Source organism: Bifidobacterium asteroides, from assembly GCF_009683175.1.
GTDB lineage: Bacteria > Actinomycetota > Actinomycetes > Actinomycetales > Bifidobacteriaceae > Bombiscardovia > Bombiscardovia asteroides_H.
This window is the reverse complement of sequence record NZ_WKKW01000001.1, coordinates 633,637-691,307: the sequence shown is the minus strand read 5'-3', so window position 1 is coordinate 691,307 and position 57,671 is coordinate 633,637. Positions and strand designations below refer to the sequence as shown.

Annotated in this window: 47 protein-coding genes, 2 tRNA genes and 1 pseudogene (2 of these 50 only partly in view); 34 read left to right on the top strand and 16 right to left on the bottom strand. The window is 61.7% G+C overall.

Annotated features, from left to right (window positions below; genetic code table 11):
- From GKC41_RS03045 to GKC41_RS03025, 5 genes are all read right to left on the bottom strand, one after another.
- Positions 1-911 carry the 5' end (the start) of an InlB B-repeat-containing protein gene (locus GKC41_RS03045; protein ID WP_154312866.1) on the bottom strand. It extends 4,576 nt beyond the left edge of the window, so the window shows 911 of its 5,487 coding nt (coding positions 1-911); it begins with the start codon at positions 909-911; its stop codon lies off the left edge, out of view.
- 327 nt (positions 912-1,238) lie between these two features.
- The gene (gene valS, locus GKC41_RS03040) at positions 1,239-3,980 is read right to left on the bottom strand and encodes a valine--tRNA ligase (protein ID WP_154312865.1); all 2,742 of its coding nucleotides are present in this window, start codon (positions 3,978-3,980) and stop codon (positions 1,239-1,241) included.
- A 44-nt stretch (positions 3,981-4,024) separates the two neighbouring features.
- Positions 4,025-5,557 carry an ABC transporter substrate-binding protein gene (locus tag GKC41_RS03035; RefSeq protein ID WP_154312864.1) on the bottom strand — a complete coding sequence of 511 codons (1,533 nt, stop codon included), beginning with the start codon at positions 5,555-5,557 and terminating at the stop codon, positions 4,025-4,027.
- Between the two features lie 10 nt (positions 5,558-5,567).
- Entirely contained in the window at positions 5,568-6,215 is a 648-nt protein-coding gene (gene nth / locus GKC41_RS03030; RefSeq protein WP_154313080.1) for an endonuclease III, read from the bottom strand.
- 61 nt (positions 6,216-6,276) lie between these two features.
- Positions 6,277-7,116, bottom strand: a complete 840-nt coding sequence (locus GKC41_RS03025) for a winged helix-turn-helix transcriptional regulator (protein WP_044097733.1) — start codon at positions 7,114-7,116, stop codon at positions 6,277-6,279.
- 163 nt (positions 7,117-7,279) lie between these two features.
- On the opposite strand from GKC41_RS03025, the gene GKC41_RS03020 reads away from it, so the two are divergent.
- Positions 7,280-7,942 carry a hypothetical protein gene (locus tag GKC41_RS03020; RefSeq protein ID WP_154312863.1) on the top strand — a complete coding sequence of 221 codons (663 nt, stop codon included), beginning with the start codon at positions 7,280-7,282 and terminating at the stop codon, positions 7,940-7,942.
- A 1-nt stretch (position 7,943) separates the two neighbouring features.
- On the opposite strand, the gene GKC41_RS03015 is transcribed toward GKC41_RS03020, so the two are convergent.
- The 4 genes from GKC41_RS03015 to GKC41_RS03000 all read right to left on the bottom strand — a co-directional run bounded on the left by GKC41_RS03015 (position 7,944) and on the right by GKC41_RS03000 (position 10,513).
- Positions 7,944-8,507 (bottom strand): manganese efflux pump MntP family protein, encoded by a 564-nt coding sequence (locus tag GKC41_RS03015; protein ID WP_324612015.1) that lies wholly within the window; start codon positions 8,505-8,507, stop codon positions 7,944-7,946.
- A gap of 269 nt (positions 8,508-8,776) precedes the next feature.
- Positions 8,777-9,421: a DUF421 domain-containing protein gene (locus GKC41_RS03010; protein ID WP_029678190.1), complete on the bottom strand. Its 645-nt coding sequence runs from the start codon at positions 9,419-9,421 to the stop codon at positions 8,777-8,779.
- A 3-nt stretch (positions 9,422-9,424) separates the two neighbouring features.
- On the bottom strand, positions 9,425-9,871 hold the full coding sequence (locus GKC41_RS03005; RefSeq protein WP_015022498.1) for a DUF3290 family protein: 447 nt from the start codon (positions 9,869-9,871) through the stop codon (positions 9,425-9,427).
- A gap of 150 nt (positions 9,872-10,021) precedes the next feature.
- Positions 10,022-10,513 (bottom strand): inorganic diphosphatase, encoded by a 492-nt coding sequence (locus GKC41_RS03000; protein WP_029678189.1) that lies wholly within the window; start codon positions 10,511-10,513, stop codon positions 10,022-10,024.
- Positions 10,514-10,670: 157 nt separating this feature from the next.
- Between GKC41_RS03000 and GKC41_RS02995 the strand changes: the two genes are divergently transcribed.
- Positions 10,671-14,576 carry an LPXTG cell wall anchor domain-containing protein gene (locus GKC41_RS02995; RefSeq protein ID WP_154312862.1) on the top strand — a complete coding sequence of 1,302 codons (3,906 nt, stop codon included), beginning with the start codon at positions 10,671-10,673 and terminating at the stop codon, positions 14,574-14,576.
- Positions 14,577-14,627: 51 nt separating this feature from the next.
- Here the strand turns inward: GKC41_RS02995 and GKC41_RS02990 are convergent, their stop codons facing one another.
- Positions 14,628-18,332: a glycosyl hydrolase 115 family protein gene (locus tag GKC41_RS02990; RefSeq protein WP_154312861.1), complete on the bottom strand. Its 3,705-nt coding sequence runs from the start codon at positions 18,330-18,332 to the stop codon at positions 14,628-14,630.
- Between the two features lie 187 nt (positions 18,333-18,519).
- On the opposite strand from GKC41_RS02990, the gene GKC41_RS02985 reads away from it, so the two are divergent.
- A complete protein-coding gene (locus GKC41_RS02985) occupies positions 18,520-19,524 on the top strand; it encodes a LacI family DNA-binding transcriptional regulator (RefSeq protein WP_154312860.1) in 1,005 nt (334 codons plus the stop codon).
- Between the two features lie 440 nt (positions 19,525-19,964).
- On the opposite strand, the pseudogene GKC41_RS02980 reads toward GKC41_RS02985, so the two are convergent.
- Both GKC41_RS02980 and GKC41_RS02975 read right to left on the bottom strand, forming a co-directional pair.
- Positions 19,965-20,765 (bottom strand): annotated as a pseudogene (locus tag GKC41_RS02980) (aldo/keto reductase); the annotation flags it as partial.
- 444 nt (positions 20,766-21,209) lie between these two features.
- Complete coding sequence (locus GKC41_RS02975; RefSeq protein WP_154312859.1) at positions 21,210-21,608, bottom strand: hypothetical protein; 399 nt, start codon at positions 21,606-21,608, stop codon at positions 21,210-21,212.
- 848 nt (positions 21,609-22,456) lie between these two features.
- On the opposite strand from GKC41_RS02975, the gene GKC41_RS02970 reads away from it, so the two are divergent.
- The gene (locus GKC41_RS02970; protein ID WP_154312858.1) at positions 22,457-22,834 is read left to right on the top strand and encodes a hypothetical protein; all 378 of its coding nucleotides are present in this window, start codon (positions 22,457-22,459) and stop codon (positions 22,832-22,834) included.
- A 127-nt stretch (positions 22,835-22,961) separates the two neighbouring features.
- Here the strand turns inward: GKC41_RS02970 and GKC41_RS02965 are convergent.
- Positions 22,962-23,038 (bottom strand) — tRNA-Met (locus GKC41_RS02965).
- A gap of 99 nt (positions 23,039-23,137) precedes the next feature.
- Here GKC41_RS02965 and GKC41_RS02960 point away from each other — a divergent pair.
- The 15 genes from GKC41_RS02960 to GKC41_RS02890 all read left to right on the top strand — a co-directional run bounded on the left by GKC41_RS02960 (position 23,138) and on the right by GKC41_RS02890 (position 36,530).
- Entirely contained in the window at positions 23,138-24,184 is a 1,047-nt protein-coding gene (locus GKC41_RS02960) for a homoserine O-succinyltransferase (protein WP_154312857.1), read from the top strand.
- A 191-nt stretch (positions 24,185-24,375) separates the two neighbouring features.
- Positions 24,376-25,191: a F0F1 ATP synthase subunit A gene (gene atpB / locus GKC41_RS02955; RefSeq protein WP_154312856.1), complete on the top strand. Its 816-nt coding sequence runs from the start codon at positions 24,376-24,378 to the stop codon at positions 25,189-25,191.
- A gap of 131 nt (positions 25,192-25,322) precedes the next feature.
- A complete protein-coding gene (atpE, locus tag GKC41_RS02950) occupies positions 25,323-25,550 on the top strand; it encodes an ATP synthase F0 subunit C (RefSeq protein WP_015022486.1) in 228 nt (75 codons plus the stop codon).
- Between the two features lie 50 nt (positions 25,551-25,600).
- Positions 25,601-26,137 carry a F0F1 ATP synthase subunit B gene (locus tag GKC41_RS02945; RefSeq protein WP_154312855.1) on the top strand — a complete coding sequence of 179 codons (537 nt, stop codon included), beginning with the start codon at positions 25,601-25,603 and terminating at the stop codon, positions 26,135-26,137.
- Positions 26,138-26,185: 48 nt separating this feature from the next.
- Positions 26,186-27,013, top strand: a complete 828-nt coding sequence (locus GKC41_RS02940) for a F0F1 ATP synthase subunit delta (protein ID WP_045924884.1) — start codon at positions 26,186-26,188, stop codon at positions 27,011-27,013.
- A 46-nt stretch (positions 27,014-27,059) separates the two neighbouring features.
- Positions 27,060-28,718, top strand: coding sequence for a F0F1 ATP synthase subunit alpha (gene atpA / locus GKC41_RS02935; RefSeq protein ID WP_154312854.1), 1,659 nt, complete (start codon positions 27,060-27,062; stop codon positions 28,716-28,718).
- Positions 28,719-28,721: 3 nt separating this feature from the next.
- The gene (locus GKC41_RS02930) at positions 28,722-29,672 is read left to right on the top strand and encodes a F0F1 ATP synthase subunit gamma (RefSeq protein ID WP_154312853.1); all 951 of its coding nucleotides are present in this window, start codon (positions 28,722-28,724) and stop codon (positions 29,670-29,672) included.
- A gap of 8 nt (positions 29,673-29,680) precedes the next feature.
- The gene (gene atpD / locus GKC41_RS02925) at positions 29,681-31,165 is read left to right on the top strand and encodes a F0F1 ATP synthase subunit beta (RefSeq protein ID WP_029678175.1); all 1,485 of its coding nucleotides are present in this window, start codon (positions 29,681-29,683) and stop codon (positions 31,163-31,165) included.
- Between the two features lie 2 nt (positions 31,166-31,167).
- Positions 31,168-31,464, top strand: coding sequence for a F0F1 ATP synthase subunit epsilon (locus tag GKC41_RS02920; RefSeq protein WP_015022480.1), 297 nt, complete (start codon positions 31,168-31,170; stop codon positions 31,462-31,464).
- Between the two features lie 88 nt (positions 31,465-31,552).
- Positions 31,553-32,356, top strand: coding sequence for an endonuclease NucS (nucS, locus tag GKC41_RS02915; protein WP_324612014.1), 804 nt, complete (start codon positions 31,553-31,555; stop codon positions 32,354-32,356).
- A gap of 236 nt (positions 32,357-32,592) precedes the next feature.
- Positions 32,593-32,835, top strand: coding sequence for a glutaredoxin-like protein NrdH (nrdH, locus tag GKC41_RS02910; protein WP_015022478.1), 243 nt, complete (start codon positions 32,593-32,595; stop codon positions 32,833-32,835).
- A 523-nt stretch (positions 32,836-33,358) separates the two neighbouring features.
- Positions 33,359-34,012 carry an amino acid ABC transporter permease gene (locus tag GKC41_RS02905; protein ID WP_154312851.1) on the top strand — a complete coding sequence of 218 codons (654 nt, stop codon included), beginning with the start codon at positions 33,359-33,361 and terminating at the stop codon, positions 34,010-34,012.
- Positions 33,999-34,673 (top strand): amino acid ABC transporter permease, encoded by a 675-nt coding sequence (locus GKC41_RS02900; RefSeq protein WP_015022476.1) that lies wholly within the window; start codon positions 33,999-34,001, stop codon positions 34,671-34,673. The genes GKC41_RS02905 and GKC41_RS02900 overlap by 14 nt, the downstream gene beginning before the upstream one ends.
- The gene (locus GKC41_RS02895) at positions 34,666-35,535 is read left to right on the top strand and encodes an amino acid ABC transporter ATP-binding protein (protein WP_154312850.1); all 870 of its coding nucleotides are present in this window, start codon (positions 34,666-34,668) and stop codon (positions 35,533-35,535) included. Before GKC41_RS02900 ends, GKC41_RS02895 begins: the two co-directional genes overlap by 8 nt.
- 83 nt (positions 35,536-35,618) lie before the next feature.
- Entirely contained in the window at positions 35,619-36,530 is a 912-nt protein-coding gene (locus GKC41_RS02890) for a cysteine ABC transporter substrate-binding protein (protein WP_154312849.1), read from the top strand.
- 103 nt (positions 36,531-36,633) lie between these two features.
- Here the strand turns inward: GKC41_RS02890 and GKC41_RS02885 are convergent, their stop codons facing one another.
- Complete coding sequence (locus GKC41_RS02885) at positions 36,634-37,569, bottom strand: FKBP-type peptidyl-prolyl cis-trans isomerase (protein ID WP_195760127.1); 936 nt, start codon at positions 37,567-37,569, stop codon at positions 36,634-36,636.
- An 82-nt stretch (positions 37,570-37,651) separates the two neighbouring features.
- Between GKC41_RS02885 and GKC41_RS02880 the strand changes: the two genes are divergently transcribed.
- The 3 genes from GKC41_RS02880 to GKC41_RS02870 all read left to right on the top strand — a co-directional run bounded on the left by GKC41_RS02880 (position 37,652) and on the right by GKC41_RS02870 (position 40,842).
- Positions 37,652-38,731, top strand: coding sequence for a hypothetical protein (locus tag GKC41_RS02880; protein WP_154312848.1), 1,080 nt, complete (start codon positions 37,652-37,654; stop codon positions 38,729-38,731).
- Positions 38,728-39,759: a hypothetical protein gene (locus tag GKC41_RS02875; protein ID WP_229281570.1), complete on the top strand. Its 1,032-nt coding sequence runs from the start codon at positions 38,728-38,730 to the stop codon at positions 39,757-39,759. Before GKC41_RS02880 ends, GKC41_RS02875 begins: the two co-directional genes overlap by 4 nt.
- Before the next feature lie 117 nt (positions 39,760-39,876).
- Positions 39,877-40,842 (top strand): tetratricopeptide repeat protein, encoded by a 966-nt coding sequence (locus GKC41_RS02870; protein WP_154312847.1) that lies wholly within the window; start codon positions 39,877-39,879, stop codon positions 40,840-40,842.
- A 12-nt stretch (positions 40,843-40,854) separates the two neighbouring features.
- Here the strand turns inward: GKC41_RS02870 and GKC41_RS02865 are convergent, their stop codons facing one another.
- The gene (locus GKC41_RS02865) at positions 40,855-41,484 is read right to left on the bottom strand and encodes a hypothetical protein (protein WP_154313076.1); all 630 of its coding nucleotides are present in this window, start codon (positions 41,482-41,484) and stop codon (positions 40,855-40,857) included.
- Positions 41,485-41,849: 365 nt separating this feature from the next.
- Between GKC41_RS02865 and GKC41_RS02860 the strand changes: the two genes are divergently transcribed.
- The 8 genes from GKC41_RS02860 to GKC41_RS02825 all read left to right on the top strand — a co-directional run bounded on the left by GKC41_RS02860 (position 41,850) and on the right by GKC41_RS02825 (position 51,712).
- Positions 41,850-41,925, top strand: a tRNA-Arg gene (locus GKC41_RS02860).
- Between the two features lie 296 nt (positions 41,926-42,221).
- On the top strand, positions 42,222-43,976 hold the full coding sequence (gene spxB / locus GKC41_RS02855; protein ID WP_154312846.1) for a pyruvate oxidase: 1,755 nt from the start codon (positions 42,222-42,224) through the stop codon (positions 43,974-43,976).
- 103 nt (positions 43,977-44,079) lie between these two features.
- The gene (locus tag GKC41_RS02850) at positions 44,080-44,469 is read left to right on the top strand and encodes a Rid family detoxifying hydrolase (protein WP_045935786.1); all 390 of its coding nucleotides are present in this window, start codon (positions 44,080-44,082) and stop codon (positions 44,467-44,469) included.
- A gap of 43 nt (positions 44,470-44,512) precedes the next feature.
- The gene (gene argS, locus GKC41_RS02845) at positions 44,513-46,270 is read left to right on the top strand and encodes an arginine--tRNA ligase (RefSeq protein WP_154312845.1); all 1,758 of its coding nucleotides are present in this window, start codon (positions 44,513-44,515) and stop codon (positions 46,268-46,270) included.
- A gap of 27 nt (positions 46,271-46,297) precedes the next feature.
- A complete protein-coding gene (locus GKC41_RS02840) occupies positions 46,298-47,869 on the top strand; it encodes a diaminopimelate decarboxylase family protein (protein ID WP_154312844.1) in 1,572 nt (523 codons plus the stop codon).
- Between the two features lie 111 nt (positions 47,870-47,980).
- Positions 47,981-49,321 carry a homoserine dehydrogenase gene (locus tag GKC41_RS02835; protein WP_154312843.1) on the top strand — a complete coding sequence of 447 codons (1,341 nt, stop codon included), beginning with the start codon at positions 47,981-47,983 and terminating at the stop codon, positions 49,319-49,321.
- Positions 49,321-50,373 (top strand): homoserine kinase, encoded by a 1,053-nt coding sequence (gene thrB / locus GKC41_RS02830; RefSeq protein ID WP_154313075.1) that lies wholly within the window; start codon positions 49,321-49,323, stop codon positions 50,371-50,373. The genes GKC41_RS02835 and thrB overlap by 1 nt, the downstream gene beginning before the upstream one ends.
- On the top strand, positions 50,363-51,712 hold the full coding sequence (locus tag GKC41_RS02825; protein ID WP_324612013.1) for a Maf family nucleotide pyrophosphatase: 1,350 nt from the start codon (positions 50,363-50,365) through the stop codon (positions 51,710-51,712). Before thrB ends, GKC41_RS02825 begins: the two co-directional genes overlap by 11 nt.
- A gap of 22 nt (positions 51,713-51,734) precedes the next feature.
- Here GKC41_RS02825 and GKC41_RS02820 read toward each other — a convergent pair whose 3' ends face one another.
- Positions 51,735-52,679, bottom strand: coding sequence for an AEC family transporter (locus GKC41_RS02820; RefSeq protein ID WP_324612028.1), 945 nt, complete (start codon positions 52,677-52,679; stop codon positions 51,735-51,737).
- Between the two features lie 144 nt (positions 52,680-52,823).
- Here GKC41_RS02820 and dapE point away from each other — a divergent pair, with 144 nt between their 5' ends.
- From dapE to rpmA, 4 genes are all read left to right on the top strand, one after another.
- Positions 52,824-54,053, top strand: coding sequence for a succinyl-diaminopimelate desuccinylase (gene dapE / locus GKC41_RS02815; RefSeq protein WP_154312840.1), 1,230 nt, complete (start codon positions 52,824-52,826; stop codon positions 54,051-54,053).
- A gap of 236 nt (positions 54,054-54,289) precedes the next feature.
- Positions 54,290-56,938, top strand: coding sequence for an Rne/Rng family ribonuclease (locus GKC41_RS02810; RefSeq protein ID WP_324612012.1), 2,649 nt, complete (start codon positions 54,290-54,292; stop codon positions 56,936-56,938).
- 155 nt (positions 56,939-57,093) lie between these two features.
- A complete protein-coding gene (rplU, locus tag GKC41_RS02805; RefSeq protein WP_024626855.1) occupies positions 57,094-57,402 on the top strand; it encodes a 50S ribosomal protein L21 in 309 nt (102 codons plus the stop codon).
- 32 nt (positions 57,403-57,434) lie between these two features.
- Positions 57,435-57,671, top strand: the 5' portion of a protein-coding gene (gene rpmA / locus GKC41_RS02800; protein WP_015022457.1) for a 50S ribosomal protein L27. It continues 15 nt past the right edge of the window; 237 of the gene's 252 nt are visible here — the first part of the coding sequence; its start codon is at positions 57,435-57,437; its stop codon lies off the right edge, out of view.

Here is a 57,671-nt window from a genome sequence, read left to right as displayed (position 1 = left end):
TCGCCGCGACTGTTGTCGCCCCAGGTGTAGACGGTGCCGTCCGAGGCTAGGGCCATGGAGAATGTGGTTCCCGCGCTGACGGATATGAAGGTCTTTCCCTTGATGGCCTCGTTTTCGGTAATCCGCACTGGGGTGTTTTTGTTGATTGTGCTGTTGTCGCCAAGCTCGCCCTTGATGTTGTCGCCCCAGGCGTAGACGTGGCCGTCCGAACCTACGGCCAGGGTGTGGTCGTGGCCGGCGCTGACCTGAGCGAATCTCACCCCTCTGGGCTTAGGGGGAGTCAAGGTGATTGCAGAGCCGCCGGTGTCGTCGCCGCTGACGTCGGTTGTCGTCCACTGCCTATCATTGACCGATGACCAATGGGCCGTAAGCGACTGCGTGCTGGTGACCGGCTTGCCGAAATCATAAGCGACGTTGGAACCTTTGAGGAACCATCCGTCAAACAGGTAGCCTGATTTGTTGACAGCAGGTGGGGATGCCAGATGACCTGAGGCTACTGTCTGGCTCAGGGCAGGCGAGCCGGATACCAGCGAGCCCCCGTCGGGCTCGAAGGTGAGGGTATATGAGGATGAATCCCTGGTCTGGGGTGACTTGTCTCTCGGTGAGCTGTCCCTGAACGATCTGTCCGCCCTTTTGCTGTTGAACAGTTGGATGGACTTGAACGGTGAAGGATTGTTGCTGGCCAGCGGTGATGGTGAGGCGGTCGGAGCAACGGCTCCAACCTGTGCTTCGCTTCCTGTCCGAAGCAATGGACTTGCGCTACTGTCCGGACTGGGCGAGGGCGATTCTGTGGCAGATGCAGGTGCCATGTCGCCGGTGGTTGCGTATGCGCCTGTTGATGCTCCGATCAGTGCCAATCCGATCATGGCTGTCAGCGTCACCAGTCTGCGGATGCCATGAGCATTCCCCATTCGATTCTTCCTCCCCAAGCGTGCCGATTCCCCAGGTCGTAGCCCCTAAATCTGCGTCGATGCACACTAAAATAAAGTCCCTCTATGACTTTTACTATAGCATTACACTCTTCGTACAGTTCATAGTGACCTGATCAGGCTCTTGCTGGGCAAATTGATTGCAAGAGGCATGCTTCAGTTACGGAGAAGTATGGAAGCTGCACTTTTGCATGAGCGACGATGGCTCGACTGACATTGTAGGATTGCCGTTGTCACCAGTGACACGGAAGGAAAACCGGGGCGGTGCCTATGGCCGAACCGTCCCGGTTGTATTGGGAATTGTAGAGCCTACTTACGAGGCTTCTTGGCCGGGGGTTCGCCCAGCTGGCTGGCGGTCACTCGGATACCCGCTTCATCCTCGCCGGCTCCTTTGGCCTCGGGCTGGGTGGTCTCCTCGACCAGATTCAGATCTCCTGTGACCTTGCCCGCTTCGGCTATGTCGTCCAGGGCGGCCTTGACGGCTCCCAGGCCCTCCGGCGCCACGCTCAAGGAGGCGGAGAGGATAGGGGTCTTCATGGAGACCTTGGCTTCGGACTTGATTCGCCGCAGGGAGGCCAAGGCCGTACCTGCCCATGCCAGAAGAGCCGGATCCTGGCCCTGGGCAGCTGCCCGGTATGATTCTGGGCGTGGCCAGGATGCCCGGTGAACCGATCCATCCCCCTGGTGCATCCATTGCCAAGCCTCCTCGGTGGCGAAGGGCAGGAAGGGAGCCAGGAGACGATCCAGAGCATCCAGGACCAGTCCTAGGGTCGTGCGGGCGCTCAGCACCTGGGCCTCGTCAGGGGTTCTGCCGGTGGCATCCGCAGTTCCGTAGGCCCGGTTCTTGGCCAGCTCGATGTAGTTGTCGCAGAAGTCCCAGAAGAAGGATTCGGTCACCTCCAGGGCCTTGGAGTGCTCGTATGATTCCAGAGCTTTGGTGGCTTGATCGATCACCTGGGCAAGGCCGGCCAGGACCGCGCGATCCAGGGGAGCCGTCACGTCAGCAGGGTTCCAGGTGGCCTCCGCTGACCGGGTGACCTTATGGTTCTCATCCTCCCGACCGATGGCCAGGGCGAACTTGACGGCGTTGAGGAGTTTGACGGCCAGACGGCGGCCTATCTTCATCTGTCCCTCATCGTAGGTGGCGTCCAGACCCAGCCGGGCGCAGGATGCCCAGTAGCGCACGGCATCAGCGCCATACTTCTTGATGGGCTCGTCCGGCACCACAACATTGCCCTTGGACTTGCTCATCTTTTTGTGGTCCGGATCCAGGATCCACCCCGACAGGGTGGTATCACTCCAAGGCAGGCAGCCGTTCTCCAAATGGGCACGGTCCATGGAGCTGAAGAGCCAGGTGCGGATGATGTCCTGGCCCTGGGGGCGCAGATCCATGGGGAAGGTGGCCTTGAAGAGGGCCTGGTCCTGTTCGCCCGGTTCGGCCCAGTGGGTCACGATCTGGGGGGTCAGGGAGCTGGTGGCCCAGGTGTCCATGATGTCCTTCTCGGCTGTGAAGCCGCCGGGCTGGTCGCGCTGGGATTCCTCGAAGCCCTCGGGCACATCGCTGCTGGGGTCGATGGGGAGCCTGTCCTCGGCCGGGGTGATGGGACGGGCGTAGTCGGTCTCGCCGTTCTCCTTGACCGGGTACCAGAGAGGGAAGGGGACACCGAAGAAGCGCTGGCGGGAAATCAGCCAGTCGCCGTTCAGGCCCTCGACCCAGTTGTTGTAGCGCACCCGCATGAAGTCCGGGTGGAAGTTGAGTTCCTTGCCGCGCTCCAGCAGCTCCTTGTTGAGTTTCTGGTCGGTGCCGCCATTGCGCAGGTACCACTGACGGGAAGTGACGATCTCCAGGGGCTTGTCGCCCTTCTCGTAGAAATTGGTCATGCGCTTGGTGGGCTTGGGCTCGCCGTCCAGGTCGCCGGACTCGCGCAGGGCGTCCACGATGATCTTGCGGGCTGAGAAGGTGGTCTTGCCCTCGGTCTGCTCAAAGATGCGTCGTCCGCCTTCATCGGTGATCCAATCCGGCACGTCCATGACGATTCGTCCGTTGCGCTGGATGATGGACCTGGTGGGCAGGTTCAGGTCCCGCCACCACTGCACGTCGGTCACGTCGCCAAAGGTGCAGCACATGGCGATGCCGGCTCCCTTGTCCATCTCTGCGGCGGGATGGGCCAGGATGGGCACCTCGACCTTGAACAGGGGGGAGTAGACCTTCTGCCCGAAATACTTCTGGTAGCGCTTGTCGTCCGGGTGGGCGATCAGAGCGCCGCAGGCCGCCAGCAGCTCAGGCCTGGTGGTCTCGATGTATATTGGCGTGCCGTCAGCGAACCGGAAGGCCACCCTGTGGTAGAAGCCGTCGTACTCGCGCGACTCCAGCTCGGCCTGGGCCACGGCGGTCTGGAAGGTCACGTCCCAGAGTCCCGGGGCCTCCTTCTGGTATGCCTCGCCCCGGGCCAGATTCCGAAGGAAAGCCTTCTGCGCCACCCGTCGGGGATGCTCGCCGATGGTGTGGTAGGTCTGCGACCAGTCCACCGACAGGCCCAGCGACCGCCAGAGCTGCTCGAAGAGCTTCTCGTCCTCGGCGGTCAGTTCCTCGCACAGTTCGATGAAGTTCTGACGGGAGACGGGCACCTGATCCTTGGCGCTGATCTTCTTGCCCTTGGTCCCATGGAAGGGGGGCTTGAAGTCCGGATCGTATTTGAGCGAGGTGTCTACACGGACCCCGTAGTAGTTCTGGACCCGCCGCTCGGTGGGCAGGCCGTTGTCGTCCCAGCCCATGGGGTAGAAGACGTCGTAGCCCTGCATCCGCTTGAACCGGGCGATCACGTCGGTATGGGTGTATGAGAAGACGTGCCCCACATGCAAATGCCCGGAGACCGTGGGCGGCGGGGTGTCGATGGAGTAGACGCGGGAGCGCTCGCGGGTGTTGCGGAAGCGGTAGACGCCGGACTCGTCCCAGTCGCGGCACCACTTTTCCTCCAGGCCATCCACGCCCACCCTGTCGGGCAGGGGGGTCAGATGGGCATTGACGATTCCTTGGTGTTCAGCAGACATACCAGCATTTTATGGACGAACAGTGACAAGGGGCGCCGGCCTTTTCACCCCTGGATGCGCAGGTTCCACAGGGGCAGGTAGCGGTCCAACAGAGAGCTGGGCATGCCCTGGAGGCGGGGGGCGGTGAGGACCAGGGGCGTGCGCTGATACAGCCAGTCGCTGGGGGAGAGGTCGCTGACCTGTCGGGCAAAGGCCTTCAGTCGCTCGGCATAGGTGTTTTGGTCGGTGCAGTCGGTCACCTGCTTCCAGGAGTTCTGGACATCGACGTTGTCGAAGAGCATGGTGGAGTCGGGGTCGGCGAAGCGGTCGATTTCATCGTTGTCCATGACCATCAGGGCCATGTCGTAGTCGCGGCGGTTGAGCACCTGGTCACGGAAGGTAGGCTGATCCACCATGGAGACCTGGGTGGGGATGCCTGCTGCCTTGAGCTGTGTGCGCATCAGCTCGCCCACCTGGCTGCCGAATTCGCGGGGATAGACCAGACGCAGACCGTTCTTAAAGAAGGAAGGGCGGTAGTAGGAGGACCGATGAATCGCCTGAGCACGGTCGAAGGGGAAGGCCTGTAGGTCAGGATCGTAGCCGGGGCTCAGCTGGTTGAGCGGTCCGCCCAGTGCCTTGGCTCCGCCTCCCTCCAGTTTGGCAACGGCTTCCCGGTCCAGGGCGTAGCGGACGGCCTCGCGCATATGCTGGTCGGACAGCGGGCTGGTTGCTATGTTGTTGAAGGCCAGGACCACATTGTCTGTGCTGGGCGTGGCGGTCGGTTTCTTGTGGGCCTGTGCGGCGGTGGCAGGATCCAGGTCCACTACAGCGTCCAGGCGCCCCTGGTCCAGATCCTTGATGGTTTCTTGCGGGCTGCCGGTATAGGTGAATATCACCTTGCCGATGGCGGCCTTATCCGGGCCTCGGTAGGATTTGTTGGCAGTCAGGGTCAGGCTGGTGCCCGGCTGCCAGTCATCCACCTGGTAGGGGCCTGAGCCGGCTGATCGAGTGGAATAGTTGACCCGGGCCTGGCGGTCGTAGACTATGCCTGCCCGACCGCTCAGGGCGGTCAGCAGTCTGGCGTTCGGGCTCTTCAGGCCGATTACCAGTGTGGCATCATCGGGGTTGGTGACCCTGGCCAGTCCGTCCAAGTCCCGATGGCCCTGGTACTGGTGGTCGATGATCTGGTGCAGGGACCAGAGGGCATCCTCCGAGGTCAGGCGGCGTCCATCGGCGAAGCGGGCGTCATTGCGTAGATGAAAGGTGTAGAGCAGGCCGTTTGCGGAGACCTCCCAGTTCTGGGCCAGGCCGGGCGTCGGCCGACCCTTGGCGTCGGGCCTGGTCAGGGTCTGGTAGACGTTGCCCATCAGGGCCTGGTCGGTGGCGCGTCCTGGTTCGGTGCGGATGTCCAGGGAGACGGGGGCCTGGCGTGCACGGATGCGCACGATTCGGCCTGAACCCTCCTGGGCCCAGGGCAGCCGCCAGCCTCCTTGGCCTGTCACCAGCGGCCAGGCCATGTAGGTGCCCGCGGTCAGGACCGCCAGTACCAGGAAAAAGATGATTCCGGATCTGATTTGTTTGTGTCTGCCGCGTGCCATGGTTTTGATTCTACCGAGAGGCTGGTCCGGCCAGGAGCTCGGCGCTGGGGCATGTTTCGGCAAGAGGGCAGTGGAGGCAGTCAGGCTTACGGGCGTGGCAGGTAGCCCGGCCGTGCAGAATCAGCCTGTGCGACAGATTGGTCCAGTCCTCGGGCGGGAAGCAGTCACAGATCTCATGCTCGATCTTCACCGGATCGGGGTGGGTGCTGCGCCAGTCGGTCCGCCAGCGCAGACGGCCGGTGACCCGGGTGACGTGGGTGTCCACCGGGAATCCGGGGATGTTGAAGGCATTGCCCAGGACCACGTTGGCGGTCTTGCGCCCCACGCCGGGCAGGCTGGTCAGCTCCTCCATGGTCTGGGGGACCTTGCCCCCGTAGTCCTCGGTCAGCATCAGGGACAGCCCCAGGAGGTGTCGGGCCTTGGCATGGTAGAAGCCCACCGGGTGGATGATGGACTCCAGTTCGGCAGGCTGGGCCTGGGCCATTGATTCGGGGTCGGGGTAGCGCTCGAAGAGTTCGGGGGTCACCGAGTTGACCCGCTTGTCGGTGGTCTGGGCGCTCAGGACCGTGGCCACCAGCAGCTCGAAGGGGTTGCGGAAGTGCAGGGCGCAGACCGCCTCGGGAAAGACCTGGCAGAGGATGTGGTACTCCTCGTGCATGCGGGCCAGGCGTCGGGCCTTGCTTTCCCTGCCCTGGGGGCGCTTTCGGTTTGATGATGCATCAGTCACTATGATCGGTTTTCTTCTTCTTGGAATCCTGGGGTTGTTCTGACTGGCTGTCCTGTTGCTCGTGTTGCTCGGCTGGGTCTGGATTGGTCCCGGCCTCCGGCTCCGGTTTGGGCACTGAGGTCGTCCTTGCCGAGGAGGGCGGGTCGAACCGGTAGCCCACGTTGCGGACCGTGCCGATCAGGTGCTCGTACTCGCTGCCCAGCTTGGCCCTGAGCCGCCGCACGTGCACATCCACCGTTCTGGTGCCGCCGTAGTAGTCATAACCCCAGACCTCCTGGAGGAGCTGGGCTCTGGTGAAGACCCTGCCGGGATGCTGGACCAGGTATTTGAGCAGCTCGAACTCCTTGTAGGCCAGATTGATCGGCCGACCGTGGATTCGGGCCGTGTAGCTCTCGGTGTCCACAACCAGATCGCCCGAGCGGACCTGACCGGTGGGGACTTGGTCTTCCACCTCTTCCGGCTGGACATCAGGCTTGCGTGTCGGTGTCACACGCTGGCAGACCAGACGCAGCCGGGCTTCGACCTCGGCAGGTGATGCGGACTGAATGATGACGTCGGCCACGCCCCAGCCGGCATTGACCACGGTGAAGCCGCCCTCGCTCAGAATCAGGATGATGGGTGTGGACAGACCCGAGGCCCGGGTCAGGCTGCAGAGGGTCTTGGCTTCGGCCAGGTCGTCGCTGGCATCAATCAGCAGCACGGTGTCCTCGGGCATTCTCACCAGGGAGGCGGCATCCAGGGGCAGGACGCGCACTCGATGGGAGAGCAGGGCCAAGGCTGGCAGAACCGATGCCGGGTCCTCGGCGCAGGTCATCAAGGTCAGATCCGTCACGGGGGTACCTTCTTCCCTGTCCGTTCGTCCATAGCGGGGGTGGATTCGTTGAACAGTCGTCATCATTGTACAATCGGCCCGTCACAGGGGCTCCGAGTTCACAGGATGGCCTTGCCCTAGGATGTGACGTATGGCTCCCCGACGGGGACAGGCAGGAGGACCCATGGCGCAGACCGTAAAAGAAACCCGGGATGGGCGCGCGCCCGCCCTGACCCAGCTGCTGGCCCTGGCGGCCCTGATTCTGCCGGGCGTGGCGGCGGGCTTGCTGGCCGAGCCCCGGGTCGCTCGATGGGTGCAGGCCGTTCTGGTCCTGGTGCTGTCGTCAGCCATGCTGGTCTCTTGGCCCCTGGTGGGCCGGGGCATCCGACCCGGTCCTGACCGAGCCGTGTCTGGTCTGCTGGCCTTGGTCGCTCTGGTGCCGTCCCTGGTCGTGCAGGGGCCTGGTGCCCTCTGGGCCTGGCTGTCGGCTGCGGCATTCCTGCTGGCACTTCTGGCTGTATTTATGTTTGTTCGTCAGATGCTGCGTCGGGATCGACGGATGGTTATCCGTGGCATTTCTGCAACCGCCATGGGCGGGGTGACCGCTGTGGCCGCCTCAGGGTGGGTCTTTCTGCCGGAGCTGGTCAGAGGCTTGCATCCTGACCTGATGCCGATTCTGGTGGTGCTTGTGGCCTTGCTGCTGCTGGTTGGGCTCATGACCTCCGGTTATCGCTGGGCCCAGGAGGCAGCTGATCGGCGTGGGGCCGTTGGCCTGGCGCTGATGTCGGTTCTTCTGGCCGGCTCCATCGTGGTTCTGGCCGCTATGGTCTTGCAGACGACGTTCTGAGTCAGGCATTCATCAGGTGATCCAAAAGAATCTGGATGCCCATGACGATCAGAATGATGCCGCCGGCGATTCTGGCAGGCTTGCGCCAGCGGGACCCGACCGCGTATCCGATGCGCAGTCCCAGAATGGAGGCCGCAGCCGTCACCAGCCCGATGACCAATGCGGACAGCCAGATGTTGATTCCCAGCAAGGCAAGGCCTGCGCCCACGCCGAATGAGTCGATGCTGGTGGCGATGGCTGCAGGGAGCATCTGCCGCCAGGAGAAGTCCTCCTCGCCCTTTGCTCCTTCTTCCTCGCCATAGACGCCCTCGCGGATCATGTTGACCCCGATGACTGAAAGGATGCCGAAGATAATCCAGTGATCCACGGCGGCCAAGGAGTCCTGCAGCATGGAGGCGGTGAAGTAGCCCAGCAGGGGCAGCAGAGTCTGGAATCCGCCGAACCAAAGTCCGACCAGCCAATGATGGCGGGCTCGCAGCCGGTCCACGGACAGTCCCTTGCTGATGGAGACGGCAAAAGCGTCAGAAGATACACCTAAAGCGATAAACAACAATCTCAAAAACACGGCATTCCTTGAAAGGGTTCATCCCCGCTGGGATGGGCCTCGACCAGGTCTCCTCAAACCCGCCTACGCCTCGGGAGCGTCGAGCGCGGAACTGCCGATTGGAGTCGGCTTTGAATTCGTTGAATGCCGTTCACATGCTACGCCAAAACAATATGGACATGGATTTTACCTGTCAGCGCTGGAACAATCAAGCTTGAGATAAGGCCGGATGGCCCCGCTCAATGAGCCTTGGTCACCGTCAGGATGCTTCAGATTGCGTCTATAGCACACTACTGGTCCTGGTAGGTGACGGCGTAGAACTCGCCGTTCTGGTATCGGGCCATGTACACATCGCTGACCTTGTGTATGCCCTGCTTGGCCAGCTGCTCGTCGAGCCAGTCCTCGTCCCGTCCCATGGTGTCAAGAACGTCGGGATTGACCCGCCCGTCCATGACCACCGGGTAGCGCACGTCCTTGTCGCCCTCGGAAATGATGGTCAGGCCGCCGTTCTGCTCGACGATGCCCCGCTTGACGTCGCGGATGTCATTGATGCCCTTGGTGCGCAGCTTGAAGTCCACCTCCTTGGCCGTCAGGTTGACCTTGAGGCAGTTCTGGACCAGCAGTTTGCCGTTCTTGATGATGGTGACCGGTTCGCCGTCGATGTACTTGCCCACCGCGTGGATGTGGGTCTTGGCATACCGGGTGATGAGAATCAGCGCCGCCCATATCAGTAGGATGACAATGTACTGGGCCATTGAGATGCTGTCGCTGTAGATGACGCCGCCGATGATGCCGCCCAGGACGTAGTTCTGCAGCTGGTCCATGGGCGAGGTGGGCGCCAGGTTCCCCTTGCCGGTCACATTGATGAGCAGGGTGATGAAGAGCAGCCCGACGATCAGCTTCAGGGCCACGTTGACGTAGAAATTGATATCCATGGGTCACTCTCCGATCACGGTGATGTCTGGGTGGTACAGGTCTGCGCGCTGCAGCAGGAACTCTGAGCCGGAGCTGTTGAATACCAGGGTGTAGTAGCCCTTGGGGGTCTTGATGATCATGTCGTTGTTGCGCGAGGTGTCGTTGATGCTGATCTGCTCAGGATTGACCTTGAGCTTGGCTGCCGACTTGTCGATGACCGTGGTCAGCTGGCCGCTCTGCAGGCTGGCCGTGCGCAGATTGGTGTAGTCGCTGTACTGGATGGCCGCGGCCAAGAGGAGCAGGGTGGCCAGGATGATGGACAGATCCTTGTACTTATGGTTCCAGCGATGGCGGGAGTACATAAACAGGAAGAAGAGGAAGGCCAAGGCCAGAACGACGACCACGATGATCCTGATCATGGTCCAATTGGTCTGCCCGCCCTTGAGGTATTGGTACGTATAGAAAGTCATAGCCGCTCCTGCCCTTGCGCGCGCACCCGCAATTCGTAATCGTAGACGGGCAGACGCAATTTGGGAGGATTTAGGCATGCAAAACCCCGGTTCGGGCTCTCTGTTGGGCCCTTGCCGGGGTGGTTATGACTGCTGATCAGCCTTGAGTGGTCAGTGCTGGGCGGCCAGGCGCTCGCGTGCAGCCTTGATCTGGGTCTCGGCGGCCTCGGCGTTGGTCCAGTAGTCGCCGGGCATGACCTCCTTGCCCGGTTCCAGAGCCTTGTATTGCTCGAAGAAGTGCTTGATCTCCTGCTTGTGGAAATCGGAGACATCGTCGATGTCCTTGATGCCATCGAAGCGGACGTCGGCGGGCACGCAGAGGACCTTGTCATCCCCGCCGGCCTCGTCGACCATGTGGTAGAGGCCTACGGCGCGGCATTCAACGATGCAGCCCGGGAAGACCGAGTCGGGAATCATGACCAGGGCATCCAAGGGATCCCCGTCCTCGCCCAGGGTGCCGTCGATGTAGCCGTAGTCATCGGGGTAGCCCATGGAGGTGAAGAGGGTGCGGTCCAGCCTGATATGGCCGCTGTCGTGGTCCATCTCGTACTTGTTGCGGGAGCCCCGGGGAATCTCGACCAATACGTCGAATGTCTCTGCCATTGTCCTGTCTCCTTTTCGGTCTGGACGGCATAGGTATGTCTCATACACAGCATAACCGTCCCGCGGCACATTCGACCACAGTCTCCCGCTCACGCACCTATATGCCCAGCGGCCGCTCATACTCAAGGCATGGGGCGGGTGAAGAGTGAGGACGAGTATGAACAAGCATAGATGGATCGGCCTCTTGGCGGCTCTGGCTGCCCTGGCGACCCTTGTCGGTCCGGCGGCCCCGGCCATGGCTGGCGGAGGATCAGGTCATGCCGGTGGCAGACCAGTGCCCCCCGGCGGCCAAAAGGTCCGGCTCTGGCAGGGTTGGGCCTACAAGGATGATGACCAGGGGGCTTTTGGTGGCTATGAGATAGGCAGCGTAGACAGGGCGTTCTCCCAGATGGGCGTGGTGGATGGAGGCAATGCCACTACGGCCCGGGTCAAGCGACAGGCTCTGGATGAGGCCAACGGCAATTGCCAGGCGCGCTTTAACGAGGCCCATGCCGACCAGTCCGGACAGGGCCACTGCCGGGTGACCGGCGTGGGCGTGGTTGCCGGCTACCGTGGATCCCAACGTATCTTTGACGGGATCTCCGTGGCTATTCACAAGCTTTGGATGGATAACTGGCGTAGCCAGGTGGCCAACAGCACCTTCAGCAACCGTGGGGTGACCTATCGGACCAGCGACTCCTTCTGGGATCAGTCCAACGACAATCTGGACAAATTCGCTGAAGAGTATGCAGGCGACGAAAAGGGCATCTCCCTGGTGGTGATCATGCTCAACGACTACGAGCCCAAGCCGGCCGATCTGCCGCCGGATCCACCCGATAAGCAAGTGGATCGGGGCACCAGCGCGGATGGGATGACCAATCGCACCCATATCGTCACTGGAACCGGTCGGGGCGGTCGCGAACTGACCTTTACCGATGTCTTCAACCCTCAGGGCAAGCAGTACCGTGTCAGTGGTCAGCATGTCAGAGACCAGACCAGCGGCGAAGACCTGACCGACCAATTCGTTTTCAACACCGCCGAAGGGGCCAGGCCGCCTGGTGACCGGGCCACAGCGACCTGGAAGGGCGGGACCCTGCCGGAGGAACACCGCTGGGCATGGCAGCTGGATGTGACTGTCGACCGGCCGGAGACCGGGGTGATCTTGGACCAGGGAGGAATCCACTGGAAGGGCGTTGCCCGGCAGGTTGACCAGTCGACTCCCGAGCGTCGTACGCCCACCTGGAAGCCCAGGCCGGACAAATCCTGGATTCTACGAGACACTGCCACGGGGGCGTGGAAGAGCGTAATAGACCCCCAGTGGAGTAACGGGACTGGTGCTGATGGACATGTCTTTTTGGACGGCGACCGGGTGGGATCGGTGGTCAACGCTACTGTCGAAGCCCATTTGATTGAAGCCCCTAAGGCTTTTGCCCTGACTGACGACTGGAGTGCTGCCGACTATCTGGTTGATCAGGATGGGGTTGGGGCTATCCGCATTTTTGTGTCTAAGGCCAAGGCGGATGCAGACGGGCACTACCGCCGTAGCAGCGTCGGAGACATCGTGGCCAAGGGCAGAGATGTGACCGATCGTTTTGAGATCAGCGTGACAGGCACTCGCGCGCGGGCCCAGGCCAAGAGCGGATGGTTGAGCGGTCTCAAGGGGATGGAGGACCCTATGCAGGTCACCATGCTGGTTCCCTTCACGGTCCGATTCGCCAATGGCGGTGGCGCGGCCCAGGTTCGCAAGGATCTGGGCAGAACACCCGACCAGGAGCTGACCTTCTGCAAGGCGCCCGACGGTCATGGCAACCAGGGCGAGGCCTTGACCAACTCGGGCTCCCAAACGGTCAATACGCAGAGTGTACAGACCAACAAGCCAGGCATCTGCGGGTATCTGCCTCCGGTGCGCAAGGATGTCATCTCTGAAGCCGGTCAGGGCGGGGAGCAGGCCAGTGTTGACGGCAAGGTGGTCTTTCCTGGTCAGCGGCTGGAGTATCAGCTGGATACCCAGCCCAGCCTGCCTGACAATCTGGCCTATCCTGTCAAATCAATCATCCTGACGGATGTCTATGACCGCTGGTTTTTGCCCGACAAGCAGACCCTTGAGGTGACTGACCTGCAGAGCGGCGATGTCATAGCCAAGACCGGATATGCCACACAGTGGAAGGACAAGGACCATAGCCTGCGGGTGACCATTACCGATCCCGCCCGTATCAGCCAGTGGCGGGCCGGGGGCCACCCCAGAATCCGCCTGCGCTTCGAGGGCAGTGTTGATCCCAAGGCCCCAACGGATCATCGTGTGGACAATCAATGGGCGCTGACGCTGAACGACTCGCTGACTCCCTCCAACCAAGTGGGCAACCCGCCGGCTGACTTCCATCCTTCAAAGAGCGATGTCAGCGTGCACGATCCAGGCATCAGCATCGATGGCAAAGTACTTTTTGTGGGCGACCATGGGGTCTATCGGATCAGTCTGGACGCCCGCCGCAAGGACAATGCCTATCCGGTCTGGCGGTTGGGCATGACGGATGCCTACGACGCCCGTCACTTGGATATCGATCCCAAGGGCATCGAGGTTCTGGGTTCCGATGGCCGTGATTACACCAAGGCCTTCAACATTCAGGTAAAAAACGGTACAGTCCTGGTCTTCGCCAAAACCGTTGATACCTATGTTCCGGCCACAGGTGTGATCCTTAAAGGGGATCCCCAGCCTGCCGATCTGGCTGCTTATGCCGCCGCCCGAGGTCATAATCCCCTTAGAGAGCCTGCGATTGACCAAGGGCTGCTGGGGCGCACTTACGATCTGGTCTTGCCATACACGGTCATCCGTGCGGAAACCGGTCACGTGGTTCGCAATCAGGCGACCCAGATTGTCAACGACCTGCATAAAGCGACCAACGTGGTCGCCAATCCGGTCAAGCAGCTCAATCCCGCCAAGGATGTGGTAGTCGCAGTGGGTGGAGGAAGCGCTCATGGTGGCAGCATCTACCGTGACCGACTCTTCCTCTACCGTCTGGACTCCAGTCTGCTGCCGGCCGGACGTGCCTATCCGCAGGTGACGACCTGGCGGATTGAGGATCGGCTGAACCCAGCGGTGGATCGGTTCACCGGCCATTGGGCCGTCTACGCAACCCAGGACCTTTACGAGAGTGGGCGCATCCTGATTCATCATGGACAGATTATGGCTGGTTCAGATATGACCGCAGATGTCCATGGCGGTCCTTTGTTTACTATGACTGCAGACCCTGCAGGTCTTGTCAAAGTGGAGGCTACATCGCGGTATCTGGCCTTGGTCAGCGCTTCAGGCGACCGCCCTGTCGGTTGGAGGGCCTATCTGCAGTGCAGGCGTCTGAAGAACGTGGAGCGTCATGAGAACCGATTCACTGAGTTCTATCAGGACAAGACCCTGGTCTCCAACACGGTCTGGACCAGAACGCCCGATATGACACCGGCCCTGCATATTGAGAAGTTTGATCAGGCAGGCGGTATACCCAAAGGGGATCGGGATCAGCCGGAACAGGCTCTCCGGACTCATGACGATGTCCCCATTGTCTTCCGAATCACCAATGATTCTCCTCGCGATCCCAGCGATGGGACCGGAGCAGTCTTCCCCGCAGGGCAACTGCATTTGGAGGATCAGACAGTCGTGGGTCAGGGACGGGTGACCGGGATCCACTATCCGGATAATTGGTCGACCCTTATGCTCCGTCCTGGCCAGTCAGTGGACGTGCATGCCACGGTGACGGGCATATCAGGTCGGCACACCGACAGGGCCAGGGTGATCGGCAGTCCTCTTGTGCCCTGTCCTATAGAAGCTGAGGCGTCCCTTCCTGAAAGGGAAGATGCCGGCAAGGCTTCTCTACAGCCTGATTCCCGGGGCGTGAAGGTCGACGGACGTCTGCTGTGCTCGGATCGGGCCGTCCGTTCCAATAGCGACGATTGGAACGCCCTGGGGGAAGCACTGCCCAAAACCGGGGCAGCTGTGGCTCTTCCTCTGGCCATCGTTGCAGCGGCAGTCGTGACCGGCTCGCTCCTCACCGGCCTGGTCAGGCAGGTGTCCAAGGGCCATAGGGGACGGCAGTGACCGCTGATTTCAGGCGTCCAGCCCATGTGCGCCCCCTGGTCTGTCGGCTTTCTAACGGGGCCACTGCTCATCCAAGGGCGGCCGCGTTCCATCGCAGGCCAGGTAGATACGGGCGATGCGCATACCGGCCCGTTCCGGCTCCAAGGTCAGGACGTGCCGACCGCCGGTCAGCTGGACGGCGGTCACTTCCGACCATCCCCAGACATGCTCGGTGGCAAAGGTCATCAGTCTTCCTCCTCGGGGGAAGAGATCGTCCGGGGCCAGCGGGTCGCCGTCCAAGATCACATGGCAGGAGTCCTCCAGGTCGGAGGCGAACTGGGCCAGCAGCCAGATCCGGTAATTGCCTGGCCTGCCAACCTGGAAGGACAGGTTCATGCCGGGAGCTCGACCGGCATCGGGCCAGAGCTGTTGTCTTGGCTCGGCCCGCATGGCCAGGCCCCGGCCCCTGTGAGTGGGGGCATCGGTGGGGACCCAACAGCCCCTCCGAGGTTTGCCATTGTGTGGTCCATCCTGTGACAGCCAGGCGTTCTCATCCTGTCTCAGGCAGTCGGAGACCTCAAGGTAGATGCGTTCTGGTGTCTTGTTGATGTCGCTGTTCTGGCGTTCGTCTGGCCAGACCAGCTTTGGCCGGGTATACAAACCGCCGTGTAGCCAGTAGTCCTGATCGAAGTAGGGTACAGGTTCGTTCGGAGCGTGGTCCGGATCGATTCCGTAGTCTCCAATAGCCAGATTCCGCAGGGGGCGGTCCAAGGCCTCGGCCGTGGGCGTTGGCTGAAGGTCTGCAATCTGATTGCTGGTCTGAGCCCTGTCTATGTGGGTTGCGTGAGAACTACTGTTATCAGCCTGTTCGGAGGGCCGGTCATTTGCCATCCAGGTACTGAAGGCCGGTCCTAGCCGGCTGGGCCGTTCCAGGCTGGTGTTGATCACGACTTTGTCGATGCCGAAGGAGTCGTCCACGGCGATCAGCTGCAGCCGGTGGGGTCCTGCCTCCAAATAGGGCAGGATCATGGTCAGTTGCTCGGCGTTGTATACGATGGTTTCCTGCCAGTTGCCACGGAATTCGTCAGTGGTGGGCGATTCCAGGATTTCGCCCCGGTTGCCATCAAGGCTGACACGCAGGCGAATTCGTCCACGTGAGTTCAGGGTGGGCAGCCGGTGAACTACCAGACGATGACGGCCGGGGGTCTTCAGCCAGAAGTCAAGGCTCAGACAGGCCCCGCTTCCCGATTCCGGGTCGCTCCAGCCCTTGGTCTGCATCAGGTCCGGACCGAAACGGCCCAGGTCTTGGGTCGCCAGCCAAGTAGTGGCCTCCGTGAGGTCGGGGCTGACGCGTCCGCGTGAGGGGTCCATGCTGATGTGGCCATCCGCCTCAACGTAGCCGGTGAATCCTCGCTCGAGACGAGGGTCCTCGCCTACCAGAACATCGACCCTGATCGGTGTAGACCAGGCTTTTTCGGTTGCCTCCGGGTTGCAGGGACGAGTGATGATGGTCAGCGTGCCTTGACGACCCGCATGGGTTGGGGCGTTCTCGACCTGTACATGGATTCGCCACTCGTCCCTGACGATCCGCCGCCCCTCTGGCAGGCGGATCCAGTCCTGATCGGCGCTGACGCACACTTCCTGCGCAGGGCTGCCCGTAAGGTCCAGATCAAACCACTGGTCGTCGATGCCGTAGGGGTCGAAGACCAGCCTGGCGTGATTTTTATTGCCAGGGACCATGACGCTCGCCTGTGCTCCCTGTGGTGTCAGGATCAGCCCTTGGCTCGGTTGTACCTTGACCGGTCTGCAAGCCGGGTATTGAGGCAGCGTAGGGGGAGGGAACCTGTTTGGAGTGAGGATGCCGTCCCAGCAGCCTTGGGCAAGCTCCTTGTTGTACCAATGGAGCAGGGCCCGGATCATCCCCTGGAAGAGATGGGAGATTCTCATCTGCCTGTCGGCGGCCGGCATGGCGACTCGGGCGGCCTCAAGACGGCTGCGGTCCGCATGGTAGAACTGGGCGTTCACGTAGTAGGCCATGGCAATCTTCAGATCCACCAACGATCGGTAGGATTCGCGAAACTCTGGTTTCATGCTCCTGCCAAGATTGTGCGAGCGCTCAGCCAGTTCTCGTAAGGCTGCCAGGCGGCCGCCGGCTTCGTCGTCGTAACCTATCTGGGTGAAGGAGTCCTCGTGCAGGTGTTCGATTTTGGTCTGATTGTTGATCCGGTAGTAGCTCATGCACAGGTCGGCAGCCTCAGATCCGCGATCGTCGTCGAAGGTCTGATCGAACCAGGCAGCCACGAAGTCGCGGGCCGACAGACTGTGGTGATCCTCGTCCGCATTCCAGGCCAGGTGGAGGAAGTAGGACCCCTCCAGCTCCAGGCGCTTGATGGCTCCCAGATTATCCACCCATACCCGGCGGATGCCCCGATCCCAGCACTTGCCCAGCTGGTCGTTCATCAGAGCCAGGGGAGTGGATGAAGTACACCGGTAGCTGGTCCTCGGCGGCGCCCAGTAGGAGCTGTGGTAGTAGACCCCATTGCCCCCGCTGCGTGCCCGTTCGTCCTGATTGGGGAAGCGGCGCATATACCCATAGTTGTCGTTGACCCACATGATGGTCACGTCTTCGGGCAGGTCCAGGCCTGCGTCGTAGAGGGGCAGTACTTCCTTGTAAGGAATGAAGAGCTGGGGGACCTCCTGTGGAGGTCGGCCCAGGTGCTGACGCAGGATGTCCCTCTGGTCATGAATGATCCGACCGAGCAGATCGACCCGCGCTTGCAGGCGGCCCTTCTGGCCCAGGTTCGGATCCTCGTCGATGGCACGCGTGGTCAGGCCCGTGTCGTGAATGCCTCGCATGCCCAGGGTCCAGGTGACCTCGTAGTTCCGGTTCATGTCCACGCTCTGCGACCAGTAGCGCCGAATCATAGCCCGGTTGCGTCCGGGCAGCGAATAGTCATAGTCCACATGCCTGCCCTGTGAGGCTACCCAGGGGTCCCACTCATGCTGGTTGCTCCGCAGGAGCATATCGCAGTGGCTGCTCCCGATGACCACCCCCATGCTCTGGGCAAGCCTCCCGTTGCGCGGATCGGCGTTGAAGGCGTTGACGTGCATGGCCGGCCACAGATAGTTACCACCCAGTCGCAGGATAAGATCGAAGACTTTTTCGTAGGTCGTCGGTCCGATGGTTCCGTCCGGAGTGCGCAGGCGGGCCCAGTCGTCCAGCTCCTCCTCGTCGTTGATGAAGAAGCCCCGGTATTTGACCGAGGGCCAGTCGAAGACGCGCAGATCATCGGGCAGGCATATCCGTTCATGGTGACGTGCCGGCACGTTCCCCCACCAGTGCAGGGGTGAGATGCCGATGGCCCGGCTAAGAGCGTAGATTCCGTAGATGGTTCCGCGTCGGTCGGTTCCGACGACATAGAGGGTGCCGTCGACAATCTGCAAGGTGAAGCCTTCCCAGCGGTACCCTCCTTGGGGGTCTTTGAGCGGGGTCAGATCAATCTTGTCGGAGCAGACAGCTGAATCGATCCAGCTGGAATGGTCCAGAGTGCCCAAGCGGATGGTCGGGCTACTCTCATCAATCTGGTTGACTGACCTCTGTGTCCGGCCAGTCACAGTCGCAAAATCCCTCATGAGATTGCCGGCCGCAATTTGCACGGCAGAATCCTCCCCATGATCCAGCAGCCAATTAGGCCGGACTCCTGAATCGGCCAGAACTGCGCCCGACTCGGCGGTCACTGGTATGGTTCCGGGCTGAGGATGAAATAAGGTGACCATGGTGGCGCTCCCACTGTCCACTGATCAGGCGGATGCTCTGCCGCCCGTGTTCGGACACCCATAGGCTAACACCGGATTAGGAAAATTTTCAATGAGAAAAAATACGACTGTGAGGGCCTGATGACCGCTTCATTCCATTAGCATGGTTGGAGACGCTTAGAGTCCAGCAGAGCCGGGAGGCGATCCGATGAGCAAGAAAGTGACGCTGGCCGACGTTGCCGCCAAGGCGGGGGTTGCGGTGTCCACGGCCTCCAAGGCGCTACGCAACAGCGCACAGGTCAGCGGTCCGACAAGGGCCAAGGTGTTCAAGGCTGCGGCGGAGCTCTCCTTCTCGCTCAATGAGCGTCAGAAGCAGTCCCAGCCTCCCAGCCTGCCCAAATCGGTAGGCCTGGTCACTTCGGACCTGGATGGACAGTTCTCCATGCCCATCCTGATCGGCGCGGAAAGCTACTTCGGGGTCGAGTCCATTCCTGTTTTCCTCTGCAACGCCGGCAGGGATCCGGCTCTTGAACAGCACCATATTGACAATCTGCTGGCCTATGGCGTCAAAGGTCTGCTGATGGTCGGATGGCGTACCGATCCGCGGCCAGCGTTGACTAGTTGCCCGGTGCCTGTTGTCTATGCCAACCAGGCATCCTTGGATCCCCATGACTGCTCGGTCGTCACCGACAACGAGGATATCGGGCGGCTGATGGTCCGGCATCTGGTCGAGGGTGGATCCAGAAAAATCGTGCTGATTGCTGGCGATCCGGCCTTTCGGTCCTCGGTCAGACGACTCAAGGGCGAGATGGCCGAACTGGATAGCCGTGGGTTGGCTGCCGTGCGTACGGTTCGATATGGAAGCTGGAACGAAGAGACCGGACGCCGCACCATGGTTGGCTTGCTGGATGAGGGTATCGACTTCGATGGGGTGGCTTGCGGCAACGATGAGATAGCCCGGGGATGTCTGGATATCCTGCATGATCGCCAAGTCTCCGTGCCGGATAGGGTATCGGTGGTTGGTGTTGACAATCGGCAGGTCATTGTCGGCAACTCGCGTCCCCCGCTGACCAGCGTTGACCTGAACCTGAAGGCCATCGGTACCAGGGCGGCCAGCTGCCTGGCTGATATGATGGACGGCCGAGGTCACCAGGGCGTCGAATGTGTCAAGGGCACGCTAGTCCAGCGAGCCTCTACCAGAATGCCGTTGTAAAGCAGTCCGTCGGCAGATTTCAGAGGGTCACACAGTCGCGATCTTACTGACACAAGCGAGTCTTTCACTCTTTAACTGTCAGCAACTTTTTTATTTAACAAATTTTCTTCTTACCATGACCAGTGTCGGAGCTGCAGCCCAGAATCCAGCCATAGACCGCCTGGTCCGGTTTCCAGCGTTAGCGAGCCTATCCTTTCGGCGTCTCGTATCCCACTTGATGAAGAAAGGACATGCTATGGCCTTGCACCTTACAAAAGCGCATTGGACAGAGATTCCGGCTCATCGCGTTTCTGCGGGATCGGACCCTTAGTGAGGGGTCCGCATCATGTTTGGCACCAATGCTGTTGGTTCTGCAGTCCGTCAGACCTGCGCACAACTGGGGAAGTCGACCTCGAAGCGTTTGCCGGAGAAAGTCCTGACGCGGAGGGAGGTTGGCAGGATCAATTCTCCTCTGCATCCAGCAACACCACGCCCTGGGGAGGATTGCTATCGATGGCCCCCACGGTCTCATGTGGCAGGTATGACTCCTCCATGGAGGCGATTTCCTCGGGAGTGAGTTCCGAATCCAGCGCAGCCGCCGCATCGTCAAGGTGCCGGGCTTTGGGGGCTCCGATGATCGGTGAAGCAACGCCTTTGGCCCACTGCCAGGCTATGGCTACCTGGGCCATAGGAACATTGTGCTGCTCCGCCACTTTTTGTACGCGGTCAATGATGGTCAGGTCGTTGTCTTCGGCCCGGTCGTACTTGCCGCGCGAGACCTTGTCAGTGGCGCTGCGCAGAGTGTCGGCGGTCCAGGTAGGCCTTGTCAGATGTCCGGCGGCCAGAGGGCTGTAGGGCATGAGCGAGACGTTCGTCTTTCTGCAGAAGGGTATCAGGTCCTTCTCGTCCTCCCGGTAGAGCGGGTTGTAATGGTTTTCCATGGCGCTGAAAGGGGTCCAGCCGTTGTCTTGGGCGACCTTCTGCATATCCTGAAACTGGCTGGTGTACATGGCCGAGGCACCCAGCGCTCGCACCTTGCCGGCCTGGATCAGATCGTTCAGCGCTTCCATGGTCTCCTCGATGGGGGTTTCATAGTCGAACCTGTGGATGATGTAGAGGTCCAGGTAGTCGGTGCCCAGTCGCTTGAGCGTCCCATCGATCTCCCGGTGGATGGCCTTGGATGAAAGTCGCCCCTCATTGAAATAGACCTTGGAGGCGATGACCACCCGGTCGCGGCTTGTATGCTTTCTAAGCGCCTTTCCAAGATATTCCTTACTGGTCCCAGCGGAGTAGCCGTTGGCCGTATCAAGAAGGTGATGCCCAGATCCAGCGCGTGCGCAACGACCGCGTCAGTCCCTTCCTCATCCAGTGTCCAGTCGTGCATGGTGCCTGGTTTGCCGAAGCTCATGCACCCCACGCAGATTTTCGATATGTTGATGCCCGTTTTACCCAGTTGTGTGTATTGCATGATGAGCCCCCTTGGCCTTCCTTGGTGCTGGTGCAATCATGCTGGCAAGTTCGAGTCGGTGGAAGTCTACTTATCAGGTAGCTGTAGTAGTTGGGACTCTGAACGAGTGGCTCTTGGATTCGGATATCGATTCAACGGTTTGAACTCATGTGGTTCTCGTCTGGGTCGACCCTGGAGATTCGGATTTGAATCCGAAGATTTTCGGCTGATGGGTATAGAGGTTCGGCCATCTGCATGATCAGACCGATGGTCGGATATGGCGGTCAAAGCTGTGACTGTTGTTGTGAACTTGCCACTGACACCAGGGGCGCGTTAATACAGTTGTCCATTCGTGACGAATCCAGGCAAAGCTTGAATGGTATGGAGTAACGGGGCTGCAAATACGTATAAATACCATTGTAGCGAAAATCACAGCAGGTCTATCTCCATCGATGACCCAGTAAGCCAGGCCAACAACTGCATTCACTACTACTTCGAGGATGAGCTTATAGGTGCCATGCAGCGTGCGAGCAAAGTTGAGGCTGCCCATATTGACCAGATAATTACCCGAGCTATGGAGAACAAAGCCCAGAGTATTGTCCCCATGTGTATTCTGCCCGAGGATGACACCGCTGAAAATGCTGACATTCCAACGCACTCAACCAGAAATAGAACAACAAACACGAATCCAGCTGACAGTCCAGTGGCTGCTGACCTTATCTTCTGCAAGCATTCGTACTGATAGAGCTTAGGCGTAACATACGATGAACGATTATCGCGTCTTCCACCTATGGTCTTCTTGTGAGACCTGCGGAAATAGGAATGGTCAAGTTGCGTTATCGAGTCGGCTGACTTATAACGATTCTCGCTTCTTGACTGGGAAGGCAAACTCATTGACGATTGCAGACACAACAATCGAAGATACGCTAGGAAACAAGAACTCCCTAATCCTTGGGATCGCAGTCTCGTCCATATAGAACTTCAGGATTCCAATATCAAGTGTCAAGCCTGTCGGTTTTTGATTCAGATAAGTTCACTGATATTTCTGCGACATTGCAATGCCCTCTGTATTGGTATGTGACTGCGTTCCAGTCGGTTGCGCACGCCTGCAGGCTGATATCTTGCCTAAATGAGTATGTCGCCGACAACTGTGGTACATGTGCTTGCTCATATTTTTTAGCAGTTGTCGGATGCAACATGCGTGAGCGGTCCCAAGACATGGCTGTTTGCCTCGCCGGCAATCGTGCTTTGGTATGAAATCGATATCTGGCGGCATAATAAGCAATGTGAGTTAAGGGTTCACTGATTCACTTCAATGGGTTTGGCCGATTGATTGTTGTCTGGTTCCATTGAAGTGATAACACGATGGTTTTTGAATCTCGGTCTTTCAAGTTTAGCGATGCCTCTACTGATTACTCTTTGTCTAATTTCAATCGGTTGTTCAAGGTTTCCGCCAATGATATGATTGTAACCGAATCAAAATATCCTTTGATGAAGGGGGCCCATATGGCATATCAAGAAGATATGGATTGCATTGATTTTTCGAATCTATTGAGCACTAAGGAACCGTACTATTTCTATTCCAAAAAGTATGACAGCGAGGTACACAAATCAGAGAAAACAGATGGGAAAACGCAGCAAGAGCTTATGGTGCCGTGGTTCGCCAACCATACAACTGACAGTGCCAAAAGCTGCTATGGTAATCTACAAAACGCTGCATCTCTACTTTGGATTGCCGAGGCAGTTGACATTGACCAACCAACTGTTGCTAAAGCTTTTGAAGATGCAAAGCAGGCAGGGAATTTTCGACAAGCCTGCAAGGCGATAAGGAATAGCATTAAATGGTCGGATATCATTGAATCCTTAAACACTAAAACTGTTTAGCGCTGTTTAGCGTCAGGTAGACTATCTATTTAGTTGTGTCTGGTAACCCGGTCAGGGTCTCTTTGTCTTTCAATGGAAAATGCCAAATTAAACAAAGGCTCGGAATCCAAACGATTCCGAGCCTTACTGGTAGCGGGGTCAGGATTTGAACCTGAGACCTCTGGGTTATGAGCCCAGCGAGCTACCGAACTGCTCCACCCCGCGTCGGCTGTCTGTTCAACACAGCAGTTATCTATGTTACGGATTCCAGCGCACTTGTCAAGTCCGTGTGTGGGAAGGCCTGCGCTAGGCCATAATAGAGTCATGCCTATTACCATCCCCACCGGATTGCCGGCCAGATCCATCCTGGATTCGGAGCGCATCTTCGCCCTGGAAAGCCACGAGGCGGAGCGCCAGGAGATGCGTCCGCTCAGGCTGGTCATCCTCAACCTGATGCCTACCAAGGTGGAGACCGAGACCCAGCTGTTGCGACTGATCTCCAAGTCGCCGCTTCAGGTGGAGATTGACTTCATGAAGACTTCCACCCATCAGGCCGTGCATACCAGCATGGATCACCTGGTCAAGTTCTACGAGAATCTGGATTCCTTCCAGGACAACTGTTATGATGGTCTTGTCGTGACGGGCGCCCCCGTGGAGCAGATGGACTTCGAGCAAGTCGACTACTGGGATGAACTGACCCGCATTCTGGATTGGGCCTCTACTCACGTCTTCTCCACTATGTATCTATGCTGGGGGGCCATGGCCGGGCTCTACTACCGCCACGGCATCGCCAAGCGCGACCTGGATCGCAAGGTCTTTGGGGTCTTTCCCCAGTATCTGCAGGACGAGTACTGCTTCATCACCAATGGCTTCGACGAGATCGCCCTGCAGCCCCACTCCCGCTGGGCCGGGGTGGACGAGGACCAGGTGCGGGCCTGTCCGGATCTACAGGTGCTGACCTGGGGTCCCCAGTCCGGTCCCGGGCTTATCAGCACCCAGGATTTCTCAGAGATTTTCGTGCTGGGTCACTGGGAGTACGACCGTGACACCCTGGCCCACGAGTACCAGCGTGACATGGCCAAGGGCCTGGATCAGGTGCCTTTCCCGGTCAACTACTACCCTCACGATGATCCGACGTTGGAGCCGGTCTTCTCCTGGCGGGCCCACGCCAACCTGCTCTGGCGCAACTGGCTGAACTGGGTCTACGAGACCACCCCCTACGACTTGGACCAGGTGCCGACTCTGCGGGCTGCTGGCCGGCTAGGCACCGACCGATCCATCAGACACGCCCCTGGCTGCCCACGCACCGACGGTTATCGGCCCTTGACGGGTGACGGGTACGGGCTTATTCCGGGCGCTGTTAAGAGTTAATGACGATTGCATTAAGTTCATCATCAACTTGTCCACGTCGCGGGGCGGATTGGACCTGCGGCCACTATTTGTGACACACTGGATGAATCTATGATTACCGTGGCTCTTGGTGTGGGCTACACTACCCATACGGTGCAGCCATGAGTCGCATGCGCGCTATAGTGTTCACTGTGTCGTTCAGGAGGCGATAGATGCTAGAGGCAATGGGAAGTGAAGCTTTCAGTCTGGCCATGGCCAAGCCGAGTGAGCTGCCTTCCATCGATGATTTCCTGCCTCCTGAGATTCTTTTCCAGGGAACGCCCTTTGCCATGAACCGGATCATCCTGATCAGATTCGTGGCCATGGTCATAATTCTTCTGGTGCTGGGAATCACTGCCGCAAGGGCCAAGCTGATTCCATCCCGCTGGCAGGGGGCAATTGAGTGGGTCATCGAGTTCATCCGTGACTCGGTCGTCTATGACACCTTGGGCGAGATTCGTGGCAAGCGCTACGTGCCCATGATCACGACCATCTTCTTGACCATCCTGGTCTTCAACCTCTGTGGCATCGTGCCGGGCATGAACATAGCGGCCACGGCCACTATCACCATGCCTCTGGTCTTCGCCATCTGGACTTTCTGCCAGTACATGGTAACGGGATTCCGGGAGCAGGGTGTCTGGGGCTACTTCAAGTCGGAGCTCTTCCCAGCTGGTGTGCCTTGGCCTCTCTATATCATTCTGACGCCCATCCAGCTGCTGGAGATGGTCATCGTCAAGCCGGCCTCTCTGACCATCCGACTCTTCGCCAACATGATCGCCGGCCATCTGCTGGTGGCGGTTACCCTGGCCTTTACCCAGTTCTACATTGTTGAGGTCAGCAATAAGGCTTTGGCACTGGCTGGCGTCGGCTGGTTCGTTCTGGGCTTCGCCCTGACGGCCTTTGAAATCTTTGTGGCGGCCCTTCAGGCCTACATCTTCGCCATCCTGACCACGGTTTACATCTCCATGAGTTACCCTGAAGAAGGTTGAGCGAAAAGAACAAGCCGCGGTCGGCGTTTTAAGCGGTCGCAGCCCACATATTCGTTGGTTCCGACCAGTAGACGGGGGTCGGGGCCGAACCACAATCCAAGAACCGGCAACGGTGGAGGAAAGGAAAATAAATGGACATCATCACACTTGCTGAGGTCTCCGGCAATCTGAGCATCCTGGGGTACGGCATTGCAGCTCTCGGCCCCGCGCTGGGTCTGGGCATCGCCGTCGGCAAGACCGTCGAGAGCATGGCTCGCCAGCCTGAGATCAGCGGACAGCTGCGCACCACCATGTTCATCGGCCTGGCTCTGATCGAGGTGCTGGCCCTGTTGGGCTTCGTGGCGCTCTTCATCGCCTGAGCCGTGTGATTCTTGCATGATCCGGCTTCGATAAAGGAAAGGAGGAGCCAATGTACGCTCTAGCGGTAGGCAAAGGGATCAAGCTGTTTATTCCTCCGATTTACGACATCTTCTGGTCTCTGGTCATCCTGGTCATCCTGGCCGTCTTCTTCTATAAGTTCTTCATGCCCAAGTTCCAGGCCATCTTCGATGAGCGCTCGTCCAAGATCGAGGGCAACATCAAGAAGGCCGCCAAGGCTCGTGAAGAGGCGGATCAGGCCCGTAAGCAGTATCAGGATCAGCTGGGCAAGGCTCGTGTTGAGGCTTCCCAGATCCGTGATGACGCCCGCGCCGAGGCCTCCAGGATCGTGGCGGATGCCAGGACCCGGGCCGAGACCGAGGCCAACCAGATCACCGAGAACGCCCAGCGATCCCTCAAGACCCAGCAGCAGCAGGCGCTGGTCTCGCTCAAGGGCGAGGTGGGTACGCTGGCTACGGCTCTTGCCGGCAAAATCCTGGGCTCGCAGCTTCAGGATGATGCCGTGCAGTCCTCCATGATCGACTCGATCATCGCGGACCAGGGCTCGGACAAGCGGCAGGCAGGATGACTGATTGGCGGACGATGGGAACGTTGATTCCGCGAAAGGGGAGGTGACATGCGAGGAGAGACTTCGCTGAGCTCCGACAAGGAGACCAGGGCCAAGTATGCCCCTTTGCTCAAGAGCAAGGGGAAGGATGCCCTCCGTGTGGCCATGGAGCTCTATACCTTCGTGACCCTGCTCGATGCCAACAGGCCCCTGGAGCGTGCGCTGACCGACCCCTCCCGTCCTGCTGAGGACAAGTGGCGGGTGATCGACACCATCCTGGCTGATAAGGCCGATCCGCTGACCGTGGATATCCTCCATGATCTGACCGATCATCAGTGGAGTCGTGTGGTGCACATCGCCAACGCGGCCGAGGACATGTCAGTGGATGCCACCGCCTATTACGCCGATGCTCTGGGCATCACCAACCAGGTGGCCGGCGAGCTGGCTGAGATTCATTCGGCCCTGCTCGGGATGCCTCTGGTGCTCTTCCGGCTCTCGGACGAGTACAGTGATTCCAAAGCCCGGGCCGACCTGCTCAGGGCGCTCCTTGACGGGCAGCATATGCATCCGGTCACCGAGCAGATGGCCCTGAACGCCACGATCGATCTGCGCGGACGGCGCTTCCCCGACACCATCGTTTGGTTGGTGGATCGCTTCTCCGAGCACATGGACCAAGTCATGGTGACCGTCACCACGGCGGTCTCCATGAAGGACGAGCAGGTCAGCCGCCTGCAGGAGGTCTACGGGCGCAAGCTGGGCAAACCGGTTCACATCAACTCGGTGGTCGATCCCTCGGTCCTAGGTGGCATGAAGGTCCAGTATGGATCGGTCTCCACCGACGGCACGGTGGCCACCCAGCTCAAGCACCTGAAGCGGCGAATGGCCGTGGCAGGATAAGCAGGGGACCAACAGACTTGAACAAGAACAGAAATAAGGAGTGATCATGGCAGAAATGACCATTGATCCCGCCGTGGTGCGCAAGGCGCTCGACCAATTCGTCGAGTCCTACAAGCCGACTGACACCCCCACCCAGGAGGTGGGCTACGTCCGTACGGCCGGTGACGGCATTGCGCATGTGGAGGGACTGCCTGGTTGCATGGCCAACGAGTTGCTGACCTTCGAGGACGGCACGCTGGGTCTGGCTTTCAACCTGGACGCCCGAGAGATCGGCGTGGTCATCCTGGGCGACTTCGCAGGTGTCGAAGAGGGCCAGGAAGTCCACAGGACCGGTGAGGTGCTTTCAGTGCCTGTCGGTGACGGCTATCTGGGGCGTACGGTCAACCCTCTGGGTGAGCCCATCGACGGCCTGGGCGAAATCAAGAGCGAGGGCCGCAGAATCCTGGAGGCCCAGGCCCCCGACGTCATGCACCGGCATCCCGTCGACGAGCCCCTGGCCACCGGCATCAAGGCCATCGACGCCATGACACCCATCGGCCGCGGTCAGCGCCAGCTGATCATCGGCGACCGGCAGACCGGCAAGACGGCCATCGCCATCGACACCATCATCAACCAGAAGCGCAACTGGGAGTCCGGAGACCCCAAGAAGCAGGTACGGTGCATCTACGTGGCCATCGGTCAGAAGGGCACCACCATCGCCTCGGTCCGTTCCTCCCTGGAAGAGGCCGGCGCCATGGAGTACACCACCATCGTGGCCTCCCCGGCTTCCGACTCCGCGGGCTTCAAGTACATAGCCCCCTACACCGGTTCGGCCATCGGCCAGCACTGGATGTATGGCGGCAAGCACGTCCTGATTGTCTTTGACGACCTGAGCAAGCAGGCCGAGGCCTACCGGTCCATCTCCCTGCTGCTGCGTCGTCCGCCGGGGCGCGAGGCTTATCCTGGCGACGTCTTCTACCTGCATTCGCGTCTGCTGGAGCGCTGCGCGAAGCTCTCCGATGACCTGGGCGGCGGATCCATGACCGGTCTGCCCATCATTGAGACCAAGGCCAACGACGTCTCGGCCTACATTCCGACCAACGTGATCTCCATCACCGATGGCCAGATCTTCCTGCAGTCCGATCTGTTCAATTCCAACCAGCGTCCCGCCGTGGACGTGGGCATCTCCGTCTCCCGAGTGGGCGGCGCCGCACAGACCAAGGCTCTGAAGAAGGTCTCCTCGACCCTGAAGATCTCCCTGGCCCAGTACCGCTCTCTGCAGTCCTTCGCCATGTTCGCCTCGGATCTGGATGCGGCCTCCAAGGCCCAGCTGACCCGTGGCGCCAGGCTGACCGAGCTGCTCAAGCAGCCTCAGTTCACCCCTTACTCCATGGAGAAGCAGGTTGTCTCCGTCTGGGTGGGCACCCACGGCAAGCTGGACGACTTGGACCTGGAGGACGTGCTGCCCTTCGAGTCCGGGCTCCTGGACTACCTGGACCACAACACGGACATCCTCAAGACCATCCGCGACACGGAGGACTTCACCGACGATACCGAGAAAGCCCTGGATAAGGCCGTGGACGAGTTCACCAAGACCTTCGTGACCCACAAGGGCGAGACCCTGGATGGTCACAAGGCCGATCAGGATCAGGAGCAGCCGGTGGCCGTCCAGCAGGAGAAGCTGGTGGCCGAGGGCAAGAGCGGCAGCAAGGCTGGGAAGCGGTAGACCATGGCCTCACAACTCGCATTCAAGTCAAGGATCGCCTCCACATCGGCATTGGAGAAGATCTTCAATGCCCAGGAGATGATAGCCTCCTCGCATATAGCCAAGGCCAGGACCGTGGCCCTGGAGGCGAAGCCTTACTCCGATGCGATCTTCGATGCAGTCCAGGCCCTGGTGGCCCACACTGACGACATCCGCCACCCCATTGTCAGGAAGGACGAGAAGAACCCGCGCGTGGCTGTGCTGGCGCTGACGGCCGACCGTGGCATGGCCGGGGCCTATACCTCCTCGGTCATCCGCGAGACGGAGTCTCTGCTGACTCGCCTTGACCAGCAGGGTCGACAGCCCCAGCTCTTCGTCTACGGCCGTCGCGGCGTCTCCTACTACCGCTACCGCAACCGCAGCATCGTCAAGACCTGGGAGGGCGACAGCGATCGGCCCGGCGTGGATGTGGCCAGGGAGATCTCCCAGGCGCTGCTGGAGACCTATATGACTCCAGCAGCCAAGGGGGGCGTCTCCGAGCTCTACATCGTCTTCACTGAATTCATCAACATGGTGGTGCAGAAGGTTCGGGTGCTGCGCATGCTGCCACTGGAGCTGATCAGACCTGACCAGGAGCAGCCCGAGGAGGCCATTGATGCCCCCGTACCGGACGACGAGCATGGAAGCCAGGGCGACCGTTATGCGGCCCTCTACGACTTCGAGCCCAGCTCCCAGGAGGTGCTGGATGCCGTTCTGCCCAAGTACATTCAGTCGCGCATCCATGAATGCCTGCTCACTTCGGCCGCCTCGGAGACCGCCAGCAGGCAGAACGCCATGCATACCGCCACTGATAATGCCAAGGGGCTGATCGACGACCTGACCCGCAAGCTCAATGCCACCCGTCAGGCGGCTATCACGCAGGAACTTACCGAGATCGTCGGCAGCGCCGATGCGCTCAACAAAGAGGAAGAGTAGGAACGCCAATGGTTGCACAGCAAGAACAGCCGACCACAGCGAGCCGCAAGCCGGATTCGGCCTCCAAGGGGCGCGTCACCCGAGTCCAGGGTTCGGTCATCGACGTGGAGTTCCCGGCAGGTCACCTGCCGGACATCTACAATGCCCTGACCGTAAATCTGAGCAAGTCCTCGGACACCGAGGGCGAGTCGCTGACCACCATCATGCTGGAGGTGGAGCAGCATCTGGGCGATTCCACGGTCCGCACCGTGGCCCTGAAGCCCACCGACGGCCTGGTTCGCGGCGCTACCGTCACCGACACCGGCGGGCCCATCATGGTGCCTGTGGGCGACGTGACCAAGGGGCACGTTTTCGATGTGGCCGGCAACATCCTCAACAAGAAGGAGGGTGAGCAGATCAAGGTCACCGAACGGTGGCCAATCCATCGCAACCCGCCTGCCTTCGATCAGCTGGAGTCCAAGACCCAGATGTTCGAAACCGGCATCAAGGTCATCGACCTGCTGACCCCTTACGTGGAGGGAGGCAAGATCGGCCTGTTCGGCGGCGCGGGCGTGGGCAAGACCGTGCTCATTCAGGAGATGATCCAGCGCGTGGCACAGAACCACGGCGGCGTTTCGGTCTTCGCGGGCGTGGGCGAGCGTACACGTGAGGGCAACGACCTGATCGGGGAGATGGACGAGGCCGGCGTTCTGGAGAAGACCGCACTGGTCTTCGGCCAGATGGACGAGCCCCCGGGGACCCGTCTGCGTGTGCCTCTGACCGCCCTGACCATGTCGGAGTACTTCCGCGACGTGGAGAACCAGGATGTGCTGCTCTTCATCGACAACATCTTCCGGTTCACCCAGGCCGGCTCCGAGGTCTCCACCCTGCTGGGCCGCATGCCCTCGGCCGTGGGCTACCAGCCCAACCTGGCCGACGAGATGGGTGCCCTGCAGGAGAGGATCACCTCCACCAGGGGCCACTCCATCACCTCCCTGCAGGCCATCTACGTGCCGGCTGATGATTACACTGACCCGGCGCCTGCGACCACCTTCGCCCACCTGGACGCCACCACCGAGCTCAGCCGTGACATCGCCTCCCAGGGCATCTACCCGGCTGTGGATCCGCTGGCATCCACCTCCAGGATTCTGGACCCACGTTACGTGGGGCAGGCCCACTACGACTGCGCCAACCGGGTCAAGGCTATCCTGCAGAGGAACAAGGAGCTCCAGGACATCATCGCCCTGATCGGCATCGACGAGCTGGGCGAGGAAGACAAGACCACAGTCAACCGTGCCCGCAAGATCGAGCAGTTCCTGGGCCAGAACTTCTATGTGGCCGAGAAGTTCACCGGTCGCAAGGGTTCCTACGTGCCTGCGGACGAGACCATCGAGGCCTTCACCCGCATCTGCGACGGCGCCTACGATGACGTGCCTGAGCAGGCATTCTCCGGCATCGGCGGAATCGACGACCTTGAGCACAAGTGGCACGACATGCAGAAGGAATACCGGTAGTCATGGCGGACACAGGCAAGGCCTCCATGCAGGTCAACATCGTCTCGGCAGACAGGCCCATCTGGTCTGGTCAGGCGCGGTCGGTCACCGTGCCCGGCACCCAGGGGTCCATGGGCATCATGCCCGATCACGAGCCGGTGCTGGCCCTGTTGCAGGAGGGCAACATCCGGGTTCAGGCCACGGATGGCGGTCGTCAGTCCTTCCATGTGGACAGCGGATTCGCCTCTTTCGACAGCAACAAGCTGACTGTGGCTGTGGACCACTACCTGGAGGATGCTGATCAGGGACAACAGTCCTGACCTCCTTTCCTCTTCTGCCCGGCTGGTGCACTTGCATCGGCCGGGTTTTTCTTTTTCGCCTGGAACAACGACTGATATATTGGCACCTGTGCGAATCATTGTTGCCGACTGCTCCGCCGAATACTCCGGGCGTCTCAATGCCAGCCTGCCGCCGGCCAGACGCGTTCTGCTGATCAAGGCCGACATGAGCTGTCTGATCTTTTCGGAGTTGGGCTCCTACAAGCCCCTGAACTGGATGTGCGCCCCCTGTACCATCAGGGAGATCGAACCCGAGGAGGCGGGCGAGGACGGCGCGGGTGTCAAGGCTGGTTCCGTGGCCGGGACCGGGCCGGACGAGGTGGTCGAAGCTGCCGCGCCCGATGCGCTGATCGCCCAGGAGCAGGATCAGGACCAGGCTCGGCCTGTCCGTAAGGTCCTGCGTGTTTCGGCGGTCAAATCCAGCGATGTACTCACCATCAGGCTCTACCAGGTCTATGCCGATGACAGCTACGACCTGGGGACGGATCCCGGCTTGGTCAAGGACGGCGTGGAAGCGCATCTGCAGCGCTACCTGGCTGAACAGATTGACCGCATTGGCCCGGGGGCCACCCTGGTCCGCCGGGAGTATCCCACGCCCATCGGCCCAGTGGACATCATGGCCGTGGATGGTCAGGGACGGCATGTGGCCATCGAGATCAAGCGGCATGGGGGCATCGACGGGGTGGAACAGCTGACACGCTACTGCCGCCTGCTCAATCGAGACCCCCTGCTGGCTCCTGTCCGCGGAATCTTCGCGGCCCAGACCATCACACCCCAGGCCAGGGTTCTTGCCGAGGACAGGGGATTCGAGTGCCTGATCCTGGACTACGAGGCCATGAAGGGCGCGGACAGCGATGAACTGACCCTCTTCTGAGACGGTTTTCAGTCTTGTATCGTCTTGCATAGTCAATATGTCAGGCAGCTCACATAGATTCTCATTTGACTCTATAAGACCCGAAAAGCTACTAGATATTGGGGTTTATGGCCTGACACGCCACTACAGGTGGTATTGTGCTTGCGTCTGGGATTGTGTAGAGTGCAAACAACAGGTTCCAAGCAGAGGGCTATAGGGCTTGGAATGTCACGGCTACATTTAAGGGAGAGGCGATTATGTCCATCACGGTCTACACCAAGGCGCACTGTCCCCAGTGTGATGCCACCAAGCGTCAGTTGACCAAGCAGGGGCTGGAGTTCGAGCAGGTGGATTTGACCGAGGATCAGACCTTGATCGACCAGTTTATCGCCCAGGGATTCAAGCAGACCCCCATCGTAGTCACTGACCAGGAGACGTGGAGCGGGTATCGCCCCGATCTGATCAGGAAGGTAGCACAGAGCGCCAAGGTCTTTGCCTGATCAAAGCACTCGGAGCCCGGTTCACGAATATGTGGACCGGGCTTTTTTCATAGCCTGGCCAGCAGTCGGGTTAGTGCAAATCGCGTTGTGCGCCTACTTGGTTAGTAGATGCTTGGTAGGTAAGTAATTGGCTGATGTTTGTTCTGCAAGTGCTTGATCAGTTGGACTTGTTTGATTGGGCACTGCCTACTTGATAGGTGTTGCAATGACAGAGAGGCCATCTGTGGTTTTGGAATGTATCCGACAGCTTCAGAAGGCATGATCTGCAGGTGTCGGTTAGCCTTTGCCGACCAGTGGTCATCTCATTGGTGCTCTTTGCTTGCGGCATGAATACGAATCGCCGTCGAAGTTGCTGTGAGAGCGGATGATAACGCGGTATCCGGTATTCGTATATCCAAAAGCAAAGGAAACCGGCTCGCGTTCCCTAGGATGGTCCACTATATGCCGCAGGCGGCGGGAAACGGGCGAGAAGCAGTGAAGAGGAGACGATGAACAGGACTCATGCAAGTAGGGGGGTGGGGGCATGAATTGGACCTTTATGGCGCAGAATCTGCACTTCTTCGTCAATGCGGCCTATGTCACGGTCTTCATCTCCTTCTTCGGCGTGGTGTTTTCCATGCTGATCGGGCTGGTCTGCGCCGGGCTGGAGGTCTTCAGGATTCCCTTGCTCTCGCAGGTGGCCAGGGTATACATTGAGCTGTCGAGAAACACCCCGCTCCTGGTTCAGCTCTACTTCCTCTACTTCGGGTTGCCAAAGCTTGGGGTCAACTGGAGCGCCCAGACCTGCGCCATCGTCGGGCTTGCCTTCCTGGGTGGCTCCTACATGGCCGAGGCCATGCGTGGCGGACTGGAGGCGGTGCCTCGGGTGCAGATCGAGTCAGCCCGCGTCCTGGGATTCACACGATCCCAGATCCTGTCCAGAATCGTGCTGCCCCAGGCTCTGAGCAGCGCCATACCTGGCGTGGTGGCCAACATCATCTTCCTTATCAAGGAGTCCTCGGTGGTCTCGGCCATCGCTCTGGCCGATGTCATGTATGTCACCAAGGACCTGATGGGCACCTCCTATGACACCTACGAGTCCCTGACTCTGCTCATCGTCACCTATCTGGTTATCCTGCTGCCCATCTCCGTCATCGGAACCGTTCTTGAGCGGAGGTTCGACTATGCACGGCGTTGAGGTGCTCTTCCAGCCAGGGGTCATGCCCAGGCTTTTCCAGGGACTCTGGGTGACCGTATGGATAGCCGGCGTCTCGGTCCTGCTCTCACTGCCCTTGGGGTTGGTGGTCGGATGGCTGATGACCCTGCGCAACCCCCTGATCCGCTTCCTGATGAGGATCTATCTGGACTTCATCCGCATCATGCCCCAGCTGGCCCTGCTCTTCATTGCCTTCTATGGGTTGTCCAGGGCATGGAACCTGAATCTGGACGCCACCGGTGCCTGCCTGCTGGTCTTTGTGCTCTGGGGCGGGGCCGAGCTGGGCGACCTGGTCCGCGGGGCCCTGGAGTCCATTCCCCGCACCCAGGTGGAGTCGGCCTATGTTCTGGGACTGGGGTCCTGGCAGACCTTCTCCAGGATCATCCTTCCGCAGGCCCTGCGCCGACTGCTGCCGGCCAGTGTCAACCTGGCCACCAGGATCGTCAAGACCACATCCCTGGCTGCCCTGCTGGGCGTCATCGAGGTCATCAAGGTCGGCCAGCAGATCATCGATGCCAACCGTTTCGCCTATCCCCAGGCGACCCTGTGGATCTATGGGGTGATCTTCTTCATGTATTTCTTCATCTGCTGGCCCCTGTCCCTGGTGGCCCGGCATCTGGAAAAGAGGTGGGCCCATGACTGAGGGGCAAACGACAGAGAACCAGCCACAGAACGGACAGAAGGAGCGGGCGGTGCTGACCGTCGAGCATCTGGTCAAGCAGTATCCGCAGGCTCAGAGCCCTGTGCTCAACAACATCTCCTTCCAGGTGCCCAAGGGCAAGGTCTTTGTGGTCCTGGGTCCCTCGGGCTCAGGCAAGTCCACCCTGCTGCGGACCATAGCCGGACTGGAGCCCATACAGGGCGGCCGCATCCTTCTGGACGGTCAGGTGGTGGAGACCGGCCATCCCCTGGGCAAGCACAGCGGAGGTCCTGGAGGCCTGATGTCGGGCAGCCGCAGCTCTGACCTGCGCACCAGGATCGGCATGGTCTTCCAGAGCTATGACCTCTTCCCCAACAGGACCGTGCTGGACAACGTGACCCTGGCGCCCGTCCTGGTTCAGAAGCGCAAGCGGGAGCAGGCGCGTCAGGAGGCTCTGGAGCTGCTGGACCGGGTTGGTCTGGCCGACCGTCGGGACGCCTGGCCCAGCCAGCTCTCGGGCGGCCAGCGGCAAAGGGTCGCCATCTGCCGGGCGCTCATCCTCCATCCCGAGATCATGCTCTTTGACGAGGTGACCGCGGCTCTGGATCCGGAGATGGTACGCGAGGTCCTCCAGGTCATTCTGGAGCTGGCCGACCAGGGGCTGACCATGATGATCGTCACCCACGAGATGGCCTTCGCCAGGGGCATCGCCGATCACATCGTCCTGTTGGATGGAGGCGCCCTGGTCGAGCAGTCCGACGATCCGGAGGCCTTCTTCACCCACCCGGCCACTGACCGGGCGCAACGCTTCCTGTCCACCTTCACCTATGAGCGCAGGCGGGATCAGGATCAGGAGTCCCGATGAGTACTCCGCATATTCGTCCGGCGGCATTCGCCGGAACCGTCCCCAGGGGCGGCCAAAGGAAAGAGAATAGGAAAAGAGGGATCATGACCGCAAGGGTAATGAACCGATTGATACGGGCGGCGCTGGCCACGGGGGCGACGATCGCGATGATGGCTTCCATGGCGGCCTGCGGCCCTTCGGCGGCCACCCCCAGTGACGCCGGAAGCGGTTCGGGGGGCGGCTCCGGCTCCTCGGCGGCATCCGGGTCTGCACGCACCCCGGAGCAGATCACCAAGTCCGGGAAGCTCAAGGTGGCGGTCTTCACCGACAAGGCCCCCTTCGGCTACGTGGACAAGGACGGCAAGAACCAGGGCTACGACGTGGTCCTGGCCGAGCGCCTGGCCAAGGACCTGGGCGTCAAGCCCGAATACACCTCGGTGGACCCGGCCGCCCGGGTGGACGTGCTGTCCAGCAACAAGGTGGACGTGGTCCTGGCCAACTTCACTGTCACTGATGATCGCGCTCGCAAGGTGGACTTCGCCAAGCCTTATATGAAGGTCTTCCTGGGCGTGGTTTCCCCGGATTCGGCGCCGATCAAGGATGTCAAGGAACTCAATGGCAAGACCCTGATCATCGCCAAGGGGACTACGGCCGAGCCCTACTTCGAACAGCACTATCCGGAAGTCAAGCTGCAGAAGTACGACCAGTATGCCGATGCCTACAACGCCCTGCTGGACCACCGTGGCGATGCCATGAGCACCGACAACACCGAGGTGCTGGCCTGGGCCAAGGCCAACAAGGGCTTTTCGGTGGGCATCACCAAGCTCGGGGATGAGGCGGTCATCGCCCCGGCCGTGCGCAAGGGGAACAAGCCCCTGCTGGACTACATCAACAAGGAGCTGGTCAAGCTGGGCCAGGAGCAGTTCTTCCATGAGGACTACCGCAAGACCCTGGAGCCGGTCTACGGCAGCGCAGCCAACCCCGATGAGATCGTGGTCGAGGGCGGCAAGGACTGACCCGGCCGTCTGGTTTATGGCAGGGGCCCGTACTCATCCGAATGCGACTGGATGGGTACGGGCCCCTGCTTGTCTGATCTGTCTGAGTCGGTGGATTGGCTGGTCAGTAGGCGGCCAGGATGTCGACCACGAAGATCAGGGTCGAATTGGCCGGGATCTTCTGCTGTTGCTGGCTGCCATAGCCCAGGTCGGGTGGAATGACCAGAAGAACCTGAGAGCCCACCGTCTGGCCTGCCAGACCCTGTTGCCAGCCCTTGACCACCTGGTCCAGGCTGAAGTCGCTGGCCTCACCCCTGTCCCAGGAGGAGTCGAACTGCTTGCCGTCGGAGGCCAGCCAGCCGGTGTAGTTGGCGCTGACGCTCTGATGCTCGCCGACCTTGGCCCCCTCGCCCTTGATCAGGGGCTGGACGACCAATCCTCCCTTTGGTTTGTATCCGTTGAGATCCAGGGAGGGCTTGCCCTTGTCGTCCAGGCTGATCTTGGGCAGGTCGCTGGGCAGGTTGGTCACCTTCTTACCCTGGGCGCGGGTCAGGTTCTTCGATCTGGAGACGAAGGTCAGGGCCATGATATAGGAGTCGGTCGCCTGGCTGTTGCCGGAGCCTGACTCATCGATGCCCACGGCCACGGTGGAGTTGACCTTGAGGCCTTTGAAGGTGTCATAGTAGGCCGGGATGGATTTCCTGCTGATGACGATGGAGCACTCCGGGCTGCTCTTGTCCCAGGTGGAGTTGATTACCTTGCCGGTCTTGGCATCCAGGGCCAGGCTCCTTGTACATACACGGTCCCCGTCGCGGATGACCTCGCCGTTGCCCTCCTGGATGACCTGATGGGTCTGGTTCTCGACCTTGAAGGGTGTCTTGAAGCTGACGTCGGGCTTGCTGCCAGGCTTGCCGCTGGCTGATACCCCCTGCATGGTGTCGCCCGAGTGCCCGCCCCCGTCGGATTCCCCGCCGCAGGCTGACAGTCCGAGACATAGGGCCAGAGCGGTCATGGCGCCCAGCAGACGCTTGCTGCCTGATTTCCTTGCGATGATGGTCATGGAAGACCAGTTTAGGGCTTATGGGTGATTTCCCGGTGCTGGAAACCATCTCATAGGGTGCCGACGGTAGAATGTGGATGATATGGAGCAAGTACCCGAGGAAAAAGATGAGATGACGCGGCCCGGCAAGCCCTCGCGTCACAGCATGATCATGCGCGGCATCGTCACCCCCATCTTCGGACTGTTGGCTGTAACGGCCATAGTGCTGGGTATCTTCAACGCCACGGTCTGGAAGCCTTCGGCTCATGTGGATGCGCATGCGCGCACGAAGGCGGCCTATGTGGTGACCGATCCAGGTGTGCTTCCCCTGGTGGACAGCAAAGTGACCATGCGAGTGGATGCGGCATCGGCTGGAACTGCCGCGTCCGCAGATCAGGATTCACAGAAGCCTACCATCTGTATGGCCCTGACCACGGCCAAGGATGCAGCTGGCTGGACGGCCGGGCAAGATGTGGCCCGGGTGCGCGGCCTGGATGATTGGCAGACCCTGTCTGTCGGCAGGGACACCAGTCCTGGCAAGTCCGTCAAAAGTGATCAGGGCGTGGCCTTTCAGGATTCGGATATGTGGCAACAGGTCACCTGCTCCGACAGCAGCGTGTCAATGTCCCTGAAGACCGACGATCCGCAGGCCGTCCTGCTGGTGGCGGTTCCCCAAGGCGCTCATTCCTTGGGACTGGAGATGCTTTGGCAGCGTGACAAACTGCCCAACTTCGCCATGCCCTTCTACTTTGCCGGCGGGCTTCTGGCCCTGCTGGCTGTTCTTTCGGCTACGGTCTTCGCCATGGATCCGGTCAAGCGCCGTAAGCAGACCGAGCCTGAACAGGAGGCTGAAGAGACTCCCGAAGTCAGCGTGGCCCAGGCTTTGGGCAACGCCATTCTGCCTGGTCTCGGGAATCGGCGTAGCCCGGCTTCCGGCCGACGCCTACGTCACGCCCGCGGCCAGGCGCGGCAGGGGGATCCAGGACCCCCGCCCAGGCCGCCTGTGGTGATTGATCCACGCAATCGGAACCTGGTCGCTGACCAACAGGAGGGTGCCGACGGCAGTACCGTCAACGGCGACCGGAGAGCCGACGATATGTCGTCCACCAGGGTTATCAGCAGCCAGGAGATGGCCTCCTACCTGGCCAGGCTTGCCCACGAGGGGGAGGAGGAGCGCCAATGAGTATGAACAAACCGTTGAACGGGGTGGCGGCTGTAGCGGCGTTGGCTTTGTCCCTGGCCCTTCTGCCGGGTCTGTCCGCCTGCGAGGGGCAGGTTCCCCAGGCGCGCCGGACCGAACCCCAGAGCACTGCAACCACTGCTCCCGCCCCCAACCTGACCCCGGCCCAGGAGGCACGTATCCGCAAGAGCATCGGGGCTGTTCTCGATCAGGCCAACGAGGCCAAAGACCCGGCCGGGCTGGACCAGCGGGTCAGCGGCCCCCAACTGGAGATCCGCACCAGCGAGCTGACCATAGCACGGGCCACTGGGCAGTTGGATCCCAAGACGACCATCCCCACAACCATCGCCCAGACGGTCATTCCCGGCGATCCGGGCTGGCCGCGTTCGGTCTTCTCGATTACCACCACCACGCAGGATCAGCAGTCCAAGCGCCTCTTGGTTCTGGACCAGGAGTCCGCCCATGACAACTACAAGCTTTGGGGCGTGGCCCGACTCTTCCAAGGAGCCCAGTTGCCCAAGTTCCCGGTGGCCACCATCGGCGCCAGGATGGGGCAGGGCGACGACCAGGGGCTCAAGGCTACACCGGTGGAGGCCGTGCGCCGCTATGCCGACCTCCTGCAGAACCCCCAGGGCAGCAAGTATGTCAAGGAGTTCGCCCAGGATGACTTCCGCAACTCCCTGGGCACGCTGACTCAGGTGGTCCAGCAGGGAATCGAAGCCAACAAGGGCAGTCAGTCCCAGACCTTCACCCCGGCACAGGGGCAGCTGCGGGTCATGCACTCCTCCGATGGGGGCGACCTGGTCGTGGCCCGGATCGATTCGGTCTGGACCAGGCAGGCGGGGGAGGGCCGTGAATCCTCGCCGGCCTCGGATGCCGAGACGGCCCTCTTTGGGCAGGGCAAGCCCACCAGCACCATGAAGGTCACCTATGTCAACGTAATCGCTCTCTACGTGCCCTCGGCGGACTCGCATGAGCCCATCAGGGCCGTGGGCGCCGAGCGTGAGCCCATCAAGGTGGAAGCGGTCTGAGGGGCGGGATTGCGCTGGGTGAACGCCCGGGCCTTGGACTAGATTGGCTTTCAGGAGTTTGCAATCGAGGGCGGGCCGAGGCTGCAATCGGCGACCGCGGGGTTAAGGAGGACTGACATGGCGAACAAGAACGGGCAGGGGCAGCCGGGCGTCTCGCTGGCAGGAGCGGTTGACCTGGGCGCGCTCAGGCACCAGGTTGATGCCGAGCCAGGCCAGCAGGGAGGTGCGCCCGCAGCCGGGGGCTACGTGATCGATACCACCGAGGCCAGTTTCCAGGCCATGGTCCAGACCTCGACCACCTTCCCCATTCTGGTCCTGCTCTGGGTGCCCACCGACGATCGCCTCTTCCCCCTGGCCACCCGTCTGGCCCAGGCCGTCAACGCCCAGGAGGGGCGCATCCAGCTCTCCCGCATCGACATCGCGTCCAATCCGCAGATCGCCCAGACCTTCCAGGTGCAGGGCGCCCCGGCCCTCTTCGCCCTGCTGGCCGGCAGGCCCATGCCCATCCTGCAGGGGCTGCCTACCGATGAGGAGATGAACCAGATCACCGATCAGCTCATTCCCCAGGTGATTCAGATGGCACAAAAGGCCGGTATCACCGGCAGTGCTCCCTACCAGGAGACCAACGACCAGGGACAGGACGAGCAGGCTGGCCAGGCAGCTGCTGATGCCATTCCTCCTGCCCATCAGGAGGCCCATCGGCTGGCCCAGGAGGGCGACTATGCAGCTGCAGCCGAGGCCTACGGCAAGCTGGTCCAGACCGACTCGACCGACGATCTGGCCAAGCGTGAACAGGCCAAGTGCCTGCTGATGGCCCGTTCAGCCAAGGCCGATGTCCGCAAGGTCCGTCAGGCGGCTGCAGATGCCCCTGATGATCTGCAGGCCCAGTTGGATGTGGCTGATGTGGACATGATCGGCGGCCAGATTCAGGATGCCTTTGATCGCCTGCTGGACTTTCTGGCCGGACACCGGGATCAGACCGATCCCATCCGTCGCCGTCTGCTGGAGTACTTCGTCATTCCTGAACCGACTGATCCCCGGCTGGCCAAGGCCCGTCGCCGTCTGTCCACATTGATGTACTGAGCCGTTCCTGGGTCAGGACTCACGGTTCCCATCGAAGTTGGTCAGGAAGCGCGGTCCGCTGGTCTTCAGCTCCCGGTCGAAGTCGGTCGCCCAGTCGCCAAAGGGATGGTCGGCCAGCCCGTCGTTGGAGAACCGCGCGTCGTCGGTGATTTCGGTGGCGCAAAAGTCGGGGATGGTCAGGTCGGTCACCGGCCCGGTCCGCTCCACCTCGGCCACCACCAGGGGGGCGTTGCCGTCCCCGAAGACATCCAGGTTCCACCAGTCCTCGTCCAGCCAGACCCCATACCGGTTCTTCACAATGGGAATGCCGCCGCGCAGAACCAGCTCCAGGGCGATTCCCGGGTCTATGGCCCGTTCGGCCTCGTAGCGGGTGCCACCGACAGAGGGGCCTTTGGCCGTCATTGAGGCAGCGTCGAAGTGGTCTCCCTCCTCAAGCAAGGTATGGAGGGCATCGGTCCGGGCCGTCATGGGCACCACCGGATCCACCTGCCCCTGAAGGCGAACCCGCAGGGCGAAGTTGTCCTCATGCACGTAGTAGCTCTGCACAATCAGGGTCGGCCGACTCTCTCCGAGCAGCTCCCGGGGGAGGTCCCGGCAGAAGAATCTGCGCTCGAACTCGAAATCGTCCTCGTCCTCATTCATGGCCATATATCCAATGGTACGGTAGGCCGGTTGCGGCCACCATTTGCTGTTCACGGCCCATTGGAGTTGTCCAGGTATGTGAAGGCCGCTTGTGATGGCCGGGTGAAGGAACTACAGTGGAGACTATCCCGAGAGAAGATCATCCGGGAATGTTGGCGGCTTCGCGCCACCGCATGAGGATGCAATGGCGCAACCGGGGCGGTGGCACGAGGCCTTGCCATCACGATACCTACGAAACGCCCGGAATCTTGCGGCAACACGCCGAGAGTGGCTGGCGCCTGACCGACACGTCAGGACGCACATGGGTGCGAAAATGCGCAAAGTGTCCTAGTATGGTCTCTGTTGTCCACTGAAAAGTGGCTGTCGGGTTCGTAGCTCAGCGGATAGAGCGTCTGTCTCCGGAACAGAAGGTCGAGGGTTCGAATCCCTTCGAGCCCACCAAGATGAAATCCCTGCAGCAAGGAAAAGCGCAGGGGTTTTCTTTATACGACTCCCGTCTGTCATCATGCCCGGGATCATGATCATGGCACTTACTGAATGACTGGATGAAGTAATCGCACCCTATGCGTCACCATATGTGTGGTGAATCACTAAGCTTTTGAGGAACATGACCCTTGGCCCGCTTGTGTCTTCGTCCTCAGGTGCCATAGTGAAAGGGTAAGACCGAACGTCGGGGAGGACCGACGCTTCCGCGTTGTGGCGGAGCCTCCTTTCCGCGGCGAAGCAAAGGAGTTCACATGGCCAATCGAATCAATGCAGGGGATGCTGTCCTTCACGTCCTGGAGCAGTGGGGGGTGCCGCGCATCTATGGCCTGCCCGGCGGTTCCTTCGACTCCATGATGAATGCAATCCATAACGAGCGCGAGCGCATCGACTTCATCCAGGTTCGTCATGAGGAGGCCGGAGCCCTGGCTGCCGCCGGCGAGGCCAAGCTGACCGGCCGGATCGGTGTCTGCTTCGGCTCGTCTGGTCCTGGTGCGGTCCACCTGCTCAATGGCCTCTACGATGCCCGTGAGGACGGCGTGCCGGTGCTGGCCCTGGTGGGCGAGGTGCCCCAGGCCTTTATGAACATGGACTTCTTCCAGGCCATGGATGAGGTGCCTATCTTTACCGATGTGGCCGTATTCGCCCGGGCCGCCACCAACGCCCAGGGGCTGCCGGCCCTGGTGGACGAGGCCATCCGCCGCGCCTATGCCAGCCACGGGGTCTCCGTGGTCATCATCCCCAAGGATCTGGCCTGGGCCGAGATCGACGACCGCCCGGTGGCATCGGCGCCCAACTTCCGCAAGCCGGAGCCTCTGAAGCCCGCAGCTGACCAGGTCAGCAAGGCAGTGGAGATTATTCAATCCGCCAAGGCGCCGCTGCTCTACTTCGGCCAGGGCGCTGCCGGGGCCCGCGATGAGCTGGTCGCCATGTCGGAGCGTTTCAAGATGCCCATGGTCTCCACCTTCCCGGCCAAGGGGATTGTGGAGGACACCTATCCTGCCTACCTGCAGTCGGCCGGCCGCGTGGCCACCAAGACCGCCACGGAGGCCATCTACACCTCGGATCTGACGGTTTGGGTGGGTTCGGACAACCCCTTCGGGTCCATGTTCGTCACCCCCAACACCAAGGTCATCCAGATCGACCTGAACCCCGTCAAGCTGGGCAAGCGTTTCCAGGCCAACGTGGTGCTGGCCATCCAGGCCGACGCCCGCGAGGCCCTCAAGGCGATAACCGCCGCCGGCCAGGACCAGGAGGAGTCCGTCTTCTACAGGGCCTGCCTGCGCAGCAAGGAAAACTGGGACCAGTGGCTGGCCTCCTTCAACGAAGACACCCGCACTCCGCTGAGGCCCGAGCCTGTCTTCCACGTCATCGATCAGCAGCTTGAGGACAATGACATTGTCATCCCCGACGTGGGCAATGTGGACATCGACTTCCTGCGTCTGCTGCATCTGAAGCCCACCAACCGCTGGACCGTCTCCGGCAAGCACGCCACCATGGGCTACGCTGTGCCGGCCGCCTTGGCTGCCAAGCTGGAGCATCCGGAATCGACCGTCTACTCCCTGAGTGGCGACGGCGGATTCGCCATGCTCGGCGAGGAGGTGCTGGCCCAGCTCAAGTACCATGCCCCGGTCATCAACGTGGTCTTCTCCAATCAGTCCTTGGGCTACATCGAGGCCGAGCAGCGCGACGACAGCCATCAGCCCCTGAGCGGGGTGGATCTGCCCGATACCGACTGGGCCAAGGTCGGTGAGGGCATGGGCGCCCTGGGCTTCACCGTGCGCACGGTGGCCGATGCCCGCCACGCCTTCTCCGAGGCCCGCAAGGCCGACAGGTCTTCGGTCATCGATGTCAAGCTGACAGGAGCCAGCCCTCTGGATACCCGCTACATGCGGTTCCCGGAGACCTGCTCGGATCCGGACCAGGTCGAGAAATTCGTCAAGACCTACGAGGCCGGCGATCTGCGCTCCCTGGCCTACTGGATGGGTCAGGAGGCTCGCAAGGGCTGAGACTGTTGCCACTTGCGCCGGGCGGGCACTCCTATAGTGGACGGTGTCCGCCCGGGGCTTCGGCTCGGCATGGGTGCGGCGGACCTGAAGGAAGGACGGACTCATGGAAGATGGACCGGAAGAGATCGGCACGCCATATGCGCCCCAGGCCCTGGGAGCCTACAGTCAGGCTGTGAAGGCCGGGGGCTTTGTCTTTGTCTCCGGGCAGTTGGGCATCGACCCGGATACCGGCGAGCTGGTGGAGGGCACTGCGGCTGACCAGGCCACCCAGGCCCTGAAGAACGTCAAGAACATCCTGGATGCAGCCGGCAGTGGCATGGAGAGGGTGGTCAAGGCCACCATCCTTATGCGGCGGGTGGAGGATTTCACCCAGGTGGACCAGGCTTACTCCCAGGTATTCATCGGCTCGGTGCGGCCGGCCCGTGTGGCTTTCGGTGGTGCGGACATCCCCAAGGGGGCCCTGGTCGAGATCGAGGTCGTGGCTCTGGCCTGATGCAGGCCGGCTGCTGGTCCCCGCCGTCGCTAGACTTGAGGGCATGAGTCCTGAAGCACTTGCCCGTATCATCTCTTCGACCGCCACTAAGATGGCCCAGTCAGGCCGCCTGGGAAGCCTGGAGCCAGACATGGTTCCTGACGCCGACCATCTGGCGGTCATGCGCCCCAAGGACCGCTCCCACGGGGACTGGTCCACCAACATCGCCATGCAGCTGGCCAAGAAGGCCGGCATGAGGCCTGCCGAACTGGGGCAGGCCTTGGCCGAGGCCCTGCGGGAGGCCGACGGGATCGCCCAGGTGGACGTTGCAGGCCCCGGCTTCATCAACATAACCCTGGATTCGGCCTCGGCGGCCGCTGTGGTCGATGCGGTCCTGGAGGCGGGATCCGCCTTCGGGAGCAACGATCACCTGAGCGGGCGCACGCTCAATCTGGAATTCGTCTCCGCCAACCCCACGGGTCCCATCCACATCGGCGGCACACGGTGGGCGGCTGTGGGCGACTCCATGGCCCGCGTCCTGGAGGCCAACGGCGCCAAGGTGGTCAGGGAGTATTACTTCAACGACCACGGCACGCAGATCGACCGCTTCTCCCGTTCGCTGGTGGCGGCGGCCCACGGCGAGCCTGTGCCCGCTGACGGCTACAAGGGCTCCTACATCGATGAGATAGCCTCGCGGGTGGTCAAGGAGGCTGCCGACGAAGGGCAGGACATCCTGGCCATGCCCAGGGTGCGCGACGAGGACGGCGCCGAGGGTGACAGCCCCCAGCGCGAGGCCTTCCGTACACGGGCCGTGCCCATGATGTTCGCCGAGATTCAGCAGTCCATGCGTGACTTCCGGGTCGACTTCGATGTCTGGTTCCATGAGAACAGCCTGTATGAGTCCGGCCAGGTGGACCGGGCCATTGACGAGCTGCGGGCCAAGGGCGACATTTTCGAGAAGGACGGGGCTACCTGGTTCCGCTCCACCACCTACGGCGACGACAAGGACCGGGTGATCATCAAGTCCGACGGTAACGCAGCATACGTGGCGGCAGACATCGCCTATTACCTGAACAAGCGGCGCAGGGCCAAGGATCCCTGCGACGAGGCCATTTACATGCTGGGCGCCGACCACCATGGCTACATCGGCAGGATGATGGCCATCTGCGCGGCCTTCGGGGACACCCCAGGCGTGAACATGCAGATTCTGATTGGCCAGATGGTCAACGTCATCAAGGACGGCCAGGCCGTGCGCATGAGCAAGCGGGCAGGCAACGTGGTCACCATCGACGATCTGGTGGATGCCGTGGGGGTGGATGCCGCACGGTATTCCCTGGCCCGCACCGACTACAACCAGAGCGTGGACATCGACCTGGACCTGCTGGCCTCGCACACCAACGACAACCCCGTCTACTACGTGCAGTACGCACACGCCCGCTCTAAAAACGTGGATCGGAACGCAGCCCAGGCGGGCATCGACCGGTCCGGGGCTGACCTGTCCCTGCTGGACACTGCCGCTGACAACGATGTTCTGGGTGTCCTGGCCCTCTATCCGAATGTGGTTCAGACCGCCGGCGACCAGAAGGCCCCCCACCGGGTGGCCCATTACCTGGAGCAGCTGGCTGGGGTCTATCACCGTTGGTACAACCTGGAGCGCGTGGTACCCATGGAGCCTACTGGCCGGGCGGATCTGGACCAGGACGAGGATAGGAATCCACAGCCGGCCCGGGCGGCGGCGCGTCTGCGGCTCAATGATGCCGTGCAGCAGGTCATCGCCAACGGTCTGGGTCTGTTGGGCGTCCAGGCCCCGGACCGTATGTAAACCCTCAAGGTCACCGGGAGGTCGTCGATGGAAACAGGGATGTGCGGGCTGGGGCTCGACGGGTTCTGGCCTGGAGCTCTGCAGCGGGACAGCGAGGGCATGCTGACCATGCACGGGTGCTCTATGGAGGACCTGGCCAAGCGTTACGGCACCCCCATGTATCTGATGGATACCGCGATGATGGCGGAACGGGCCTCGGCCTTCCGTCAGGCGGCCCTGCGGGATCTGGGTGGTGCGACCACCAGGGTCAGCTACGCCGGCAAGGCCTTCCTCAGCAAGGAGACCGTGCGGATCATGCTGCGCCAGGGGCTGGATATCGACACCTGCTCCCTGGGCGAGATGCTGATTGCCCAGGCCGCTGGCGCCCCTGGCCGTCGCCTGGTCCTGCACGGCAACAACAAGTCCGACCAGGAGATCGACCTGGCTGTGAAGGAAGGCTACAGGGCCATCGTCATCGATGCGCCTGACGAGCCTGCCCGAATCGCTGCTGCCGCAAGGGCGCAGGGACGTCGCGCCAAGGTCATGCTCCGGGTGACCGTGGGGGTGCACGCAGGCGGCCACGAGTACATCTCCACTGCCCACGAGGATCAGAAGTTCGGCATTCCCCTGCTGCCCCAGGGCACCGACGTGGGCCTGCTGGACCTTGGGCCTGAGCCTGGTTCCTCCGAACAGACTGGGGCAGCGATTTCGGCGGCCACCAAGAACAACGGTTCCTCGACTCCTGTCGATTCCGTGGTTTCATCCTCCTCTTCGGCCCTGTATTCCGCTGCCAACGGGCCTGCTGAACCGCCTGATCCCGCCCGGATCAAGGCCATGTCCGCCCTGGCTGACGGACCGGCCATCGCCCTGCTCAAGGAGATTCGCTCCCACGAGAAGGAACTGGAGCTGGTGGGCATCCACACCCATATCGGCTCCCAGATCCATGACTCTTCGGCCTTCATTGAGGCCGCCCGACGCATGATGCTGCTGCGACATACCTTCTGGGCCACTGACGGATACCTGATGCCCGAGGTGGATCTGGGTGGCGGCTTCTCCGTGCCCTACACCCCGGATGAGGATCGGATGGATCTGGACCAGACCCTGACCAGCCTGGGGGCTGACATGGTCGCCATCAACCGTCGCTTGGGCATGCCCATGCCGGTCATCGCCTTCGAGCCCGGCCGTTGGATCGTGGCACCCTGTGGCATGAGTCTGTACCGGGTGGGCACCGTCAAGCCCGTCCCCCTGTCTGACGGAAGCGTGCGCACCTACGTTTCGGTTGACGGTGGCATGAGCGACAACATCCGTCCGGCCCTCTACGGCGCCGAATACACTGCCGTTCTGGCCAACCGACCGGGCAGCGCGGATCGGATTCAGGCCCGTGTCGTCGGTAAGCACTGCGAATCGGGGGATATCCTGGTGCAGGATGTGCCCCTGCCTGCCGACATTCGCCGGGGTGATCTGCTCCTGGTGCCGGTGACCGGCGCCTACGGGCGGACCATGGCCAGCAATTACAACCAGGCTCTGATCCCTCCTGTGGTAGGTCTGGACCAGTCCGGTGCCCATCTGATGCTGCGGCGGCAGACCATGGATGACCTGCTGGCCTTGGACCAGGGATGAGTCCCGTTCCGGATGGAAATGGCCGCCGGGGTAGATACGGGTGTCGGATTGGCTTTCTAAGATGGAGCAACACACGGTGACCGGCCCCGTTGGGGCGGATGGAGGATCCATATGCCCACGAATACGCAGCAGCAGGAGGCCGTCAGGCCTATCCGCATAGCACTTCTAGGGGCAGGGACCGTGGGTTCCCAGACCGCTCGCCTCCTGGTGGAGCAGAGCCGGGATCTGGCCAGTCGAGTGGGTCGTCCCCTGCAGCTGGTGGGCATCGCAGTCCTCCACCCTGACAAGGTCAAGGCAGATTGGATTGATCCGTCACTGCTGACCACAGACTCAGCCGGCCTGGTCACCAGGGCGGATATCGTGATCGAGCTGATCGGCGGGATCGAGCCGGCCCGCACCCTGCTGCTCAAGGCCATTGAGTCCGGCGCCAGCGTGGTCACCGCCAACAAGGCCCTGCTGGCCCAGCATGGCCATGAGCTCTACCGGGCTGCTGAAGAGCGTGGAGTTGATATTTACTTCGAGGCGGCCGTGGGCGGGGCCATCCCCATCGTGCGGCCCCTGCGCGAGTCTCTGGTGGGTGATGGCATCACCAGCCTGGTGGGTATCGTCAACGGGACCACCAACTACATTCTGGATGAGATGACCACCAAGGGTCTTCAATTCGACCAGGCCCTGCGCGATGCCCAGGCCAAGGGCTTTGCTGAGGCGGACCCCACTGCTGATGTGGACGGCCTGGATGCAGCCGCCAAGGCCGCCATCATGGCCACGCTGGCCTTCCACACCGATGTGCGCCTGGACGATGTCCCCGTGGAGGGCATCCGCGCCATCACCGCTGACGATATTGCGGCCGCACAGACCGAGCATCGGGTCATCAAGCTTCTGGCCGTGGCCGAACGCGGCGAACAGGGTATCTCCGCCCGGGTCTATCCGGCGCTGATCCCCGACAGTCACCCCCTGGCATCGGTCCATGGCAGCTTCAACGCCGTCTTCATCACCGCAAAGGCCGCCGATGACCTCATGTTCTACGGCCGGGGTGCCGGCGGAGCGCCCACAGCATCAGCCGTTGTGGGGGACGTGGTCACCGAGGCCCGCCACATCGTCCAGCATGGCATGGGACCGGGGATTCCCATGTATGCCAACATCCCCATGGCCCCGCTGGATGCATCCCGGGCCGCCTTTGCCGTCCGTTTCCTGATACATGACAAGCCTGGCGTGCTGGCGGCCATCGCCCAGGTCTTTTCCGAGGCGGGCATCTCCATCAACGGAGTCAACCAGGACATCAAGCCCACACTCCATGACCCGGGCTACAGCGGCGAGATCCAGCAGCTGCGCGTGGTCACCCACCTGTGCGACGAGGTGACTCTGCGGCAGGTGGTCGAGCGGATCTCCACCTTCGACTCGGTCACCGGGCAGGCCTCCATCCTGCGCGTCTTCGATCGGCAGGCCCAATGATGACCCCTGCTGTAGAAGGCCCGTCCACTGTGCGGGTGCGTGTGCCGGCCACCAGCGCCAACCTGGGATCGGGTTTCGATGCGGTCGGTCTGGCACTGGACTACCATGACGAAATCGTCTTCACCCGTTCCGTGGACCCGGGCGATACCACCGCCTATGTCGTGATCAAGGGCGAGGGGGAGCGGACACTGCCCCGAGACGAGACCCATCTGGTCGTCTCCACCTTTAGGCGGGCCTGCCAGGTCTTTGGGCTGCCAAGGTTCGGGTTCATCATGCGCGCGGTCAACCGCATCCCCCAGGCCAGGGGGTTGGGGTCCAGCGCCGAGGCCATCGTGGCCGGGATCGCTGCGGCTGCGGCTTTTGCCCACACCGGCCCCCTGCGCCGTGATGCCGTCTTCGCACTGGCCGCCCAGATCGAGGGGCATCCCGACAATGTGGCGCCTGCCGTCTACGGGGGGCTGACCGTCTCCTATGACCTGGCCACTGATGAAGGGGTGGGTTCCCTGCCCATAGCCGGGGGCGCACCCTTGGAGGGCGGTTACCACACCCTGCGTTACAAGGTGGATCCGGCCATCAAAGCCACGGTCTTCGTCCCTGGCGCTCGCCTGTCCACGCAGAAGGCCCGCCAGGCCCTGCCCAACCGGGTGCCTTACGCGGATGCCGTTCACAACCTGTCAAGGGCGGCCCTGATTCCCGGCGCACTGAACCCCGGGTCACTGGATGATCCGGGGACCGAGGCCGCCGAGCAGGCTGCCAGGGCCAACGCCCTGCTCTTCGTAGCCACCCAGGACCGGCTCCATCAGCCATACCGGGCCGGGCTCATGCCCTCCTCAACCAAGCTCCTGCAACTCCTGCGCCGTCAGGGCTACGCGGCGGCCGTCTCTGGAGCCGGGCCCTGCATTATCGTCCTGCATTATGGGGAAGCTGAAAACGAGCTGCGGACCCTTGCCAAGGACTATCTGGATTCCGGCCGCTGGCGGATTCTGCCCTTGGATGTGGACTGCCAGGGGGTCCAGGTGGAACGGGACCAGGAAGGCAATCGTGGACACTGAAGACAGGCATATCCCTCTTATCCTGGCCTCATCCTCTCCCTCCAGGCGGCGGCTTCTGGTCCAGGCGGGCATCGACCCCATCATCCGACCCTCAAAGGTGGATGAGCCGGCCGTTCTGGAAGAACGGGCCAGCACATTAGGTTGTCGCCTGGAGGACCTGGATGTGCGCGAACGGGTCAGTGTCTTGGCTGAGGCCAAGGCTTCGGCTGTCCAAGCCACCATGGATGCCGTCAAAGATGCCGAAAGGCGCTCCCGGGGCGACCTGGTCACATTTAGGCCTCTGAGCCAGGGTGATCCGGGTGCATCTTCCCGGGATCCCATGAGCCAGGTCATCGGGGCCTGGGGCGGGATGCTCGGTGCCGGGCGCGGGCCCCTCCTGCTGGGGTGCGACTCGTTGTTCTGTATGGACGGCGCCGTCATGGGCAAGCCTCATAAGCCGGAGCGTGCTCTGGAACGGCTGATGGCCATGCGCGGCCGAACCGGCACCCTGGTCACTGGTCATTGTCTGATCGATCTGGCCACCGGTCGCCGGGCCCAAGCGGTCAGCGGCGCTCAGGTGACTTTCGGAGACTACGACCGGGCCGCCATTCAGGCCTATGTGGCCACCGGCGAACCCCTGGAGGTGGCCGGATCCTTCACCTTGGAGGGATTGGGCAGCGCCTTCATCCAGGGCATCCAGGGCGATCCCAGCGGGGTGATGGGATTGAGCATGCCCACCCTGCGCGCCCTGTCTCAGGAGCTGGGCGTTTCCTGGCCTGACCTGTGGGCCGAACGCGTCATGCCCGAGCAGCAACAGACTGCCGGATCGACGCATGGTCCTGAAGGACTGGTCGCCCCCGTGGAGAACATCCATCAGCCTGGCGACGGATGGGTCGACTGTGCCTGCGGTAAGCGGCACTGGGGGCTCAATGGGGCTGCCGGCGTCTTGCTGGCCCGGCGTGATGCCCGTACCGGGTCGCCGGTCAGCGTGCTTCTGCAGCACCGGGCGCGCTGGAGCGCCGAAGGCGGCACCTGGGGTGTGCCGGGCGGCGCCATCTCCGACGGGGAGAACCCCCTGGAGGGCGGCCTGCGCGAAAGCTATGAGGAGGCCAATATCCGCCCGGAGGACATTCAGGTGGTGGGTTCCTACCTGGAGGACCATGGCCCCTGGGGCTACACGACCATCCTGGCCTTCGAGCGTCCCGGCCACCAGGTCGATCCGCGCATGAATGACGATGAGAGCATCGCCCTGGAATGGGTGGATCTGGACAAGGTCGCGGACCTTCCTCTTCTGAAGGCTTTCGGTCAGGACTGGCCGCACTTCCGGCAACGCTTGAAGGCCCTGGCGGCCGAAGGCTGAGCAGGAGGCCTGTCCGGGCTCATCAACTCAGGAGCAGAGCGATCAGGGCGATGACCACAGGCGAGCTGATCGTGCTCAGCAGGATGCCGTCCCTGGCGAAGGTGGTTCCCACCTCGTAGCGGGCTGCGTAGTTGTAGACGTTCTGGCCGGTGGGCAGGGCTGCAAGTACCACGCACCCGTACAGCTCCGCTCCGCTGAAGCCCATCATGAACCGGGCCAGCAGGTAGGCGATTATGGGCATGACCAGATTCTTCAGGATCACCGCGCTTATGGTGGCCCGGCGGTCGGTACCCCGGCCCATGGGCCGCGAACCCCGTAGGGACATGCCGAAGGCCATGAGGATCATGGGCACGGCCGACTGTCCGATCATATCGATGGGCTTGTAGATGAAGTCGGGGATGACGAAATGGCCGATCTGGGCGCTGATGGCCGATATCACTATGCCGCCTATGGAGCCGATGAGGATGGGCTGCTTCAGAGGCTGTTTGAGGATGGTCCTGACCGAGAGCTTGCCGGAGGTGGTCGCGTCCAGAACGGTCAGTCCGATGGGGGTGAACAGGGCCTGTTGCATGACCAGGATGGGTGCCACCAGTGTGGGATTGCCCAGAATATAGGTGGCTACGGGCAGCCCGATGTTGTTGGAGTTCAAATAGAGGGAGTCGAGAGCGCCGATGGTGGCTTCGGCGGCCGGCAGGTGGAAGCTGGCCGCGTTCAGGGCCACGAAGAGCAGACCCACGGCCGCCGCCGACAGGAAGGCCACGATGATGCTGGGGTGGAAGATGACGGACAGCTTCTGCTTGGAGAGGATGGCGAACATCAGGCAGGGCGTTGACACAAAGAAGGAGTATTTGTTGAGCACCAGCTGGGCCGTGGGACCGCCTACATGGAAGCGGGCGGCCACATAGCCCACGGCGATGACCACGCCGATGATGAAGAATCCTTCCATGGCACTGAACAGTCCAGGCACTCCGGCATCCTCCTCGTCTCGCATGGTGGGCGGCGGCCTCCCAGGCAGAGTGCCACCGCTTCCGTCGTCCCCATTGTGCCACCCGGAGCCCATGCTTGCGGCTGCAGGTCCATCCGCGCTCCTTCGGCCCGCTAGCATGGCACTATGGCCAAGAACACACAGACGGATATTGATCTTCTCGCCGGAGTCCGGGGGGCTGAACCTGCCCAGGCCCTGGCAAGGATACTGGAGTCCATGACCGCCATGCCCTCGGTCAGCGGTCAGGAAACCGCCTTGGCCGATGCCGTCCAGAGGGCCCTGTCCTCACGCTCTGACCTCTTGGTCCGTCGGCTGGGCGACACGGTTGTGGCCTCCACCCAGCTGGGTCGTCCCCACCGCATCGTCCTTGCCGGGCATTTGGACACCGTGCCCGTGGATGGGAACCTGCCCCCGCGCTGGCTGGAGCCCGGCGACCCGGCCATTCGTACCGATCTGGCCGCCGCCCACCCTGGATCCCGGGTGCTCTACGGCCGGGGCACAGCCGATATGAAGGCCTCGGATGCCGTCTTCCTTCATCTGGCGCTCACCCTGCAGGAGCCGGTCTATGACCTGACCTTCGTCTTCTACGATCATGAGGAGGTCCAGGCCGACCTGAACGGGCTGGGTCGGGTGGTGGCCGCCCACCCCGACTGGGTGCAGGGGGATTTCGCCATCATCGGCGAGCCCACCGACTGCGCCATCGAGGCCGGCTGTAACGGAACCATGCGATTCGACCTGATCACCCACGGTACGGCGGCCCACTCCGCCCGATCCTGGATGGGCAGCAATGCCATCCACGCGGCCGCGCCCATTCTGGACCGTCTGGAGCAGTACCGTCCGGCTACGGTGAGGGTGGATGGCCTGGACTACCGGGAGGGGCTCAACGCCACCATGATCGAGGGCGGTCTGGGCACCAACGTCATTCCAGACCGCTGCCGGGTGCACGTCAACTACCGGTTCGCCCCCGACAAGAGCCTGGCCCAGGCCAAGGAGCTGATGATGGGTCAGGGGACAGGCGCTGAGCTGGGCAATGGCGAGCATATGGCCTTGGGCGGGGTCTTCCAGGGTTTCTCGGTACGCATGTGCGACGAATCGCCCGCAGCTCGTCCAGGCCTGGATTCGCCTTGGGCACGTTCGCTGGCGGACCTGGTCGCCCGGACCACAGGCCAGCAGCCTCGCGCCAAACTGGGATGGACCGATGTGGCGCGTTTTTCAGCCCTTGGCCTACCAGCCGTCAACCTAGGTGCAGGGAACCCCCTGCTGGCCCACAAGGCCGACGAACAGGTGCCCCTGGATGACCTGGTCCGGCTGGAGGCAATACTGGTCGAGTGGCTCAATGGACCTGAAGGCCGCTGATCTGTGTCATACTAGAGGACGGTGGTTCTGCCTGACCACTTGCAGCGTAGGCGTTGATCCCCCCGGACGGAGACCCAGTGATCCGTGTGGGCGTCGGTGTCCGCCTGCGTCAGGAAGACTTTTTGCCAAGGCGTTTCGATCGGGCGTACGTAGGTGCGCGGTTGCAGTGAGAGTGCAGCGTGAGGACGGATCGGAACCGTGAGAGCGGCGCGAGGCGGCGTGCCGCAAGGAGCATTGTGCCCGAAAAAACGAATACTGAGGATACCCAGGATAATAGGTCCACCATCGGTGATGGGCAGGAGCGACAGGTCGAGGAGACTGCCAGTTCCGGCACCCGTCGTCGTACTGGACGACGTGTGGTCAGGGTGGCCGGCGCCGCCGGTGCCGACGTACCTGTGAAGGTCGAGGCCGAGAAGCGCAAGGCCTCCCGCAAGGCCAAGGAGGAGGACGACGAGTCCAAGTCCTCCGCCACCCGTCGTCGTCGCACCCGCAAACCCAAGGAGGATCAGGCGGCCGATCAGAGCGCCCAGGAGGATGGGAGCGAGTCCAAGCCGGCCAGGGCGACCACTCGTCGTCGCACCCGAACTACTGCCCGTCGACGCACCGAGGAGCATGCCCAGGAGGGCGAACCTGATCAGGACCGCCAGGAACGTGCCCTCGAGGCTGTGGAGGCTCTGACTTCGGGCCGCAGCCAAAGGACAGACCGAAAGGCCGAAAAGCAGGATGAGGGTTCGCGCGCCGCCCGTGCCTCCCGTCCCCGTCCCATGACATCCCTGCTCTTCCAGGAGCCCGTCATACCAGCCTCCCGGCCTGAGCGGGATGAGCGTGAGGACCGGGATGAGGAGGATGAGGATACCGAGCAATCGTCCAAGACCTCCCGCCGGAACAGGTCCAGGAGTACTTCAGAGGGCGGCTCACGCCGTTCCCGAAGGCTCAACGCCGAGGAGCGCAGGGCTGCCGACGAGGTGGAGCGCATCGAGGAGGATCTGGATCACGAGGGCATCACCTTCGTGGTCGACGATGATCAGGAGCAGGACGAGGCCCAGCAGGAGTCCGGCACCCGCACCCGTCGTCGTCGCCGCGCCAAGAGCGAGGATGAGGACTCTGAGAAGCCCGTTTCCACTCGTCGTCGCCGTCGCGGGCAGGAGAAGGACAAGGATGACGAGGATGAGGCCCCGCTGACCCGTCGTCGCCGTCGTCGCAGGGGTTCCAAGTCCGCTGAGGGCGAGTCAGAGGAGTCCGGCACCCGCCGTTCGCGCAAGCAGCAATATATTGACGAGATCACCGACGTGGAGGGCTCCACCCGCCTGGAGGCCAAGAAGCAGCGCCGACGGGACAACCGCCGCGAGCGTTCCCGCCAGTCCCAGCTGGTCGAGCAGGACTTCCTTGCCCGCCGCGAAAACGTCAACCGTCTGATGGTGGTGCGCGAGAAGGAGCACCACACCCAGATCTCGGTCATCGAGGACGACATCCTGGTCGAGCACTACGTCTCCGACATCCAGGAGGTCTCCACTGTCGGCAACATCTACCTGGGCCGGGTCCAGAACGTCCTTCCCAGTATGGAGGCCGCCTTCGTGGACATAGGCCAGGCCCGCAACGGCGTGCTCTACGCCGGCGAGGTCAACTGGGACTCCACCCGTCTGGAGGGCCAGCCTCGCCGGATCGAACTGGCCTTCAAATCCGGCGATCCCGTGCTGGTCCAGGTCACCAAGGATCCCATCGGCCACAAGGGCGCCCGCCTGACCTCGCAGGTCACGCTGGCCGGCCGTTTCCTGGTCCTGGTCCCCTCGGGCGGCATGACGGGTGTCAGCCGCAAGCTGCCCGACCATGAGCGTTCCCGCCTCAAGAGCATCGTCTCCAGGGTGGCCCCCAAGGACATGGGCGTCATCATCCGAACCGCGGCCGAGGGGGCCAGCGAGGAGGCCCTGACCAAGGACCTGGAGAACCTGCAACGTCAGTGGAGCAAGATCGAGGACAAGCGCAAGGAGTTCCTGCACGGCAAGCGCCCCAAGCTTCTGCAGGGCGAGCCGGACGTGGCCATCCGCGTGGTCCGCGACATCTTCAACGACGACTTCGCCAAGCTGGTGGTCCAGGGCGAGGGGGTCTACGAGAGGGTCCGCAACTACTTGGAGACCATGGCACCCGACCTGGAGGAGAAGCTTGAGCACTGGGATCCGGCCGAACACCAGGGCAAGGATGTCTTCGACCGCTGGAGCATCGACAGCCAGCTGCGCAAGGGTATGGAGCGCCAGGTCTACCTGCCCTCCGGTGGCTCCCTGGTCATCGACCGCACCGAGGCCATGACCACCATCGATGTGAACACGGGCCGCTTCATAGGCAAGGGCAAGTCCCTGGAGGAGACGGTGACCCGCTGCAACCTGGAGGCCTCCGAGGAGATCGCCAGGCAGCTGCGTCTGCGCGACATCGGCGGCATGATCATGATCGACTATGTGGATATGGTCATGCCCGCCAACCGCGACCTGGTCCTGCGCCGCTTGGTGGAGTGCCTGGCCCGGGACCGCACCAAGCACCAGGTGGCCGAGGTCACCTCACTGGGCCTGGTGCAGATGACCCGCAAGCGGGTGGGCCAGGGTCTGGTCGAGGCCTTCTCCGAGGAGTGCCCCACCTGCCATGGCCGAGGCTTCATCCTCCACGACAAGCCGACCATCTCCGCCTCCTACGCCGATCCGTACGCGGTCAAGGGCGGCGACCCCTTCGTCAAGACCAACAAGCATGGGCATGGCTCCTCTGCCAAGGAGACCTTGTCCACCGGCTCGACACCTGCAGTCAAGGCCAAGCTGGCCAGGATCGCTGCGGCGGCCCAGGCGGCATCGGACGAGGACGATGCCCAGGCTGAGACGGCGGATGTCGCCAAGGAGTCATAAACTTAATCTCGTTTTGTCGGCGGGGCAGGCACATTTGACGACGCGGTGTGTTTGCTTCTATACTGGTTAGCTGGTGTCTGGACGGGTCCGTCAATCGCATGGCAGGACTCGGATGCCGGGCGCATACAGCTTTGGACAACAGGCAAGGTAGGGCTATGTACGCGATTGTGAAGGCCGGAGGCCATCAGGAGAAGGTCGAGGTCGGTGACCAGATCACGGTCAACCGTCTGGCTGCCAGGAAGGGCGAGTCGGTCGAGTTTCCGGTCGCGCTGGTCGTCGATGGATCCAAGGTGACCATGGCCGCCAAGGATCTGGCCAAGATCTCCGTCAAGGGCGAGGTCGTGGATGACGAGGCCAAGGGCCCCAAGATCAACATCCAGAAGTTCAAGAACAAGACCGGCGTGGCGCGCCGCAAGGGCCACCGCCAGAAGCAGACCGTGGTCAAGATCACGGCCATCGCCTGAGGGCCTAGGTCGAGGTAGGAAAGGAACCAGACATGGCACATAAGAAGGGCGCGTCCAGCTCACGCAACGGGCGCGATTCGAATGCACAGTACCTGGGCGTCAAGAAGTTCGGCGGCGAGGCTGTAGTGGCCGGCAACATCATCGTTCGCCAGCGTGGCACCAAGTTCCATCCCGGCCAGAATGTCGGCCTGGGCAAGGACCACACCCTCTTCGCTCTGACGGACGGCACCGTTCGGTTCGCCAACCGGCGTGACCGCAAGGTCGTTGAC

Coding starts and splice junctions, on each gene's coding strand:
- valS (WP_154312865.1), bottom strand. CDS start 3,980: ATGTCTGCTGAACACCAAGGAATCGTCAATGCCCATCTGACCCCCCTG.
- GKC41_RS03035 (WP_154312864.1), bottom strand. CDS start 5,557: ATGGCACGCGGCAGACACAAACAAATCAGATCCGGAATCATCTTTTTC.
- nth (WP_154313080.1), bottom strand. CDS start 6,215: ATGCACGAGGAGTACCACATCCTCTGCCAGGTCTTTCCCGAGGCGGTC.
- GKC41_RS03020 (WP_154312863.1), top strand. CDS start 7,280: ATGGCGCAGACCGTAAAAGAAACCCGGGATGGGCGCGCGCCCGCCCTG.
- GKC41_RS03010 (WP_029678190.1), bottom strand. CDS start 9,421: ATGGATATCAATTTCTACGTCAACGTGGCCCTGAAGCTGATCGTCGGG.
- GKC41_RS03005 (WP_015022498.1), bottom strand. CDS start 9,871: ATGACTTTCTATACGTACCAATACCTCAAGGGCGGGCAGACCAATTGG.
- GKC41_RS03000 (WP_029678189.1), bottom strand. CDS start 10,513: ATGGCAGAGACATTCGACGTATTGGTCGAGATTCCCCGGGGCTCCCGC.
- GKC41_RS02995 (WP_154312862.1), top strand. CDS start 10,671: ATGAACAAGCATAGATGGATCGGCCTCTTGGCGGCTCTGGCTGCCCTG.
- GKC41_RS02990 (WP_154312861.1), bottom strand. CDS start 18,332: ATGGTCACCTTATTTCATCCTCAGCCCGGAACCATACCAGTGACCGCC.
- GKC41_RS02985 (WP_154312860.1), top strand. CDS start 18,520: ATGAGCAAGAAAGTGACGCTGGCCGACGTTGCCGCCAAGGCGGGGGTT.
- GKC41_RS02970 (WP_154312858.1), top strand. CDS start 22,457: ATGGCATATCAAGAAGATATGGATTGCATTGATTTTTCGAATCTATTG.
- GKC41_RS02960 (WP_154312857.1), top strand. CDS start 23,138: ATGCCTATTACCATCCCCACCGGATTGCCGGCCAGATCCATCCTGGAT.
- atpB (WP_154312856.1), top strand. CDS start 24,376: ATGCTAGAGGCAATGGGAAGTGAAGCTTTCAGTCTGGCCATGGCCAAG.
- atpE (WP_015022486.1), top strand. CDS start 25,323: ATGGACATCATCACACTTGCTGAGGTCTCCGGCAATCTGAGCATCCTG.
- GKC41_RS02945 (WP_154312855.1), top strand. CDS start 25,601: ATGTACGCTCTAGCGGTAGGCAAAGGGATCAAGCTGTTTATTCCTCCG.
- GKC41_RS02940 (WP_045924884.1), top strand. CDS start 26,186: ATGCGAGGAGAGACTTCGCTGAGCTCCGACAAGGAGACCAGGGCCAAG.
- atpA (WP_154312854.1), top strand. CDS start 27,060: ATGGCAGAAATGACCATTGATCCCGCCGTGGTGCGCAAGGCGCTCGAC.
- GKC41_RS02930 (WP_154312853.1), top strand. CDS start 28,722: ATGGCCTCACAACTCGCATTCAAGTCAAGGATCGCCTCCACATCGGCA.
- atpD (WP_029678175.1), top strand. CDS start 29,681: ATGGTTGCACAGCAAGAACAGCCGACCACAGCGAGCCGCAAGCCGGAT.
- GKC41_RS02920 (WP_015022480.1), top strand. CDS start 31,168: ATGGCGGACACAGGCAAGGCCTCCATGCAGGTCAACATCGTCTCGGCA.
- nrdH (WP_015022478.1), top strand. CDS start 32,593: ATGTCCATCACGGTCTACACCAAGGCGCACTGTCCCCAGTGTGATGCC.
- GKC41_RS02905 (WP_154312851.1), top strand. CDS start 33,359: ATGAATTGGACCTTTATGGCGCAGAATCTGCACTTCTTCGTCAATGCG.
- GKC41_RS02900 (WP_015022476.1), top strand. CDS start 33,999: ATGCACGGCGTTGAGGTGCTCTTCCAGCCAGGGGTCATGCCCAGGCTT.
- GKC41_RS02895 (WP_154312850.1), top strand. CDS start 34,666: ATGACTGAGGGGCAAACGACAGAGAACCAGCCACAGAACGGACAGAAG.
- GKC41_RS02890 (WP_154312849.1), top strand. CDS start 35,619: ATGACCGCAAGGGTAATGAACCGATTGATACGGGCGGCGCTGGCCACG.
- GKC41_RS02885 (WP_195760127.1), bottom strand. CDS start 37,569: ATGACCATCATCGCAAGGAAATCAGGCAGCAAGCGTCTGCTGGGCGCC.
- GKC41_RS02880 (WP_154312848.1), top strand. CDS start 37,652: ATGGAGCAAGTACCCGAGGAAAAAGATGAGATGACGCGGCCCGGCAAG.
- GKC41_RS02875 (WP_229281570.1), top strand. CDS start 38,728: ATGAGTATGAACAAACCGTTGAACGGGGTGGCGGCTGTAGCGGCGTTG.
- GKC41_RS02870 (WP_154312847.1), top strand. CDS start 39,877: ATGGCGAACAAGAACGGGCAGGGGCAGCCGGGCGTCTCGCTGGCAGGA.
- GKC41_RS02865 (WP_154313076.1), bottom strand. CDS start 41,484: ATGAATGAGGACGAGGACGATTTCGAGTTCGAGCGCAGATTCTTCTGC.
- spxB (WP_154312846.1), top strand. CDS start 42,222: ATGGCCAATCGAATCAATGCAGGGGATGCTGTCCTTCACGTCCTGGAG.
- GKC41_RS02850 (WP_045935786.1), top strand. CDS start 44,080: ATGGAAGATGGACCGGAAGAGATCGGCACGCCATATGCGCCCCAGGCC.
- argS (WP_154312845.1), top strand. CDS start 44,513: ATGAGTCCTGAAGCACTTGCCCGTATCATCTCTTCGACCGCCACTAAG.
- GKC41_RS02840 (WP_154312844.1), top strand. CDS start 46,298: ATGGAAACAGGGATGTGCGGGCTGGGGCTCGACGGGTTCTGGCCTGGA.
- GKC41_RS02835 (WP_154312843.1), top strand. CDS start 47,981: ATGCCCACGAATACGCAGCAGCAGGAGGCCGTCAGGCCTATCCGCATA.
- thrB (WP_154313075.1), top strand. CDS start 49,321: ATGACCCCTGCTGTAGAAGGCCCGTCCACTGTGCGGGTGCGTGTGCCG.
- dapE (WP_154312840.1), top strand. CDS start 52,824: ATGGCCAAGAACACACAGACGGATATTGATCTTCTCGCCGGAGTCCGG.
- rplU (WP_024626855.1), top strand. CDS start 57,094: ATGTACGCGATTGTGAAGGCCGGAGGCCATCAGGAGAAGGTCGAGGTC.